Raw genomic sequence first — 57,671 nt, 5'->3', positions numbered from 1 at the left:
GACAGCGACGAGTACTGCAGGCCGTCGGCGCGGTCTTCGTACACGTTGGCCAGCGAGGCCTTGGTCGGATACTGGTTGGTGAGGTTGTCCACGCCGGCGGTGAAGGTCCACGCGTCCCACGCATAGCTGGCGGAGAGATCCAGCAGCCAGCGCGCGGCGAACTTCTGGTCCTGGCTGCCGTCGTCGGCATCGCCGCGGCGGATCACCGATCCATAGCGCGTGAGGTTGGCATGCAGCCCGAAGCCCTGCAGCTGCCAGTCGCCGCTGAACACGTACTTGGTGCGTGGCGTGGACGCGGTGAGCAGGCCTTCGCTGGCGCGGCCGAACGCGGGCGTGGAGACTTCCAGCACCTTGGTCTTGTTGTAGTTGCCGCTGGCGGTGAGGTTCAGCTTGCCCCAGTCGTCCAGGTCCATGCGGTAGTTGGTGATCAGGTCCGCGCCGCGCGTGCGCGTGGTGGCGCCGTTGACGAAGAACTGCGCGCCGGTGACCTGGCTGTTGGGGATGCTCACCGCGATCTGGTCCGAATACAGGATCGCGTCCGCCACACGGATCTGATACAGGTCCAGGGTCGCGCTGAAATCGCTCCACGGCTGCCACACCGCGCCAAGGCCGTAGTTGGTGGACTTCTCCGGCTTCAGCGCCTTGGCGCCCAGCGCGATCGCCACCGGGTCCGACGTGCGGTAGGTGCCGATCTGCGCCAGCGTGCCGTTCTGGATCAGCGTCACCACCGACTCGTAGTTCTGCTGCGCCAGCGACGGCGCGCGGAAGCCGTTGGAGGCGGTGCCGCGCAAGGCGAACGTATCGGTGAACTGGTAGCGTGCCGACAGCTTGCCCGAGCGCGTGGAACCGGCGTCGCTGTAATGCTCGTAGCGGCCGGCCAGGCCCATGGAAAGCTTGCTGGTCACGTCCGTTTCCAGATCCACGTACGCCGCCTGGCTATGCCGGCCGAACGTGCCGGCGACCTGCGGCGTCAGGCCCGGAAACACCTGTGAGCCGCCCGCGTACGGCGTGGTGGTGCCGGGAATCAGCGTGTTGGGGTCGAAGAAATAGGAATCCGGATCGCCCGCGTCGATGACATAGGTTTCCTTGCGGTATTCCGCGCCGAACGCCAGCGTGACCGGATTGGGCAGGAAGCCGACATGGATGTCCTTGCTCAGATCCAGATTCGCCACGCTCTGCTTGTTGCGGAAAGTGCCTGCGTTGAAATACGTCGGCGAATAGCCGTTGGTGTAGTACAGGTTGGTATTGACGCTGTTGGCGATGTCGAAGGCCAGGTTGTTCTCGCCGTGGTCGGCGGAGAAGTCCCAGTGCCAGCCGCCCGCCGTGGTGCCGCGCAGGCCCAGTACCGCGGCGATGTCGTTGCTGTGGTTGACGATCTGCGGCAGGAAGCCGTTCGGGTAGATCGCCGGCACGTTGCGTGCCGAGTTGTAGGCGCGGTAATAGCCGTTGGAGGTGACGTCGCGCTTGCTGCCGTTGATGTAGCCGTACAGCTCGACGCCCGAGGTGATGTCGTAGCCGAAGTTCAGCAGCAGCTGATAGGTCTTTACCGCGGGGTCGCCGTAGCGCTCGTACGGAATGCCGCTGGGATTGGCGGCGCCCGCCAGCGTGGTGGTCTTGTCGCGATTCTCCGCGCGGTTGGTGTTCATGGCGTTCTGGTAATTCCACGCCACGCGCATCCAGCCCGGCGCCTTGCTGTCGGTACCGCCCAGCGGAATGCCCATGCTGCCCTGCACGCCGTTCTGCGCGCCGTCGCCCTTGTCCATCACGCCGCCGCTGGCGGTGACGCTGTTGCCGCCCGCCGCGCCGCCGCGCTTGAGCACCACGTTGATCACGCCGGCGATGGCGTCGGAGCCGTACTGCGCCGCCGCGCCGTCGCGCAGCACTTCGATGTGATCGATGGCGGCGATGGGAATCGAGTTGAGGTCCACCGGCGCCGAGCCGCGGCCGATCGCCGAGTTGTAATTGACCAGGCTGGTGGTGTGGTACCGCTTGCCGTCCACCAGCACGAGCACCTGGTCCGGCGACATGCCGCGCAGGCTGGCCGGCCGGATCGCGTCGTTGCCGTCGTTGATGGCGGGGCGGGGAAAGTCCAGCGAAGGGAGCAGGGTGCTCAGGGCGCTGGCCAGATCGGTACTGCCGGTGGCGTTGAGATCCGCGGGGGTCAGTACGTCGATCGGTGCGAGGGATTCGGAAGCGGTGCGGTCGGTGCTGCGCGTTCCGGTGACTACGACTTGCTGGAGCTGTTTGGCTTTTTCGGGCGATGCCGCGTCGGCGGCGGGCGTTTCGTCGGCCCAGGCCACCGAGGCGGCGAGGGCATTCATACAGCAAAGAGGTAGCAGCGCGGCCGCCGGCAGGCGCCGCTTAAGTCGTTTGGTCATCAGTGGTTTCCCCGGTCAGGCAGTCAGTAGACAGGCTCCTTGCCTGGATCTTGCGTCGCAGCAATCCTCCCCAGGGCTGCGACGATTCGAGGCTAAGCGCGATTGCTGCGGCGCGTCAATATCTGGTTATTAGCGCGTCATTGCGCTGTAATCGTCGGCCCGGTGCTTTTTTGCAACGCGACAAAATCTTGCGGCCACCGGATCGACAGAGGCCACGGGCGAGGGTTCGCCCATGGCCTCGTTGCCGGCAACAGATCGGCCTCAGCCCGCGGCCGTGATCTCGGCGACGAACTCGCGATAAGAACGCAGCGGGCGTCCCAGCATCCGGGTCAGCCGCTCGGCGTCGCCCGCCTCCGGCAGCATGCCGTCGCTGACGAAGCGTTCGGCCATCAGGCGCATTTCGTAGGCCATCCACTTCGGCAGGAAGCCGGCGGCGTTCTGCTCGAAGCCGGCCGGATCGTCGCCGCCGTACACCACGGGGCGTCCCAGCGCATCCGACCAGATCGCCGCCGCATCTACGCCAGTCAGCGCGTCGGGGCCGACCAGGTTGATCGTTTCGGTCGGCAGCGTGGCAGGCGCCTGGTCGCGGCGGATCAGTTCGATCGCGGCGAGCTCGGCGATGTCGCGCGTATCGATCATGGCCAGGCCCTTGCCGCCGATCGGCATCGGATAGACGCCGTGCTGAAGCACCACGTCCTTGATCGTGTGGTCGTTGTCGATGAAGTAGGTCGGACGCAGGATGGTGGCGCTGAAACCCATCTCCCGCAGCATCCGTTCGGCGCCGTACTTCACCGCGAAATGCGGCACGTTGACGAAGCGGTCGGCATGGATCACCGACAGGTACACGACGCGCTCGACGCCCGCCTCGCGGGCCAGGTTGAGGGTAAGGATCGCCTGGGTGAATTCATCGCCGGTGACGGCGTTGAGCAGGAACAGGGTGCGCACGCCGGAGAAGGCGGTGCGCATGGCGTCGAGGTCGAGCAGGTCGCCCTGAACCACCTCCACGCCGGCGGGGAAGCTGGTTTTGGAAGGATCGCGGGTCAACACGCGCACGGCTGCGCCGCGCTGGACGAGCTGGTCGACGACCTGGCGGCCGACGCGGCCGGTGGCACCAGTAACGAGGATAGTCATGGCAGTACTCCGAGTGGGTTGGGAACGTGCCGGCCATGTTATTGATCCAAATTCTGGCGAATAGCCGCTAAAATTAGACGCGACGTCCCACTCACGAGACACCCATGGACCTTCTCGCACTGGCCGATTTCAACCTGGTCGCCCGCCACGGCGGCTTCGGCAAAGCCGCCCGCGAAGCCGGCCGGCCGAAGGCGACCCTGTCGCGGCGCGTGGCCGAGCTGGAGGCCAGCCTGGAGCTGCGCCTGTTCGAGCGCGGGGCGCGATCGCTCAAGCTCACGGAAGAGGGCCGCGCCCTGTTCGAGCGGACCGCACTGCTGCTGACCGAGCTCGACGAGACGGCGACCGCCATCGCCTCCGGCGGCCATGCTGCGCGCGGCCGCCTGCGCATCAGCGCGCCGCTGCTTTTTTCGCAGACCGCGATGGGCCGGCTCGCCGCGGGCTTCGCGCTGCGCTACCCGCAGGTGCGGCTGGAAGTCACCGCGGAAGACCGCGCCGTGGACATGATCGAAGAGGCTTATGACCTGGTGATCCGGGTCAACCCGGAACCCGACGCCACCCTGGTCGGGCGCATCTTCCTGCGCGACCGCATGGTCGTCGTGGCCAGCCCGGCGTTGGCGCGGCCCGTGGGCGCCGCACCGGTCCCGGCGGTGACCCGCGGCCCCGTCAAGCAGGCCGAGACCTGGACCATGAAGACAGCTTCCGGGACGTCGGCCATGCTCGCCCATCCCGTGCTCGGCCTGTCATCGCTGGTGATGGTCCGCGACGCGGTGCGCATGGGCGCGGGCGCGGCGCGCCTGCCGTTGTCGCTGGTGAGTCCGGACCTGGCCGACGGAACCTTGACGCACTGGGGCGACGTGGAAGGACCGGAAACCGCGCTCTGGGCGCTCTATCCGTCCCGCCGCCTGCTGAGTGCCCGCGTGTCGGCGTTTCTGGACTATCTCAGGGAAGCTTTTCCACGAGGAACGCCGGACGAACTGGCCGCCTATGTCCGCGGCTGAGCCTGCCGCCCGGCAAGCGATTCGCGCACCCGGCGCATGGCCGAACCAAAATTAAATCGCCTCGAAAAACCCCGCTTGCCAAACGCCTTCCGCTGATTATCTTTACGCCCCGCCGATCGCTGCGGGATCGGCCTGACCACGCCGCAAAGGTGTGGCGAGTGTTCACTCCCATGTTGCTTAAAGAGGATATGGCTATGCGCACTGTGCTCGATTTTTCTTCTCTTCATCGCTCCAGCATCGGCTTCGACCGGATGTTCGAACTGCTGGAAACGGCGGCCAGCACCACGCCGGCGGATAACTGGCCGCCATTCGATTCGATCAAGGTCGCGGACGATCAGTACCGCATCACCATGGCGGTCGCCGGCTTCGGCCGCGACGACCTGCAGATCACGCTGCAGAACAACGTGCTCACCGTCAGCGGCGAGCGCAAGGCCGACCACGCCGGCGAAATCCTGCATCGCGGCATCGCCAACCGGCCGTTCACGCGCCGCTTCGAGCTGGCCGAGCACATGCAGATCGATGGGGCCAGCCTCAAGGACGGCCTGCTGGTGATCGACTTGAAGCGCGAGCTGCCCGAGGCGCTCAAGCCGCGCCGGATTCCCATCGGAAATCCGGATCAGCCCGCCATCGAACCGCGCCGGCTGCAGAACCAGGCGGCGTGATTCGCCCGCAAGAGGCGATGGCGGTTTGAATCCTGAAGTGGTTACTGGCGGCGGCAGACTTGCCGCCGCTTTTTTTCATACGTGGGAATGGGCCTGGTAAAAGCGGCATTTTGGCCCCTCAATCCCTTGACTTATCCGTACTGGCGAAAGACGCGCGGGCGACGCGCAAGTCGAGCCCGCTTTTTAAGATTTTCACCAGATGGACTTAATGTTTTTGCGCGAATGTGCCTTTCATCACCATTGCCGGCGCCGCGAAAAAAAGCCAGGAAAATCAGCTGTGATTGCAGTCACGCGACAGCCAAGTCGCCGTCAACTATCGGCGCACCTTGTGTTACTCAGCATGCACTGAGTGCGCATCAGGAACGCGCACTCGCAACAGGGGCGTCAGTCGTGCTTGCGGCGGCGCGAGTTATCCGCCGGACATCAACACATGCTTTTTGCGTCCGGTCTGCGCGGCCGGCGACGGCGGCGCTTGATCTGCGACAGGGGTACGACAGTGAACAAGCAAGACGAAGCGAGCATCGCGCTCTGGCTGCATTACCGGCGCGAGCCGGAGCTTTTCGCGCAGCTGCCCGAAGCGTGGCGGCACTCCATCGCCGAGCACTACGCGCATGCGCGGCAACGGCAGCAGCTCCGGCAGCGCCGCTCGGTACTGCCGCTCTCCGTGCTGGCGGGGCTGGCCGCGCTGAGCGCCGCGAAGGCGCGCGCGGCCACCAACTACACCACCGTGCTCACCGGCACCAACGCGGACACCGCGTACTCGAGCAGTACCGACGCCAACGGCAACCTGGTCTATCGCCTGGCCGGCGGCGACAGCATCAGCACGACCACGACCGGCACGGACAGCGTCAGCGCCGTCAGCCTGCAAAGCGGCACGCCCAAGGTGGTGCTGCAGGTGGACGCCGACGGCAAGGGCGCACTGACAGTGTCCGTCGACCGCCCGGAGACACCCTGGCCCGGCGTGCACGGCACCGCCCATGCCATCGACATGGGCGCGGGCGAATACCTGACGGTGAACGGCAACACCTCGCTCACCGCGCAGGCGGATGACCGGGCCCGCGTCGTCAACGGGGTGTGGGTGGGTGGATCGGAGGCGCGGGGTCTGCACCTTGACCGGTCGACGGCCGTCTTCAACGGCAAGCTGGACGTTACGACCAAAGGCGCGGACTGGAGCCAGGGCCTGTGGATCTACCGCGGCTTCCTGACCGTCAACGGCGACACCAACATCGTCACGCACGGACGCGGCACCAATACCGCCGGCATCTATAACTCCGGCGGCGGCACCGGCAACGTGGTGTTCAACGGCAACCTGGGCATCGTCAGCTACGGCGACTGGCCCAACGACACCGTGCAGGGCATTTACAACGACAACGTCAACACGCGGATCACCGTCAATGGCGATCTGAATATCGCCGCCACCTCGAACGGCTCGACGGTGATGGGCATCCGCAACCAGGGCACGATCTATGTGACGGGCAACACCACCGTCACTTCCGACGGACCGCGCTCCGCCCTGGGTATCGTCGCCACCCATGCCTCCGCGCGCTTTCATGCCGGCGGCGACGTGAAAGTGACGGTGGTCAGCCACACCGACTACACGCCGTACGGATCGCCCACCGCGCTGGGCAACTCGTACGGGCACACCTACGGTTTCATGACGCTGGACGGCGCCGTCGACGCGCGCGTCAGCGGCGTCAGCACGAGCTTCGCGGTCACCAACAGTAGCGTGATGACCTTTACCAATGCCGCGAAGACGGCGGTGCTGCGCGCGAGCGTGGACTGCAAAACGTGTGACGTCTACGGCATTTACAACGACGGCGGCACGCTCACCATGGCCGGCGGCCTGGACGTGGCCGTGAGCAACACCGGCAGCGGTGCTCGCTATGCCATATGGAACATAGGGGGTGATTGGTGGCAAACCCAAAGCACGCTAAGCGTCAACCAGGCTGGCGGGCAGTCCGTCAAGTTGGATGGCGACGTGCTGACGCGCAACCTGATCAATGCCGGCGGCAAGCAGTACACCGCCACCACCCAGGTGAACTTCAACGATAGTGCGTCGTTCCTCAAGGGCATGGTGCTCGGCGGCAGCGGCGTGATCCCTGCCAGCGGCAACAGAGGCGTGTACACCTATAACGCAGGCGTGCCCATCCTGAGCTTCGCCAACGGCGCCCGCTGGATGCCCACCGGCACCGGCACGCTCGCCAGCGATTTCGGCGCCGGCAGCCTCTCGCTCGGCAACGGTGGCGCGATCGACCTGGCGGCGAGCTGGGGGGCGTTCGCGCCGGGAAGCGTGCCCGCGCACAGCCTGCGCAGCCTTAGCGTCGACAGCTCCACCGGCGGCGCCACGGTGAATCTCGCGGACGGCGCCACCTTCACGCTGCTGAGCGACATCCGCAACGCGCAGGCGGACAAGGTGAGCTTCGGCGCCGGCATCACGACATTCAACGCCACGGGCACCCAGAAGCTGCGCATCGCCTACGACCCGGTGCTGGACGACGCCTCCTGGGTGAGCGCCGCGGCATTGCAGAACGGCACCACCATCGCGGCGGCGCAGCCCATCGTCGTCGTCGACGCCAGCGCCGCGGCCGGCGGCAAGGCGGCGTTCCAATCGGTCGCCGGCGTGGCGGGGCAGTGGAGCGCCACTTACGAGAACGCGCTGGCGCGTTTTACCTACGTGCCGCGCGTACAGCTCAGCGCGGACGGCAAGCAGCTGCTGCTCACCGGTATCGATATCGCGGGCACGGGCGGCTCCACTCCCGGCGGCTCGACTCCGGGTGGATCGACACCGGGCGGCTCAAACGCAGGCGGCTCGACCGGCGGCGGCTCCGGTAATTCTGGAACTGGAAGCGGAACCGGCAGCGGCACGCCGCCCGCCTCCGGCAATCCCGCCGGCACACCCGTGCCGCCCGCCGGGACGGGCGCGCCTCCGGCGATCACAGCTTCGACCGGAGTCCTGGTCGCTGCCGACGCCGCACTGGCCATGGCCAACCTGTGGCAGCCCGACGAGCGGGCCATCGCACGCCGCAGCGAGGCCTTGCGCACCGACGGGGCGGCAACGGACGCGACCTTCTGGGCCGATGCCGACGGCGGCGAGCTGAGAGGCGACGACAACCAAGGAAGCACCTATCGGCAGAACGCCACCAGCGCCTCGGCAGGCGTCGAATGGGGCGTGCCGTTCGACGGCGGGCACGGCGCGGTGGGCCTGCTCTACACGCATGCGCAATCGCGCGCCACCTTCCAGAGCGGCAACGCCGACCTGCGCGGCAACGCCGTGGGCGCCTATGGCACCTGGAACACGCGTGACGGCTGGTTTGCCGATGCGACGGCGCGCGTCGGCCGGCTGCGCGACAGCTACGTATCGAGAGACAGCTTCGGCACCGCCTCCGGCCGCTACGACACGCACGCCGCGAGCGTCAGCGTCCGCGCGGGCCGCCGTTTTCAGTTGGGCGGCGGCGCCTATATCGAGCCGCAGGTCCAAGCCGCATACGGCACGCTCGGCCCCAGCAGCTACACCGCCAGCGATCGCGTGCGCTTCGAGGTGGGACACAACCGCACCTTCCAGTCGCGCGCCGGCGTGCTGGCCGGACAGGCCTTCACCTGGACGGGCGGCGTCGGCGGCGAGGCCTATGTGCGCCTGGGCGTGGTCCACACCGTCGGCAGCCGGCCCGACTTCACCGCATCGCTGGACGGCGGCTCGCTGCCGGTGGCGCTGCCGACGCGGCACGACACGGCCGGCGAAGCCACCGCGGGCGTGCGGCTGGCGTTCGGCCAGGCATGGAGTGCCTTTGCCGAAGCGGGGCGCTCCTCGCGCACCGACGTGGTCGCCGGCGGCTGGCGTGCCGCTGCCGGATTGCGCTGGCGTTTCTGACGCCAGCGCCGTCCCCGCCGCGCCTTTGCTAAATCTCGCAACAGGCATAACGAATTTACCCAGCCGGCCGGGCCGGGGCGGCTGAACTGCCGGCTCGGCATGTTAGAAACCCGCATTCGGCCGCACGCCAGGCGATGCGGATGCCGGTGCTGACGCTGAGGGAACTTCGTGCGGAACTGCCAACTTGCCGTGCTCGGCCTGTCCTTGTCATTCGCCACGGCGTTCACCGCCGCGCACGCGGCGCCCGTCGCCACGCTCGACCGGCACGGCGCCTGGGTCAGCGTCGAAGCGTATGGCCCCAACGCGGTCCACATCACGATCGCCGCCGACAAGGCGCAGGCGCTGCAGCCCCCGGGCTACGGGATTCTTGCCGGCCATGCCGACGCATCGACGTTCCGGCACATGCAGGATCGAAGCGGCGATACGTTTGCCTCTTCCGCGCTCAGCCTGCACGTGGATGCGGCGCCGCCGACGCACACCCCCGGCACCATGGAGCGCTACTTCGCGCCCGAACTGGCGCCGGTGCGCCTGCAGGTAAGGAATGCCAGCGGCGCCACCGTCGTCGACATGACCGGTTGGGAAATGTCCCCGCACGAAGTGGCAGGCGAGGCGACCTACCAGGTGGGCGCGACCTTCGCGGCGCCGGCCGGCGAACACTATTACGGCATGGGCCAGAACCAGGACAGCCTCGGCCCGCTCGACCTGCGCGGCCGCGTCATCGACTGCCGGCACTGGTACGACGCGCCCGCGGGCGAAACCGTCTGCGTGCCGTTCATGGTGTCGTCGAAGGGCTACGGCATCATCTGGGACAATCCTTCGGATACGCGCTTCGTGGCGGGCATCCGCGGCCGCACCAGTTTCCAGTCGAAGGTGGGCGAGCGCGTCAGCTTCTTCGTGGTGACGGGCGACACGCCCGAGGCCATCTACTCCGCCTACGCCCGGGTCACGGGCAAGACGCCGATTCCGCCGAAGGCGGCCTTCGGCCTGATCCAGTCCAAGGCGCGCTACGACAGCCAGGCCGAGATCCTGCGCGTGGCGCGGACGTATCGCGAAAAGAACTATCCGCTCGACGTGATGGTGCTCGACTGGTTCTACTGGACGCGCATGGGCCAGCTGGACATCAATCCGGCGGAGTTCCCCGACCCGGACGCCATGAACCGGCAGCTGCACGACGCGGGGCTGAAATCGATCATCTCGATCTGGCCGCGCTTCGAGCGCTCCAGCCGCTACTTCGGCGAGCTCGATGCCAAGGGCTACCTGCTGAAGGACCGGAACGGCAGGACGGTCGACGGCCTGGCGTTCCGCTCGGATCGCGCCGGCGCGCTGCTCGATGCCACCCATCCGGCGGCGCGGCAGTGGTTCTGGGAGCATGCGCGCGACAACATCCTCGCGCATGGCTTCGACTATCCATGGCTCGACGAGACCGAGCCGGACCTGGTGCCGGACGGTTACTTCTATTCGATCGGCTCGGGCGATCGCTATCACAACCTGTTCCCGCTGGTGCACGTCGAAGGCGTGGCGCAGGGCATGCGCGCGTGGAAGCCGGACGAGCGCGTGCTGATTCTTTCGCGCGCCGCCTATCTCGGCTCGCAGCGTACCGGCGCGCTGTTCTGGTCGTCGGATATCGATCCCAGCTGGGAAGCCTTGCAGCGCCAGATTCCCACCGGCCTCAACATGACCGCGTCCGGCATCGCCTACTGGGGCAACGATATCGGCGGCTGGCAGTCGCTGCCGCAGACCACCCGCGCCAGCAAGGCGCCGCTGCTCGATCCTTCCGACGCGCGCGACACGGTGGGCCGGAACGACGACTACCCCGAGCTGCTTACGCGCTGGTTCGAGTACGGCACCTTCCTGCCGACGCTGCGCCTGCACGGCGACCGCAAGCACACGGAAATCTGGGCCTTCGGCCGCCAGGCCGAAGCGATCATGGCGAAGTACGACCAGCTCCGTTATCGGCTGATCCCCTACATCTACAGCCAGGCCAGGAATACCTACGACACCGGCGCGCCGTTCATGCGTCCGTTGTGGATGGATTTCCCGCACGATGCGCAAGTCGCCGACCTGGGCACGGAATACATGTTCGGCCCCGCCTTCCTGGTGGCGCCGGTCACCGAGCAGGGCCAGACGGAGAAGGATGTATACCTGCCCGCCGGCAGCGACTGGTACAACTTCTGGACCGGCGAAAAGCTAGCCGGCGGGCGCTGGGTCAAGGTGGCCGCTCCCATCGATCAGATCCCGGTTTTCGTCCGCGCCGGCTCCATCGTGCCGCTGGGTTCGGACATCGCGTCGACCGCGACGAAGCAATCGATTGCCGAGATCCGCATCTATCCGGGCAAGGACGCCGGCTTCGCGCTTTACGACGACGACGGCGGTACGTACGGCTACGAGCGGGGCGCAAGCACCATGACGCAGCTGCATTGGAACCAGGCGTCAGGCACTTTGAGCGCGACCGGCGGCGATGCCGCCTTCAACCGGAAAGTGGCGGGACTGGCCAAGGTCGTCGGGCGGTAAAAGCGCGGCGGCGCGGCATCCGTTTTCCGCCGGGCGCCGTAAGCAAGGGCAGGGCGCGACGGGCCGCGGCGAGCCGGCGCCTTTCCCGCCTGCGCCGCGCTACGCCATGGACCGCGCCATGCCACTCGACGCCGCTCCGACCGGACTGACCCAGGCAGAAGTGGAACTGCTGCTTCAAATCGAGCATGGTCAAATCGAGCGCGGCCAAATCGAGCACGGCCAAATCGAACACAGCCAGATCGAGCAGGACTCGCCGCTGATCCTGGCGAGCGCGCCAGCAGCGAGCCTGCTCATGCGCGGCTACCTGATGCCCGTGCCGCCGGGCCATACGAGTTACTTTTCATACCGCATGGTGCTGGCGGGGCGCCCGCTGGCCATCCAGCTGAGCTACCGCGCGCACAAGCTCCTGCAGTCCATTCGCGACGCAGAAACCAGCCGCTGGCCATGCCGGGTTCCGCCGCGCCGCTGAGCGGGCGCCGCTAGAGCTTGAACAAGGGCTGCAGCGTGCGGGCCAGCCAGCCGGAAAAACGCAGCGGAGCATCGGTCGCCGCCACGCAGATGCACGGCACGCCGGGCGAGGTGACGGGCTGGTGCTCGGTGTCGCCATCGAGGTCGGCGGCATCGCCCGGCGCGAAATGCCCAAGCAGGTCGTCGTAGGCGCCGCGCAGCACCACCGTCAGCTCGTTCGCGCCATGGCTGTGCAGCGGCACGCTGCGGCCGGGCGCGATGCGCAACAGCATCAGGTCGCCGCCCTCCATGCGCGGGCCGCGGATGTGGTGCACGCCGGGACCGATGGTGCGCCAGCGCAGCCCGCTGAAGGTTTCGCCGAAATAAGGCCGCAGGGGCAAGGGCAGGCGGTCGTGATCGGACGCAGCGGCAGCCGCGGGCGGGACCGGCGGCTGCGCCGGCGGCAACTGCGCCAGCCGCGCGCGCATGGCCTCGCGCGCACCCGCGGAAAGCGGCGCCGGCTCCTGCTGCTGCATCAGCGCTCCGCCGATGCGGTCGGCCTGGCGCAGGCGCTCGCGGCAGGCCTGGCAAAGGCTCAGGTGGGTGGCGGCCACCGCCATGAAAGCCGCCGGCAGGGCGCCGGCCGAATAGCCCAGCAGCGTGGCGGCATCGAGGTGATGGTTCGGCCTCACGGCACGCCTCCCAGGCCGGCCTGCAGCTTGGCGAACGCGCGCCGCAGCGAGGACTTTACCGAACCCAGCGGCATACCGAGCTCGTGCGCGATCTCGCTGTGGCTCTTGGCTTCGAAATACGACATGCGGATAAGCCTGGCCTGCACCGGCGGCAGGCTGTCGATGGCACGCTTCAGGCCGGCGTGATCGGCGAATGCCTCGGCGCTGGAGCCGGCATCGGCGGGCGCCTGCTCGTCCAGCCAGTCGAGGCCTTCCTGCATCGGCAGCCAGTGCGGTTCGCCGCGCAGGCTGTCGATGTACAGATTGCGCGCCACGCGGAACAGCCAGGTCGCCAGGCCGGCCCGCGCCGGATCGAACGATTCGGCGCGCCGCCACAGGCGCAGCAGCGCCTCCTGCACCAGTTCCTCGGCGCGTGCCGCGCTCACGCCCATGCCCAGCAGGTAGCGCTGCAGGCGCGGGGCGAAGTGGTCGTAGATACGCATGAAGCAATCCATATCCCGGCGCAGGGCCACGGCCGCCATCTGTTCGGCCCAGTACTGCGCATCGGCATTGGCTTGGCTGGCTGGCGTGGACAAGGATCGTTGCGCCCTCAGAGGCGTCACCTTCGTGGTTGCCGGATCGCTGCTCATCTTAACCATGGGGCTGGCTGCCTGGAGGCGGCCGCGCGGGCCGCCGTCGCTGGCGGCCCGCGCGCAGGCCGCTTTCTCCTTCTACGCCGCCGCGCCGCTTCTGGATGCAGTCCCTGGCCGGTGCGCTCACTGCGCCGACCAGCGCTGCGGTACGCGGCGCAGCCTGGAAACGTCGTAACCCATGGCAGCCACGCGCCGCACCAGCGCGGCGTAGCGCGCATCGTCCAGCGCGGGCGTGCGGGCCATGATCCAGACGTAGTCGCGCTTGCTGCGCGCGACGATCACCTCGCGGTAGCCGGGGTCGAGCCAGGCGATCACGTATTGCGCCTTGACCGGCCAGACGAACTGCATGCCCCATTCGGCCCGGCCGGTTCCGGCCCGCACCGTGCCGATCGGATGCATCGTCTTCGCGGCGCCGCCGAAGCCGCCGGCGCGGTAGCGGAAGGTGGTCTGGATGCGGCCGTCCGGCAGGCGGGCGTACGACTCCACCGCGTTGTATGCATCGCGCTCCAGCCAGGTGGGGATCGAGGCGATCACGTACCAGTCGCCCATGAAGCGGTCCAGGTCGACGTCGGCGGCACGCGGCAGCGGTGGCTGCGCCACGCAGCCGGGCAGGGCGGCCGCGGCCACGCAGGCGGCGAACAGAGCGGCGATGGGGATGCGCATCGGATGCTCCGGCGGCGTCAGGCGTCGCGCACGAAGCGGTAATGGGCCACCAGCCAGGCCTGGCCTCCCGCGTAGCCGAACAATTCCGCGCAGGCCATCCAGAACATCCGCCAGCGCTGGAACCGTAGCGGCGCGGCCGCCTTGCCGTAAGCGCCCTGCAGGATGCGCAGCACCGGTTCGTGATGCCGGTCCTGGTTGGCCAGCCAGTGCTCGGCGGTGCGCTGGTAATGCGTGCCGTCGAGCAGCCAGCGCCGCTCCAGATGCAGCCCGCGCTGATAGTGCAGCAGCGTGTCCACCGCGGGCATCAGTCCGCCGGTGAAGAAGTGGCGCCCCATCCAGTTGTCCTCGCCCTCGGTATCGAACGGATAGGCCGTGTCCCGGTGCGCGAAGATGTGCACGAACAATTTTCCGCCCGGACGCAGCCAGGAGGCGATGCGGCGCATCAGCAGGCCGTGATTGCGCACGTGCTCGAACATTTCCACCGACACGCAGCGGTCGTAGCTGGCCGCTTCCAGCGCAAGGCGGCTCACGTCGCAGGTCAGCACGCGCACATTGCGCAGGCCGCGCGCCGCGCAGCAGGCTTCGATATGGGCGCGCTGCGAGCTGGAATTGGATACGGCGGTGATGCGTGCGTGCGGATAGCGCGCGGCCATCCACAAGGTGAGCGAGCCCCAGCCGCAGCCCAGTTCCAGGATGTCCTGGCCGTCGCGCAGCTCGGCGCACTGGCCGTAGCGCTCCAGCATGCAGGTCTCGGCCTGCGCCAGCGTCTCGCTGCCTTCGGGGTAGTAGCAGCTGGAATATTTCAGCTGGGGCCCCAGGCAGTACTGAAAGAAAGCCGCGGGCAGCTCGTAATGCTGGGCATTGGCGGCGTCGGCGTGGATGGCGATCGGCCCTTCGCGCCAGGTGTCCAGCAGCAGCGTCTGCCGTGCGTGCGCCACTTCCACGCTGCCGGCATGCAGTTCGCGCAGGCGCTGCGCGCACAGGCGGCGGATGCCGGCGCGGATCAGCGCGTCCGGCAGCAGGCCGCGCTCGGCCAGTCCCAGCAGGCCGGGGGCGGGGCGGTCGGCGGCCAGTTCGCGGGTATCGAGCACGGAGGCGCTCATGATTCGCTCTTGCGGTCAGGTGAACGGGGAAACCAGGGAATGAGCATGGGCGTGCGGCGCTGGTAGTCGCGATAGTCCTCGCCGCGCGAGCGCAGCGCCTGCGCCTCGGTGAACGGCACGCCGCTGAACCAGCGCAGGAAGACATACATCACGACCGGCCCCAGCCACGCCGCCCAGGCCCAGGGCGAGCCGGCGGCGAGTGCCGGATAGGCGAACCAGTGCAGCCATTCGAAGAAGTAATTCGGATGCCGCGAATATCGCCACAACCCCTCGCGGCAGGTCTTGCCGCGGTGGCGCGGATCGGCGCGGAAGCGGGCCAGCTGGCGGTCGGCCACGCTCTCGCCGAGCACGCCGGCCACCCATAGGGCGACACCGCCGGCGAACCATGGCGAGAATCCGTCCGCGGGCGCCGCGGCGACCGCCACGAACGGCAGCGCGAACAGCAGCACCAGCAGCGCCTGCGCCTGGAAGAACAGAAAGAACTTGCCCTGATGCCCGTGCCAGTGCGCGCGCAGATGGCGATAGCGGCCGTCCTCCGGCTCCTTGCGCACCCGGCGCCACAGATGCCACGCCAGCCGGCAGCCCCAGCTGCCGCCGAGCAGGGCCGCGGCCAGGCGCGCGGTCGGCGAGCCGCTGCCGGTCGCTCCGGCCAGCAGCGCCGCGAACGCAAGGCCGCCGGCCCACAGCACGTCGACGATGCCGGCGTTGCGATGGCGCCGCTGCCAGCGCCAGCCCGCGGCCATCAGCAGCGCCATCGCCGCCGCCAGCACGCCCAGCTGCAGCCACGGCGACCACGCCGGCGCGCTCATGGCGCCCCCGCCGCGGCGCGCAGCGACCACTGCCTGGCGCGGCCGGCCAGCAAGGGCAGGGCGATGGCCCAGCCCGCGGCGAGCCAGAGCCAGGCGCGCCAGGACGGCTCCACTACCGTCAACGCCCGCCCCGACGCGGCGTAATAGGCGGCGGGCGCGCCCAGGCCGCCCAGCACGGCCGCGAGCCAGGCGTGCCGCTTGGCGATGGCCAGCGAGCCGTTGAGGGTCATCGCGAAAGCAGCCCACAAGGCTTCGATCCACAGCGGCGCTCCGGGCGGAAGCGCCGGCGAGGCCGCGGCATAACGCACCCAGCCGCAGTACGCCATGACACCGTCCACGGCCAGCCCGCAGGCCATGGCCAGCGCGGCAAGCCGCCATTCGACCAGCGGCTGCGCGGAACCCAGCGCCTGCCACGCCACGAACGCGCACGCGCCGGCCACGCCGGGCCAGGCCCGCCCATGCGCCGCGCCACCCACCGCGAGCAGCCACACCAGCTGGTAGCCGAGCAGATTGCCCCAGAAGCTCATGCCGGCCCGTCCTCCGCGCGCGCGCCCCAGCGCGGCGCCGGCGGCCGCGCGCCGGGCTTGGCCAGCAGCAGGTGGGAGACGCCGATCGAACGCTCCAGGAAACCGCCTTCGCAATAGGCCAGGTAAAACTCCCACAGGCGCAGGAAGCGCTCGTCGAGGCCCAGCGCGCGCGCGTCGGCCAGGTGCGCCATGAAGCGCTCGCGCCATGCGTGCAGGGTCATGGCATACGACAGGCCGAAGTCCTCCTGGTGCACCAGCGCCAGGTCGGCCGCGCGGCTCTTGGCCTGCAGCATGGCGGCCAGCGAGGGAATGAAGCTGCCGGGGAAAATATGCCGCTTGATGAAATCCACCGAGGCCAGCGCCTGTTCGTAGCGGTGGTCTTCGATGGTGATGGCCTGGATCAGCGCCAAGCCGTGCGGTTCGAGCAGCGCGCCGAGCCTGGCGAAATAGGTATCCAGATACTCCGCGCCGATCGCCTCGATCATCTCGATCGAAACCAGCTTGTCGTAGCGCCCGGCCAGGTCGCGGTAGTCGTCCAGCCGCAGCGTCACGCGATCCTGCAGGCCGGCCTCGGCGATGCGGGCGGCCGCCAGCGCATGCTGCTCGCGCGAGATCGTGGTGGTGGTGACGTGGCAGCCGTAGTGGCGCGCCGCGTGCAGCGCGAAACCGCCCCAGCCGGTGCCGATCTCGATCACGCGGTCGCCCGGGCGCAGGTCCAGCTTGCGGCAGATCACCTCCAGCTTGCGGGTGGACGCCTGCTCGAGCGTGTCGTCCGGCTGCGTCCACAGCGCCGACGAGTACATCAGGTCCGCCGACAGGAACAGGCCGAAGAAATCGTTGCCCAGGTCGTAATGCGCGGCGATGTTGCGCCGGCTGCCGGCCCGGCTGTTGGCGCGCAGGGCATGCCATGCGCGCAGCAGCAGGCCGCTCAGGCGGGCGGTACCGCTCTCCATGCCGTCGAGCAGGTCGCGGTTGCGCACCAGCAGCCGCACCAGCGCGACCAGATCGTCGCAATGCCATTGCCCGTCGCCGTACGCTTCGCCGGCGCCGACGCTGCCTTGGAAGGCCAGGGCGCGGTAGAAACCCAGGTCGCGCACTTCCACCTGCACGCTGAGCGCGGGACGCTCCGCCACCGGCTCGCCGCACTCGGTGCTGCCCAGCGCGTCGTGCACCACCAGCCGGCCATGCTTCAGCCCGCGCAGCGCATCGAGCAGGCGGCGGCGCAGGAAGCGGTCCGTGGCGGTGGCGCCGTCGGCCGTGGCTACCGGCGCGGTCCTGGCAAGTTCGTTCATGGCGAGTCTCCGTGGACAGGCGTAGCGATGCGCTCGCGCAGGCGCGGGTGGTCGTGCACGGGCATGCGCTTCAGCCACAGGCGCAGCGCCTGCCAATGGATCGCCCCGATCACCTGGGCCGTCATCAGCGGGTAGCGCCACAGCACGCGCGCCAGCGCGCCACCGTCCAGCGCGCGGCGGCGCAGATCCAGCGTGGCGTCGAACTCGCATGCGGGTCCGCGCCGCACCTTCATGTGCACGCGCAGGTCGTCGGCCGGCGCGGTGAAGCGCCAGTCGTACTCGCGCTCCATCGCCATGAAGGGCGACACGTGAAAACGCTTGTCGAAGGACCAGCCCAGGCTGCGGCCGCGCCGTTCGGCGAGGCGCGCGTCCAGCACGTAGGCATGGCGTTCGCCCCAGGGCGTGTTGGTGATCTCCGCGACGATGCCATCCAGCGTGGCGCCGTCCTCGGCATAGCAGTAGTAGAAGGCGACCGGATTGAACACGTAGCCGGCATAGCGCGGATGAGCCAGCATGCGCACCGGCCCGCGGACCTCGCGCCCGCTGGCGCGGCTGAGCCGCCCGCGCACGGCCTGGGCGAGCGAGGGAACGTCCGGATCGAGGTAATCCTCGCGCCGCCACTCGGCCAGGTTGCGGCGCCCAACGGACCACAGCCAGCGGCCGCGGAAAGCGGCGTCGATCTCGTCCAGGTCCAGGTAAAGCTGGGCCATGCGGTAGCGGAACATATGGCGCCGCGGCAGCAGGCGCCGGTGCGTCACCGCACCCTCGTAGACCGCACTGGCGAGCGCGCCGGCCATGTCAGGCGGGCACCGCGGCGGCGGGCGCCGGAACGGTCCGGCCGCCAAGCGCGCGCGCCACGTCCACCGCGCTGCGCATGCCGTCTTCATGGAAGCCCCAGCCCCAGTACGCGCCGGCGAACCAGGTGCCCCGCTGGCCCTGGATTTCCGGCTTGCGCCGCTGCGCCGCGACCGATGCCACGGTGTACACCGGATGGTGGTAGCTCATCCGGCGCAGGATCTTGGACGGATCGATGGCGCTGGTGCGATTGAGCGTCACCACGAACGGCTCGCGCGAGCGGATGCCCTGCAGCAGGTTCATGCAATAGCTCACCGTGCATGCCTCGCCGGCCGCGGCCGGCACGTGGGCATTCCATGCGGCCCAGGCCTTCCTGTGGCGGGGCAGCAGCCGCGCATCGGTATGCAGCACGGTGTCATTGGCCTGGTAGGCGATGGCGCCCAGCACCTCGCGCTCGCGTTCGCTGGAATCTTCCGGCAGCCGCAAGGCCTGGTCGCTGTGGCAGGCCATCACCAGCTGGTCGTAGAGCTCCACGCCATGGCGATGGCGCAGCTGCACGCCTTGCTCGAGGCGCTGCACGGCAAGGACCGGGCAGGCGAGGCGCTCGCGCACCGTCCAGCGCCGGCGCAAGGCGTGGACATAGCTGGCGGACCCTCCTTCCACGACGCTCCATGCCGGCCGTCCGCTGGCCTGGAGCATCTGGTGGTTGGCCATGAACTGCACCAGGTAGCGCGCCGGAAAACGCAGGATGTCCTGCGCGGGGGAAGACCACAGCGCGGACGCCATCGGCACCAGGTGATCGTCGCGGAAGGCCGCGCCGTAGCCTTGCCGTGCCAGATAGTCGCCCAGCGCCAAGGCGGCGTCGCCGCCGTCCAGCAGGGCCGGCGCCTCGCGATAGAACCGCAGCAGGTCGCGCAGCATGCCCAGGAAGCGCGGCGACAACAGGTTGCTGCGCTGGCAGAACAATCCGTCGAGGCTGCCCGCGTTGTACTCCAGGCCCGTGCCGGCGTGCTGCACGGAAAAACTCATGGTGGTGGGACGCACGGCCACTCCCAGTTCGTCGAACAAGCCGTGCAGCAGCGGGTAATGCGCGCGATTGAAGACGATGAAGCCGCTGTCCACCCGGTAGCGCTCGCCGTCCTGCTCGACCTCGTGCGTATGCGTGTGGCCGCCGAAGCGGTCGCCGGCCTCGAACAGCGTGACGTCGTGCGCGCGCGACAGCAGCCACGCGCTGGCCAGCCCGCTGATGCCCGAACCGATCACCGCGATGCGCACGCTCAGTACCTCGCCTTGCGGGCTACCCAGGCGGGCACCGGCTTGAGGTCCCGCACCAGGCCCAGCCGCGCCAGCAGGCACAGGCCGTACCAGGTCAGGTCGATCTCCCACCAGCGGAAACCCTGGCGGGCGGAGCCCGGAAAGTAGTGATGGTTGTTGTGCCACCCTTCGCCGAACGTGAGCAGGGCCAGCCACACGTTGTTGCGGCTGTCGTCGCGCGTGTCGAAACGGCGGCGGCCGAAGCGATGGGCCAGCGAATTGATGGTGACCGTGGCATGGAACAGCACCACGGTGGACACGAAGAAGCCCCACACCAGCATCTGCCCGCCGCTGGTGCCGAGTCCTGGCGCCACGGCGTGCAACAGGGCGCCCAGGCCATACAGGCCGGCCGCCAGCAGCACCGGCACGACGGTGTCGTAGCGGTCGAGCCAGCGCAGCTCCGGGTAGGCGGCCAGGTCCGGCACGCGCTCCAGCTCCGTGCGGAACGCGCCGCGCGTGAGGAACCAGCCCACGTGGCTCCAGACGAAACCGAACACGCCCGGAGAGTGCGGATCCAGCGCGGTGTCCGCATGGGCGTGATGGCGCCGGTGGTGGGCCGCCCACCACAGCGGCCCGCGCTGTGCGCAGGAGGCGCCAATCAGGGCGAACGCGAACTGCACGGCGCGCGAGGCGCGGAACGTGCGGTGCGAGAAATAGCGGTGATAGAAACCGGTCAGCGCGAACATGCGCACGGCGTACAGCAGCGCGGCGGTGCACAGCGCCACCGGGGATACACCGACCCAGAACACGGCCGCGCAGGCCAGATGCATCGCGATGAAGGGGGCCGCCCGCAGCCAGTCGATACGCGCGGCTTCCTCGTCCGTCACCTGCGCCGAGGTATCGACCCAGCGCCGCAAGGCGGTCGCCCATCGGCCGGCGCGGGCAGGGGCGGCTGCGGAAGATGGCGCGATCGGATGCATGGTCGATCCCTGGTTGGTGACTTCTATACGCCGCGGCGAGGCGTTCGGATGCATGGCTCAGGCGCCGCAGCGCGTCACCAGGGGCACCGTCCGCGCCGCCGCCACCTCGCCCGGCTGCGGCGCGGCGCGTTCGAGCGAACGGGGAAAATCGATGCGCACCCACGCATGGCGCCCCCGCTCGTCGCGGATCGTGCCGATGCCCTCGAAGCGCAGCAGGTGGCCATCCATGGTGTAGGTAAGATCGATCGCCGGGGCGAGCGCGCCGAGCAGGCCGCCAAGGCCCAGCCGGAACCGGCGCACGGCGACGCCGTCCAGCCACGCATCGCGCGCATCGCCCAGGCGCAGGCGCAGGTAGTCCTGCCGGCTGGGCATCACGAAGGCGATGTCGCGCCGCGCGGCGCCGGCAAGGCTCGCCCAGTGTTCCCGCACATAGGCATCGAAGCCGGCGTCGACCACCATGTCCGGCACGGCCTGCAGCAGGCGGGTCTGCATGGGGGCGTCGCCGCGCTCGCGGGCATAGACCAGCCAGCGCTCGCCTTCGCGCCGCACGCCTTCCCGGTAGCCGTCGCGTCCGTCCTCGAAATCGAAATCCGGCGCGGCCGGATCGCCGCGCTCGTAGACCAGCTTGCGCGCGAAGGGCTCGCCCGAAGGGCAGCGATACAACACCAGCCGGGTAGCCACGCCGTCGGCGCGGAACAGCCAGTGCTCTTCGCGGTAGCGAACGGCCGAGCCGTTTTCCGCGCTGGCGACGCCAAGGTAGTGCCGGTCCTGCGCATGCGCGCGGAGCGGGCAGGCGCCAAGCACGGCGAGAAGCAGGGCGGCCTCGGCGAAGCGGCATCGCCGATGGGGATTGCGCCAGCTGATCGATGCCATGGACGCCCCGGCGTTCACTGATGGCTATCGATACGCGAACCGGTGGCGATTGGATCCGCGCCGCGGGATCTTCAGCCTGCGACGCCCAAGCCGCGCCCCATGATCCTGAACGCCACGGAAGAAGCGCCGGGCAGGCGCTCCGGAAGTTCGAGCTGCAGGCCCTGTGTGTCGCGCTTGAACTGCAATGGCGCTTGCATGCCAAGCAGCTCTACCCGCTCTACGCTGCCCGGCATGGCCGACCCCAGCGACTTCAGTACCAGCTGCGGCGAAGACGGGCGCCCGAGCGTGATGGCGAACAGCACGTCGCCCTTCACCGTGTAGCGGATGTCGTCGCCGGTGAAGGCGCCCGCCTTGTCCTCCGCGAACATACCCGCGGCCACCTTGGTGGGCCCTTCGCCGAACGTTCGCCATGGGCGCGTGCCGAAGATGGCTTCGCCATTGACCTTCATCCAGGCCGCCAGCTGCTCGAGCACGTTGCGCTCGTCCGCATCGATGGTGCCGTCGCCGCGCAGGGGGATGCTGAGCAGCAGATTGCCGTTCTTCGAGACGATGTCGCACAGGCGCGCGATGACGGTGGCGGCGCTTTTGTAACCGTGCTGCTCGAACAGCCGCCGCGAATAATGCCAGTCGCCGATGCAGGTGTCGGTCTGCCAGGGCAGGGGGCGGATCGCATCGCTGACGCCGCGCTCGATGTCTTCCACCATGGCGGGCACCTGTCCGGGCGTCAGCCCCTTGGCGTTGAGCACGGCCTCGAGCCTGCCGTCGTGCCATTGCCGGTTCGCGTTGTAGTAGTAAGCGGCGATGTCCAGGCCCGCCTGCCCGAGCGGCAGTCCGGTGTCGTCGAAATACAGCAGGTCGGGGCGGTACTTGTCGAGCAGCTCCTTGCAGCGCAGGAACCATTGCCGCACGAACCGCGGGTTCTGCGGCGGCGGGTTTTCGTTCCAGGGGCGGTCGTGCTGCTCATGCCATTGCCTGACGGCCGCGGCGCCGCGAATGCCATCGGGGATGACGATGTTGGGGCCGGTATACAGCTCCTGCGGATCCAGGCCCTCCCACCAGGTGCCGCGTCCATCCGCCTTGGCCAGGCGTGCGGCATCGTAGCGCTGTCCCGCGCGCGGGCCTTCGCCGTCGTAGCCATACGCCGTCTGGAACCAGTGCCAGGCATGCGCGGAGTGATTGCTGACGCCGAACCTCAGCCCATGCTCGCGCGCCGCGCGGGCCCAGCCGCCGACGATGTCCTTGCGCGGCCCGACCTTGACCGAGTTCCAGGCGTGATGGCTGGAATCGTAATTGTCGAAATTGTCGTGGTGATTGGCCAATGCGACGAAATACTTCGCGCCGGCCGCCTTGTACAGGCGCATCAGCGCATCCGGATCCCAGTGCTCGGCTTTCCATCGATGGTCCAGTTCCATGAAGCCGAATTGGGATGGATGGCCATAAGTGCGGCAGTGGTATTCGTACTGCGGCTCACCCTGCAGATACATGTTACGCGCATACCAGTCGCCTTGTTCGGGCACGCATTGCGCGGTCCAGTGCGCCCAGATGCCGAACTTGGCGTCGCGGAACCAGGCGGGCGCGGCATAGCCGCGCAGGGAGTCCCAGGTGGGTTGGAATGGCGCTGGACCATCGGCTGCGGCACGGGCGAGGCGGGGAGTCCAGCAGGGCGCGGACAATCCGAGCGTCATTCCCAGCAGAAAAGAGCGGCGAGACAGCGGCATGGCGATTCCCTATGGCATGTACGCATCTGCCTGCCGACCGATATCGCCGTGCAGGCTGGTCCGGGCCCTGCAATGAGCGCTTGCGGGGCGGTGGCCGAGTCTAGGGTGGTGCCGATGGCCGTCCAATAAGCAATCGTGACGTTTCGATATGCGCTCGGATATCGCAGCGGAACATCTCCCGCCGCGTCAGCAAGATGCGCGGCGGGATGCGGCAAGCGCAAACGAAGAATCGTTCAATGGATTATCTGATTTCGTAAAAAACAGGCATCGCCTTGTGCCGGACACTGGGTGCTTCGATGAATTCAGTGGATAAGGATGTTGTCTCCGTGACGCGAAAGCCATTTCTCTGCGCCTGCATCGCATTGCTGCTGGTCTGGCGAATCGATACCGCGATCGCCGGTGACGCGCCTTTCGTGCTGGAGCGCCACGGCCGGACGATCGCCATCGAGCCTTATGCGCCGAATATCCTGCGGGTGACGCTGAGCGTCGACCGCGCCGCCGCGACGGCATCGCCCGGCTATGGGTTCGAAGCCAGGCCTTCGGCCCCGGGATGGACTCATGCACGCGATGAGGCCGGCGGCGATGTCTTCCGCTCCTCGAGGATGGTGGTTCGCATTGCGCCGGAACACCCGGCCACGCAGGGACTCTCCCTGGGCCTGCCCCTGGACGCCCTGAACCATGCATTGCGCGAGCAATACTTCGGAGGATGGAAAGACCCGAACAAATTCGACGACGCACTGAGCATCACCACCGCCGACGGCAAGCCGCTGTTGCGCATGCGCACCTGGAGCATGGTGCCGGGGCAGCCGCCGGCGGACGCGGGAGCAAAGAGCTTCCGCAGCGCCGCCATCTTCGACTCGCCCGGCAACGAGCACTACTACGGACTGGGACAGCAGCAGCAAGGATGGATGGACCTGCGCGATCACGAGGTTCGCTGCTGGCACGACTATGGCGCGCTGGGCGGAGAGAATGTCTGCGTACCCTTCATGGTGTCCAATCTCGGCTACGGCCTGGTCTGGGACAACCCGTCCAAGACCACCGTGCAGCTGGGCTTCAATGGCCAGAACGTGTGGTCATCGGAAGTGGGCGACCGGATCTCTTATTTCGTCATCGCGGGAAACAGCACCGATGAGATCTACCAGGGCTACCGCCTGTTGACTGGCGTCACGCAGATGCTGCCCCGCACGGCCTACGGCTATATCCAGAGCAAGGCGATCTATGCGACGCAGGAGGAGATCCTCGCGGTCGCCGAGGAATACCGCCGGAAGAACCTGCCGCTGGGCGTGATGGTGGTCGATTTCCTCAATATGACCCGGCAGGGCAATCTGGATCTCGATCCCGCGCGCTGGCCGAACCCGGCCGCGATGAATCGCCGGCTGCACGCCATGGGCGTGGACTCGCTGCTGAGCGTGTGGCCGCACTTCTCCGAAGGCTCGCTGTTCTACGACATGCTCGACAGCAAGGGCTGGCTGGTGCGGGGGAGAGACGGCAAGCCCGATAAGGGCTGGTACAAGACGATCATCGGCCCGAACATCGACACCACGAATCCCGAAGCGGCGAAGTGGTTCTGGCAACAGATTCGCGACCGCTACATCAAGCCGCAGGGATTCGATTACCTATGGCTGGACGAGACCGAACCGGATGTCGATCCCGCCAATGACGTGTTCTGGATCGGCCCGGGCTCGCGCTACTACAACGTCTACCCGTTGTTCCATACCGCCGCAGCCTATGAAGGATTCCGGCGCGACTTCGGCGATGCGCGCAGGGTCATGATCCTGGCGCGGGCCGCTTACCTGGGCGCCCAGCGCAACGGCACCGTGTTCTGGTCGAGCGACATCGCCGCGAGCTGGGACATGCTCAAGCGATCCGTTCCGGCGGGACTCAATTTCACCGCGACCGGGCTGCCGTACTGGGACACCGACATCGCGGGCTTCATGTCGCCGGCCATCCCCGCCGATTACAAGGCAACGCGGCAACCGCTGATCGATGGTTCCGATGCGCGCGACACGATCGGCAACTACGAGGATTATCCTGAGCTGTTCGTGCGCTGGTTCGAATGGGGGGCCTTTCAACCGGTCATGCGCGCGCATGGCGAAAGGAAACACAACGAAGTGTGGTCATACGGCAAACAGGCCGAGCCGATCCTGGCGAAATACCTGAAGCTGCGCTACCGGCTGCTGCCGTATACGTATTCGGCGGCCTATCGCAGCTACCAGACCGGCGCGCCCTACATGCGCGCGCTGTTCATGGATTTCCCCAACGACCCCAAGGTCGCGGACATTCCCGACGAATATATGTATGGCCCCGCCTTCCTGGTGGCGCCCGTGACCGAGCAGGGCGCGACCCACCGGACGGTGTATCTGCCGGCAGGCTGCGACTGGTACAACTACTGGACGAACGAGCGCCTGCATGGCGGCCAGGCGATCGAGGTGGATGCGCCCATCGATATCCTGCCGCTGTTCGTCAAGGCGGGCAGCATCGTGCCGCTGGGTCCGGACGGGGCAGGGGCGCAGCAAACGCAGAAGGTCGTTGCGGTGCACGTGTATCCGGGAGCGGATGCGAAGTTCACGCTCTTCCAGGATGACGGCACATCCTATGGCTACGAGCGCGGCAAATACGCCGTCACCACGCTGACCTGGGATGAGGCCGGGCATCGATTCGGGCACGATGGCGGAAAGACCTGGCATGGCGCGGATGCCCCGGTCGTGTCCGTGATCGGGGATAAGAGCGCCGGCCGATAAGCTGACATCAGCACCATCGCGATCGAATCGGAAACTTGCAGGGGCGCCGCGCCATCCTGAGGACAGTCATGCGAATCAGGCCGATTTTCCTGGCCATCACCCTGGTGGCCACGCAGGCCGTGGCCGGGTCCTGGCCCGACGGCAAGCGGGCGGCGGTGGTGCTGACCTATGACGATACGCTCGTCTCGCAGCTCGACACCGCGATTCCGGCGCTCGATGCCGCCGGCTTCAAAGGAACATTTTTCCTTATCGGCAGCAGGGTCACCCCTGAGCAGATAGCGCGCTGGCGGTCGGCCGCGGCCGAAGGCCACGAACTCGGCAACCACACCATTCGCCATGCCTGCCCACAGGCCAATTATCCGCCCGCGAAGAAAATCGACACCAGCGAAACCTATGACGTCGACACCATGCTGGCGGAAATCCGCACGATGAACACGATGCTGACGGCGATCGACGGCAAGCCGCAGCACAGCTATGCCACACCGTGTGGCCAGCACCTGGCCGGAGGCGTCGATTATCTTCCGGCGCTGCGCACCAGCGGACTGGCGCCTTATACCCGTGCCGCGGACCCGGCAGAGCGCCCCTTCGATCCGATGGATGTGCCGGCCCATTTCTTCCCCTCGAACGCAACCGGCGCCGATCTGATCGCCGCGGTGCGGGAAGCTGAGCGCAAGGGCGGGATGATCGTGCTCGGCTTCCACGGCGTGGGCGGCGACTACCTCGCCGTGTCCGCGCAAGCCCACGCCCAGCTGCTCGCCTATCTCAAGGCGCATGCCGGCACCCTCTGGGTGGCGCCGTTCTCGACGGTGATGGGTTATGCCGCCAGCCATCAGGCTCATTGACGGCCAGCCTCGAGCGCTTCTACTGCGAGCAGGGACAACTCAATTCTAATGCGCATAATGTATAGACGGGACGGTTGAGAAAGTGGTCTCGATGCGCTGAGAGACCCCTGCTTGGGCGGGGTGCAGGCCTATCGCCAGCGTGATCGCCGCAGCCATTTGTGCAAGCCGAAGCCACACCTTGCGTGCTTCCGGGTTGCGGGCGCGGTCTGCTTCTATGAGCGGCAGCCAGTGCGCGACGCTCTCCCCAGTTGCTTCGCACATGCGCGCCACGCTTTCTGCGTCCGGGTGCGCGCGGTGGTTTCTCCAGCCGCTTACTGCGCTTTTCGTGACGCGCAGTTTTGCCGCCAAGTCCTTATCTTGTGCGATGGAGCATGCTTTGGCGAACTTGTCAAGCAGCTGATTTGTTGCATTCATGAGTGCGAGACCCCTTGACTGGAGAGTGCGAGGGTACTGTACTCTGCCGCCAGTGCGAGACCCTCGCACTCGACAGGGGACCATGGATGACCGCTCTAGCCCTCGCCTGCGTGGCGCTGCCAGCCTTCTGGGCACGTCTTGCCTTCGAACCCCTCCTGAGCCGCCAACGCGATCTACGCGCGAAAGGGTGGCTCTGATGTTCTGCACCGACCGCATCTCGTTCCTCTACGCCCTGGCCCATAGCTTCGTCTTCCCGTTCGGCTGCGGCTGCTTCCTGGCTTGCGTTGCTTTCGCTCTCACCCTTCGCGGTGGCCCCCGTGGCCGCTGATCTGCACGCCCCCGTGCGCGGCATTTCCGAGCCGCCCGCGACCTTCGATGGCCGTCTCGCTGACCACGTGGGCCGCGTGGCTAAGGGCGAAGACCTGGTTCTTCGCCATGCGGCCACCGTCTACGCCGAAGGTGTGGTGGCCGGCCTTTCTCTCGCCGTGGCCGCCTTGCAGCGCCGCGAGCGCCTTATCGATTACCTCAAGCGGTGGGAAGCGCGGCTGCGCACCTGCCTGGAGCGCGACCATGGCTTGTGATGTGGAGTTGGGCCGGTGCATTTCGGCGATGGGCGACCACGCCGATGCCTACGCGAAGGCTGGCCACCCGAATGTTGAGGCAGCCTTTCTCGCGTGCCGCCTCATGCTCATTGAGGCGGCATTCGAAGATGGCGTGGAGCTGGATGCCGACCAGCTCGGATTATCGTTCGGGGTGATGGATGTTTGATTCCGCCCTGGACGGCAAGCGCGACCTATACGCGTGCATGGGTGAGGGCAGGGGAGCCGCGTGCGGCTCGTCTGTCCTCGACCATGTGCCCGGCAAGATGCCCTACGCCGTGCGTGCCTACGCGAACCCCGCGATGCGCGCGCTGCGCGCGATTGGCGCACGGCAAGCCCGCGAGTACGCCGACCAGCAGAGCGCCATGGACGCGCCCTTTCAGCAGATGGCGCGCGAGCGCTTCTTTAAGGGCCACGACGCGGGGCGCGACGGCGGTGTGCCCATTGCGAGCGAAGCGAGCGAGGGGCGCGCCGCAGGCGCGCCCCCGGAACTTGACCCATATAAAACAAAGGCCGCACGCCCGCGTGAGTTCCTTGAAATAGACGTCTATTCCACACGGGTGCGGCGACTTCAGAAAGCCGTGCGCAACTCTGCGCACATTCTCGATAGCGCCGCGCATTGCGATGAGCAGAACGTGCGTTGGCGCCGGCTGTTCGTGACGCTGACTTACGCCAAGGTTGAAGACTGGAAGCCCGGTCATGTGCGCGATTTTCAGCGCCACGTGCGCGACTGGTTCCGGCGCAAGTGCAATGGCACGCGCATGCGCATGGTGTGGGTGCTCGAACTGCAAAAGCGCGGCGCCGTGCACTACCACTGCATGATCTGGATTCGCGCGCGCGACTACTTCCCGAACCCGCATAAGGCAGGTTGGTGGCCGCACGGCTTCGCGCACGTGCTGAGCAGCAAGGTGACCATTAACCGGCCGGTCTCCTACATGGCCAAGTATGCGAGCAAGGCGAGCTTGCAGCAGGCCATGAGCGTGCCCAAGGGCGCGCGCATGTACGGCGTGTGTGGCCCCACGGCTGAAGGCAAGCGCGTGATTCGCTGGTGGCGTGCACCTGTGTTCGTGCGCGATGCGCTCGGCGGTGCCGCCGACATTCGCAAGATCAACGGCGGCTACATGGACAAGAACACCGGCGAGTTTCTCGCTTCGGAGTGGAAAGTGACGGTCACGCCATCGGGGCGTGTATTTGCATGGCGGTACATACCGCCGCTAACGGAGACAGTGCCATGAGCAACAAAGACGATTTCCAGATTGAAATTCTCAAGCGCGAGCCGGAGCCGAAGAAGTTTGAGCGCGACGGCGTGGTGCGCAACTACTACTCCCAGTGGGCCGAGCTGACGGTGGATGGGCTGCGCACCTCGTTCGAGTTCTCGAACGATGAGCCGCTGCCGCCCGGCCCTGCGGTGATCGACCCGCGGAGTTTCTCGGTGACGAATGGCCGCCTGGGCCTCTCGCGCGTGAAGCTCCTTCCGGTCTCTCCGGTGGTGAAGCCTTCGGCTTCTTCGCCGGCCGCGCAGGCCAAGGTTTAAACACCGGGGGGTGCAGGGGGAACCGACGTTTCCCCTGCGACTTTGCTCTAACGATTTTGCCGTGGTGGTGAGTTATGCCGAATCTCGTTGCGACATGCGCACCTGAAAACGTGGACGCCACCACGGGCACGTGTTCCCACGTGGAGTGGGTTAACTACGTAGGGGGACTGCCGCCCCTTTCTGCGGCCGAAGGCACTGCAATCTCCGGCGTGATCATCGGAGTTTGGGGCATCGGTTTTCTCGTGCGGCGCATGCGAAAAACTGTGGAGGAAACAACATGAAGAACTTTCCGAAGGCTGTGAAGGAATCCCTGCGCCGCATCCCGAAGGCGTACAACGCCGCCGGTCTGGCGGTGTTCGGGATGCTCAGCTCCAGCGCGTTCGCCCAGGGCACCGGCAGCGATATGACCGGCGCGTTCAGCACCGAGGTTGCCGGCGGCAAGGGCCAGCTCTACACCATCGGCGGCATCGTGCTGACGCTGTGTGCGGTGGCCCTGCTGATCAGCATGGGCAAGCGTTCGGCGCGTTGATGTGCGAACCCGCCTGGGCAACCGGGCGGGTTTTTTCTCACGGGAGTGCGATATGGACGGCTATTTGGTAATGCTCGCGTTTCTCCCCGCTGCGTGGCTCATGCTGTCATGAGCGCGTTGCGTCTAGCCCTGGTTCTCTTTGCTCTCGCGTGGCTATGGCCTCGCGAGAGTTTCGCTGCGGATACCTACGCTGTTGCTATGGCTGCTTGCAAGAGCGGTGCCGCGTCTCGCAAGGCAAACAATGACGCGAATGGATTTCCGACGTACCAGTATGAGTGCCGCCAGGGCACCGATAATGGTGGTACGTTCATTGCGCTCTACGACAACTATGGCGGTGCCCCGTCGCTGAGCTACCGGCAGGCGTTCCGCTATGACGGCCCTGTGTGTGGTGGCTTACAGCCCAGGCAGGGCGAATTGCAGTTGGACACGACGTCGACGCAGCGCGCATGCGATGGCTCGTGCGAATACGCGATGACGAGTGGCGATCAGGACTCCAACGGCCTCGGCCAGAGCATCATGAGGGGCACGTGGACCCCTACCGGTCATCAGTGCAGCACGAGCAGCCCTGGCTTCGATGGCTCTCCGCAGCCGCCGCCGGCGAACCTGTGCGCCAAGGGCAGCTGCATGAACCCGAATAACGGGGACGTCTGCTCGTACGATGCCACGGGCAAGCAAATGTGCGTGGGTGGGCCGATTGCGCAAGGACCGGGCGGTGCGTGCACTGGCTCCGATGCCGGCGCGATTTGTGCCGGCCAGAAACCGCCGTTGCCGACGCCGCCGCAGCTTTCGCAGATTAATGACCCGGCCACCGAGATTACGGGCAGCGATCACTACACGCATACGTCGACGCCCACCGATGGCGGCTTGCCCATCGTGACGCCCATCAACGTCAACACCTACGGTGTGGGCGGCCCGCAGCAGTCGCCGACTACCAGCGGTCAAACGGGCGCGGATAAGGGGCCGCCCAAAGGCCCTGCGTCCGGTTCCAGTGCAGGCACGTCTAACACCGCTGCCGGCGGCGGCGATTGTTCTTCGCCACCCATGATGACGGGCGACGCTGCGCTCGCGATGATTGCGCGCCAGGAATGGCTTGCGCGCTGCGGCCCCGATAAGACCGACAAGAACAATAACGGCCAACCCGACTGGACCGAGGTGACGGATTCCGATGGCGATCGTTATGGCGTGACCGATACGAACCCCAGCAGCGTGTTTCAGGAAAAGACGGTGGACATGACGCAGGTCGACCAGACCAGCTGGGCCGGCAACACGTGCCCGGACATTGGCACTGCCGAAGTGTTTGGCCAGCAGTGGACCGCTGCTGACCCCGAGCTTTTTTGCGCGTGGCTGGCCAAGGTGCGCGCGTGCATTTTGGTGTTTGGTGCCATTGCGGCCGCCACCATTCTTGCCCTGGGGAGCCGGTGATGCCCGCCATACTCGCGCTTCTCGGACGCATGCTGCTTTGGCTCGTTTCGACGTACGCTGGCCAGTGGGTGCTCAAAATTCTCGTGACGCTTGGCCTTACCGTGGTGACGAACAAGCTTGCCGTTCCTGCGGTCATGGCGCTCATTCAAAGCTACGCTAATGGCTTGCCCGGCCCTGTTTATCAGGCCTTTGGTGCCATTGGCATGGACGTTTTCTGTTCGATGGTGATCTCCGCATCGATTGCCTCGACCGCCGGCAATATGGTGCTGCGTAGGGTGAACTCATGATCGAGCTTGTGACTGGCCAGCCCGGCCACGGGAAGACGCTTCTTGCTATCCAGATGGCGTTGGAATTCAAGGCGAAGGGCAGGGAGGTGTTTGCGCACGGCGTGCGTGGCTTGAAGTACAGCGAAGCCGGCTTCCATGAGTTGGCTGATCCGCGTAAGTGGCAAGACTGCCCGGATGGCTCGGTGTTGCTCATTGACGAGTGCTACACCGTTTTTCCGAAGGGCGGCGGCACTGCCAAGGTTCCTGACTACATCGAGAAGCTGGCCACGCACCGACATCGTGCATTCGATTTCATTCTGGTGTGCCAGCAGGCTAGTAAGCAGCTGCACCCTTTCATTCAAGGCCTCGTGGATCGACACCAGCACGTGCGCCGCAAGTTCGGTTTTAAGAAAGCGATCATCCTCTCGTGGGATCGCTACGAATCGAACCCGCGCGTTAGCGACAACAAAAAGTTCTGGTCTTACCCCTCGGCGCTGATGAAGCGCAATCTCTACGAGTCCACGGTGCAAGACACTACGGAGAGACGCGTGCCGTGGTGGGCCTATGCGCTCGTTGCGGCGTTGGCACTCGTGGCCTATCTCGTGCACAACGCCAACGCTTTTTGGTCAAGCAAGAGTGCCCGCCCGGCGGCGGTGGCTGCTGATGGTGCGAAGCCCGTGGCCGGTGTTTTTGGCTCTGTGGGATCTGCCGAGGCAAAAAGGCCCGACGACCTGGTCAAGTGGCTGACGCCTCGCCTCCCTGGCCAGCCATGGACCGCGCCGGCGTATGACGGGCGCCCCGTGGCCAGCGAGCCCGAGGTCTATTGCATGGCCGTCGACGACGGCCGCTGCGGCTGCATTACGGAGCAGGGCACGCATTACGCGATGGAGCCGGCCATGTGCCGCACCGTGGCTCGCAATGGCGTCTACAACCCCACCCGGCGCCCCTCGCCTGACCAGCAGCGCCTGCGGCCACGGGAGGAGCCTACGGCGGCCCCTGTGGCCCCTGCGCAGCCTCAGGCCGACGTATCCACCCAGGGCGGCCTTGTGGCCCGCGATAGGGCCACGGCGAAGCCTTACACTCCGCCCACCTACGGCGATTGGAACGCTGATCCGTGGGGTGGCAGTAGTAAGCACTAGGGCGGCGCGTATGACCTTCTGGCAGTTGATGCGGTACAGGCTAGGCGAGCTATGGGCGAGGCGCAGCAATCGCGCCTACGCGGCCTGGATGGATCGCGATTTTCAGCGCTGGCAACGTGACCGCTCTCCGCGGCCGTGATCGATCGATTATCGTGACGCATCACGATAAATGAATCCAACCCAAATACCGTGACGCATCACGGTAAATATTCGTTGCAATTATCGTGACGCGTCACGATAATTAACCCTGTCCCGCAACGGAGCAGGTCCATGGCGAAGCACGCGAACGATCCAGGCACCATTGACGCGTTTCCCGCGAAGCGTGGCCGCGGCCGCCCGCCGACGGGTAAGGCCATGTCCGATGCAGAGCGAGCTAGGCTCTACCGCGCCCGTCAGCGCGACGCTGGCATTTCCGTGACGCAGAAGACGATCACGCAAAAGGTAGGGGCGACCCAATCGAAGGAACATGCGCGCCTAGTTGCGAAGGTCGCCCGGCTCGAGCTGGACCTGCGCAATCTTCGTTCTGCCGATGAGGACTGGTGCGCCTGGCGTAAGCGGGTCGAGGACGCGACGTATGACGCGTGGTGCAGCGCTAAGCGCATTGTGCCTGCGAGCGGACCAGTTAAGCGCGAGGCGGCTGACGCTGTCGTTGCCATCCTTCGCGACCTTGTCCAGCTCGTGCAGGATGGCTGATGGGGTGTAGGGGCAAAGCCCCTACGGATACGCCCTTGATCTAGGAGCCAGGCGAAGACCAGGCGCAGGCGGCCCGGCGTATCTTCAAGGGCTTCTCGGTTCCCATGGCCACCCCGCCAACCCCGCTTTTTGGTTCTCCGGATCTACGCGGCCTTTTTGCTGCAGCAGCGCGCCATTTGCCATGACAGCAATCCTGCAGGTGTTCTTTGCTCGACAGCCAATCCCGTAGGGTTGGCGCCTGTGACCTACCTGGACTTGACTGAGCAAACCGTAGGTTTGGGAAGGCGAGGCCAGTGCCTTTTTGCTCGCCGAGTGCCGATGCCGGCACTGCCTGTGATCTACCTCCGGCTTCACCGGGCAACCCGTAGGGTTGTTTGGTGGAGACGGGTGCCCTTACGCTCTAGCGGGGACTTAGGGGGCTAACATGCGATCCAGGGATGGCTTCTACTACGCCTTTGGCGGTGCGCTGATATTGCTCTCGGTGCCGCTTTACTGGCTGATGTTCAACTACGCCCGCCACCGGACTGCCGGCGTTGTCGAAACCGAGCCATATCCACAACCTGCGCCTTTGGCCGTGCCTCGTGTAGCGCAGCCGGCGCCCGCGGTTCCTCTGAATCTCCGCGCGACCGTGGTAGGGCGTGTTGAGTGCCGCGGCGGTCTTCTGTATTGGCACGACATGAAGCATGGGGTTCGGCTTGTTGCTGCTCCCAACGGCCTGGATGCGGCGCGCTGCCAAATTCAAATGCTGCCTGCTGCGGCTCAAAGCTCGCCAGCCACCGAGTGAATTGGCGAGCGTTGGTTGCGGTGATGCTCGGGCCGCGTAGTGAGCCGCCAGGTGGGATCAAGCGATTGCCTCGGATACGCCAGCCCGTCCATGGGCCAGCGAGGTCGATTCGGCATTGCGCGTAATCTGCGAGGATGGCTGCCACCTGGAGTAACGACAGCGTGCCGGCCGGTGTGACGAATTCCTGACGCTCTTCGTTATATATCCAATTCAAGCGCTTACGAGACATTCCCGCGTTCCATGCAGCAGGGAACGCAGGAATGCACGGAGCATGCCGACCGCGCGCAGCAGCCTGCGCAATTGCGCATAATGTATATTATGTAAAATTACATTTGTACGTAGGAACAGCCTTTTGCCGAGCTGAAGCCCGTTTTAGCCACCCGCACCCCTAACCCCTTCCGCACCCACCGCTGGCCGGTTTTCAGCCACCCATAGCCCTCGATCTCGCCAGCCCTGGCCAGCACCCACACAACCGCCCACGAACCGCGCAACCCTCAAAACTGCGACACCCGGTGCGGAACCGTACTCGCGAAGACACCATGATCCATGCCGCTCAGACGACAGCACGTCTGTCGCCGACTGAGCATTCCCCGGGGCTCATCAACGCACGCCCCTTTTTTGGACCACCAATTTAGATCGATCTACATCAACCCCGGATCACCGCCCACGGTCCGGCAACAGATGGATTGGATTCCCCATCGCATTCGTGGGCATCCGATAGGAGCGCTTCCGATCATGAATCTCGAAGCCGTACGCGTACGAGTCCGGACACTGCTGGCCGTGATCGGCCTGACCGTGGCCGCCGCAACGCCTTCCTTTGCAACCGAACAGGCATCGCCCGCCAATCCTCGAACCGATGGCCCGACAGCCGTCGCCCGCGCACGCGTGGCGGCGGACGTGCTGATGAATTCGTACGATCCCGGCAAGGCCTGGTTTCCCTCCAGCTGGTGGAATTCCGCGGTCGCCCTGCAAACCATCGCCGATTACATGCAACGCACCGGCGACCGCCGTTATCTCGGCCAGCTGGACAACACCTTCGAAAAAGACAAAGGCGTATTTCCAGCGGGAGTGCTGTCAGGCGATCCCTTGCTGGGCAATTTCACCAGCCGGGCCATCGACGATTCGGAATGGTGGGGTTTGACCTGGCTGCAGGCCTACGACCTCACCAGGAATCCCAAATACCTGGACATGGCGGTCACCATCGCCAACTACGTGAATAACTATTGGGATGCCGGTAGCTGTGGCGGCGGCGTCTGGTGGAATGCCGAGCGCACTTATAAGAATGCCGTCACCAATGGATTGTGGATCCGGCTTACCGCCGAGCTGCATAACCGCATCCCCGGCGACCAGTTGTGGCTGGGCCGGTCGCGCACCGCATGGGACTGGTTTCAGCGCAGCGGCATGATCAACGCCGGCGGCTTGGTCAACGACGGCCTTACCGATGCCTGCACCAATAATGGCCAGAACGTGTGGACGTATAACCAGGGCCTGGCGATCGGCGCCGGTCTGGAATTGTGGCGAGCCACCAGGGACCCAGCCATCCTGGCCAGTGTGCGGCGCCTCGCCGACGCAGCCATAGCCCCGAATGCGCTAGTCACCAATGGCGTATTGACGGAATCCTGCGACGCCATCACCCAGACCTGCGACGACAACGGCAAGCAGTTCAAGGGCATCTTCATGCGCTACTGGACCGACCTGGCCGACACCACGCGCGACCGCCGCTACGCCGCATTTCTAAGCCAGCAAGCGGAAAACATCTGGAACGACGACCGCGACGCGGCTGGCCGCCTCGGCACACGCTGGTCCGGCGCCACCGATAACGACCACCCCAATGTGTTCGACTGGCGCACCCAGGCCAGTGCGCTCAGCGCACTGATCGGCAATGTGCCGATACCGCCGCCGCTGGAATCGCTGGCCGCGACGATGTCGCCGGCGCAGCCGGTGATCATGCCGTCAGCATCCGGCGCCACGCCAGTCGACATCGACCTCGGCATCTCGGCCACGGGATTCGTTCCGCTCCGCGCACTGGCCTCGATCGATGCACCTGCCGGTTGGAGTGTTTCACCGCGAGCCACTCAGATACCTCTGCAGCCGCACGGCAATGCCATCCCAGTCAACGGCGCGCTTGCGCTTAAAGTTGCCGTGCCGAGTTCGGCCACCGATGGCCATCACCTGGTCACCGCGAATCTGCTGGCAGCCGGATTGCATTTCACCACCCAGGCCGATGTACTGGTCGCGCACAAGATCGATTTCGACACCGGCACCGTCGACGAAAATCCCTGGTTGTTCGATCCGGATGGATCGCAGAGCAACGGCGTGCAGAATCGCTTTGCCGACGGCAATGCCCACTTCACCTATCGCCTCCCCTTCCCCGCCGATACCACCTCGGCGAACGTCACCCTGACCATCGACGCCGAATTCCTGGTGCAGGTCAGCAACGACAACCAGCAATGGACGACCGTGCTGCAGGAAACCCGGCGCATTACCGATGGATCGAACAAGGCGGATCGCAGCATCGACCTTACGCCCTATCTCGGCCCCACCGCGAATGGCGCGCGGCCGATTTACGTGAGGGTATCGGATGCCTTCCCTGACGATGGCTGGGGCGGGCGCGTCTATCACGTCGCCTCGACTATCGTCGAATAAGCCTGGCGATGCCTCCGCCCTGCTTGCCTCGGGGCGGAGGCATCCACAATCGGCGATCAGTCCAGCGCCGGAAACGCCGCGATGCGCAGCTTCGCTCCGGCATAAGGCACCAGCGTAATCGCCTGGACGTCTTCGTCGCCCGATGGCTCCGCCTTGGCCGGCACGGGCTCGGCATTGCCATCGGAGGCTTTCCATGCCGGCACATAACGCCCCTGCATCGCCAGTTGAACCGCGGGCGCCGCGCCGGCGAAGGGCCTCTCCGCCACAGGATGCTCGGTCACAGCGACCTGCACGTCCGGCCTGATGCCGAGATTCCAGCGGGAGCCGGGATAGACCTGCCAATCGCTGGTCATCTCGCGCTTGCGCCAGACCACCCAGTTTTCCTTGATCGGCAAGGCGTAGAGCAAGGCGCCACGACTGAAACTCAGCGCGCCGTTGTAGCCCCGCTCGACCTTGACGCCGGCATCGAACGTCAATTCGACCGTATCGCCCGGCGCCCAGGTGCGCTCGATCGTCGTAAAGCCCGGGGAAACCTTGACCAGCCTTCCATTCACCGAGAGATGCGTGCCTTGCGACCATGCAGGTATGCGCAACCTCAGCGGAAACGCGATGGCGCGCTCCGGCCTCAAGGTGATGCTGACGGTTTGCCGGAATGGATATTCGCTGACCTGCTCAACGACCACGCGCACGTCGCGCACCTCGGTGGTCACCGTGCAAGGCGCATAACTCATCGCCACCAACCCCCGATCCGCCGTCGCCATCCACAGGCTGTTGGAGAACTTCGGCCAGCCCTGATGGAAATTCGCGGTGCAACAGCGGAAATTCGGCTCCAGCCCGAACAGATTCGATTCCGGCCCATCGGTTGTCCAAGGCTCGCGATGCAGGCTGCATTCGACCTGGTTGGGCTGCTGGTTGTATTGGTGCGCCCACATGTCGTCGGTCAATGCGGCAGGCAGCGCATTGAAGGCGATGCGCTCCAGGCGGTCGCCCAGGCCGGCATCCCCGGTAACGGCCAGCGCCACCTCCAGCGAGAACATCGCCTCCACCACGGTGCAAAGTTCCGTGCCTTGCGAAGGGCTGCGGCCGGCCAGATGCTCGTCCGCGGAGAACATGCCATTGGGCAGGCCGTGATAGGTATCCAGCATCCGCAGCTGATGATGGATGGCCTCGCGATCGGGCGCACCGCCAGACACGACGGACCACACCGGCGACGCCTTCAACGACTGCGCGACATTGACGCCGTGCACCTGCAGGCCGAGGTCCTGCATGAACGCGTCCGAAGCACCGGCCTGCTTGCGCAAGGCTTCGGCATCGGTCTTTTCCTTGAACGGGAAATGCGCATACATGCTCTGCCAGTCGTAACCCTGCTGCTTGAGCAGATGCGCCAGCTCCAGCAGCTTCGCGTCCTGCGTGCGCTGATACAGCCACAGCACGGAAAGCAGCTCGTCCTGCCAGCGCATCCGGCCCCAGTCGCGCAGCGGGCGGGCAGGCAATGCCTGCAACTGATAATGGAAATACCGCGTCATCAGCGGCATCACGCGCGCATCGCCGGTCAGCTCGTGATACTGCGTCAGCACCTTGAGCATGACCATGCGCGGCCACCAGTCGTCATTGCCGCGCGGACCGAACATGCCGTTTTCCCAGGGATGGTCCAGCGTCCAGTCGATAAAACGCATCGCCTTCGCCTTGAGCTTCGGCGAATCGAGCTGCCACGCCAGCGGCACCAGGCCATCGAGAAAATACGGGCCGTCCTCCCACGACTCGCCCTTCCCTCCCGACCACCCGCTATCCGGACCCACGATCGGCCAGAACTCATCGAGATGACCGCTCAGGCCATCGGCCTGGATCTGGAGCTGCCGCAACAGCCATCCGCTCGCCTTGATCGAGCCGGCCGGAAGCAAGACAAAGGGTTGCGGCGCCAACGGCGCCTGGGGAAACCACGGGGCCTGCTGTGCGCGGCCGGCTGTTTCCGCAGGCCGCGCAGCTACCGCATGAAGCGGACGGAACGTCAGTGTGCCTGCCACTCCAGCCAGGGCCATCCCTTGCAGAAAGGACCGGCGGCTCATCGAAGACAGCGAAGGCATGCGCGCACTCCCGAACCGTGACGATCCGCAGAGTGTTGTCTAATTGTCAGACAAATTCAAACCAACCAGGAAATCGCCCCTGCCGACACCAGCCCATCAACCCTTCGGATCCTCGAAAGCCAGCTGCGTCTGCAGCATCACCTGGTAGACGCGCCGCCCCATGGGCGTCAAGCCGTGCACCCGAAGGTCGATGGTCCGATAGCCGGAGGCATCGGCGATGATCTCGCAGTGGATCAATCCATGCTTATGCAAGGTACTGAAACCACCCAGCACCTGCGCGCGCGAATCGCTTCCGCCCGCGTCGTACTCGGTGGCGAGCAAGGGCGCGCATAAGGCGGTTGCGTGCAGCAGATCGAAGATCAGCGCTATGTCAGCGAAGGACATGAGCACCTCCTGCGCCGGCCGGCGCCCGCATGGACCGCGCGGGCGCCCTGCCATCGCCCATGCGCGCGGCGGCCTCGGACAACGCCGGCGAAATAAGCAGCGTCTCCCGCAAAAACCGATGCATGCCGCGCCCGCATTCGCTGGCGCCCTCATCGAACGAGATGATGCTGTCCTCGCCGGCGGCAAAACTGACCACCGGCGGCTCGATCATCCGCTCGCGCCACAGCATGCAAAGACAGGAAAGGATTTCCGAACGGGTGTATTTGCCATCGCGCCCGTAATGAACAACGTCGAGCCGCCCTCGCGCGATCGCGGCGCCCAATAAATCATAGACGAGAAAAATATCTGCATAAGGCATGCGGAAAACCCCTAATCAGAGGCCGCCAGACTAGGAATGCGACAGGGCCTTACCAACAGGAAATTTCTCGTACTCCCCCCGCACCAATGCGGTACGCGAAAAAGCCCAGCGAACTGGACGATTCTGGACGGAATGCGGAGCCTCACGCGCTGGAATGATGCTGCCCGCGAATCAAATCCGCGGGCCATTCAGACATCACCAGAGAGGTATGCCATGACCTTGCTTCGTTCGATGATATGGATCGTATCCTGCACCCTCGCCTCGGCAGCCGCTTGTGCGGCGGAATCGCGCGCCATCAGCGTGCACGTGCTGGATCAGGTGCGAGGACAGCCCGCCGCCACCGTGGGCGTCACGCTGGAGGAACAGTCAAAGGGAGCGGACAGCTGGAAGATGGTCGCGCACAGCACTACCGACGAGCACGGACGGGTCGCCAGCCTGCTGCCCGCGGACAAGCCCCTGCACAAAGGCGTCTACCGCGTCACCTTCGCCACCGGTGAATGGTTCACCGCGCATCACCAGGCCACGTTCTTCCCTTCCGTCACGGTGACCTTCAGTGTCGACGATCCCGCCCAGCCGTATCACATCCCATTACTGCTCAGCCCCTTCGGCTATTCCACTTACCGCGGAAACTGAGTGCGCACGGGCACCGGAGCCGACGAACGGCTCCGGTGCCCGGCATCGCCGGACATTAAGAAGGTCCCCTCCACCGGCCATCCGCCGCGCCAGGAGCCCAGGGGGTGACAGACCGCTGGCGCCGGATGGAATGTCCATCCGGTGGAGAGGAGAGACGGGAACACCAAAGTCAAGCGCGAAGCACGATCATCGCTTCGATGCAGAACACATTAGCGAGCAAGAGCACCACCGGTTAACCGGATTATTCCAGCGACAAGACCCCACCCTCACGGCGCCTGCCCACGCGATACCGACGCTCCGCCACAGGTCGCCTGCAAATAGGCATAGTCCCTCGCCCCATGCCGCGCCGCATCCACCGCCGGCAATCGATAATGGAAGCTGCACACGCGCCCCTCGTCCATATGCACATCCAGGCGCCCTTCGTCGGCGATGCCGCGCACCAGCGCGCGCCCGCCTTGCGACACTACGCCGACGACCCGCCCTGCATCGTCGAACACATCCGAGCCAAACGGAATCGCCGCGCTGTCCGCGGGACTGAGATCGATCACCGCCACCCGCCCCTTGCGCGTCGCGAACGCCGCCATCACCACGGCGCCATTGCGCGGCACCACTTCGTGGCTTCCCGTAAGTAGCTCCACTTCGCTGGACAGTCCCTGCGGATTGAGCTCGATCTGGTTGCGCCGATACGGCGTCAGATACGGCACGATCGCGTACCCGCGCCGGTCGAGCTTGACGCCCGGATACGAGCTGACCGCGGCACCTGCCGCATCCTGCGCCTTGATCAGCGCCACCGTATCGCCCAGCCCCTGGCCGAACGTCACGCCGCCCGGATGCACCAGCATCGCGCCGGAGGCACCGAACGCGTATTGCCGATAGCCCGGCCCCAGAGCCAGTGAGCCGTTCAGCAGCGCATACGGATGGCGATAGGTGCCGCTGCCATTGAATGCGGTACTGCCCTGCGCATCGCGCGAAACCGACGCGCCGTAACTGATGCGGTCACCACGCGAGCCGCTGTACGCCACCTGTTCGTTATGTCCTTCGCGGCCGAAGCCGATGCTGGTGTCCACGGTGTCGCGGCTCAGCGGAATGGAAAACGTGGCGTAGACCCGGTTATCCGTCCGCCCTGCTCCATCGCGCTGCCTGGCCGCGGAGACCGAGTAATTGAACCAGCGCGTGCTGCCGTTGTAGCTAAGCTGGTACTGCACATCCGAACCGGCACCGCCCCAGTAATTCTGGGTCGAGCCGGTCAGGTTCAAGCTCCCGCTGCCGCCTACCGACTGGCTGAGCGTGATCTGCGCGGAGTTGCGCCGGTGCATGGCGCCGATACCCATCGCCGACGTACTCAGCACCGCATCGCGCAGGCTGTAGTAATCGCGGGTCGAATAGCGATAGGCCGCCACCGATAGATTGGTGCCGGTGGCGTTGAGATTCTTGCTGTAGCTCAGCCGCAGGCTATCTCCTGAAGCAACGCGCCCACCGCCGAATGCACCATCGCCGATGGCAGCATCCTTCGGCACCAGCGCCGGCGCGCGCAGCACGGTGCGCGCATGGGTCAGATCCAGGCCGAACGCGCCATACGGTGTATTCAACGCGGAACCGAACTGCACCGCCTGGTAATGCCTCGATACGACGGCGCCGGCATAGCCGGTGATGCGATTGGACAATCCGCGCTGCCAGGTGGCCTGCGCCACCCATGGATGCACGTCCACTCCGGCCTCGCGGTAAACACCCGCCGCGGCACTGAAGCGCGTCGACCCTGGGCGCAGCATGCGCGTCACCGCCGCATAAGGCACGGTGAATTTCTGCTCGCGGCCATCGGCCTCCAGCACGCTGACTTCCAGGTCGCCACCATAGCCGGTCGGATACAGATCGTCGATGCGGAATGGGCCGGCCGCCACCGTCGTTTCATAGATGACGTAACCGTTCTGGCGGATGCTCACTTTCGCATTGCTGGCGGCGATGCCGCGCACCACCGGCGCGTAGCCCTGCTGCGAATCCGGCAGCATGCGTTCATCCGTGGAAAGCTGGACGCCACGCAGGGCCACCGTATCGAACAACTCACCGCTGGTGCTGAAATCGCCGGCGACCAGCTGCGACTTCAGCGCGGTGATATCCCGCTGCACATAGTTGCGCAGGTTCTGCCACTGCAAGCCATCGCGCCTGTTCCATTGCAATGACGACTGATGGCGGAAACGCCACGCTCCCGCATTGAAACCGCCGGTAAGCCCCAGATAAGCCTGGCCGTCCTGACTGCCACCGCCCTGTCGCTGAAACCAGTTGAACTGATAATTGAGCAGGCTGGCGGTGATGCCGTTGTCCCAGCGCGAAGGATCGACATAGCCGCGCGCACTGCGCCGCATGGCCGCCTGCGGAATGCTTACATCCAGGCGCTGCTCGCCCAGATCGAAACGCACGCTCGCCGATGGCACCAGCGAGGCCAGATCGACGCAAGGCTGCGCGGCAGCTTCCGGCGGAAGCTTGTCGACCAGGCCGGATACGAAAGCGTAAGGCAGGCATGCCGTGGCATCGCGTTTGTTCGGGCCGGCCTTGAACACAATGCTCTCGCTGCCGTGCAGCAGCTCGTTGACGTAGATATTCACGCGGTACGTGCCCGGCGCCACCTGCTCGCCCTGGCTGAACTTGGCCAGGTCCGCGGAGCCGACGCCGCCCGGCAGGAACACCGGATCGAAATCCACCGCATGCGCGCCTTCGGCGGCCGGCGCTTCCACGGCGCCAGCGAAAGCCGGACTGATCACCAGCACGCCGCCAGCCAGCGCGCGCATCATCCATAAATGAAGAATTCTGGGCCGCAATCGTCCAGCCCCGCCTCCTACGAGGCAGGTCGTCGCCTTGCTCATAAGTCGTTCCTGAAGGGTGGTGGGCAGGGATATCAGGGGGCGGGCGTCGCCGTGTACTCGCGGCTTGCGCCGTAGTCGTCGATGGCGACATAACTCACGCGCGGATGCCCAGGCTGCGCATGCAGATCCTTCAGCGCGAAGCGCTTGCGGCCTTGAGGCTCGATCATGCCGTCGCCGCCCCGGATATCCTTCGCGCCGTCCTGCAGCACCACGCTGCTGAGCGACACGTGATACGGGCTGCGGTTTACCGCCTCCAGCAGATAGCCATCGCCATCGCGCACCATCGACCAGGACAGCCCGGCCGCCGCCTCTTCCGGCTTGCCCTGGATGCCGTCGGGACGGAAGAACAGCTTGATGCGCGAACGGATGGCGAATTGCAGCATGTTCTGCTGCGAGTCCTTATTGGCCTTCGGCGGAATCTCCAGCACGTTGAGCCAGAACACCGACTCCTTGTCCGCCGGCAGCGGATCGCCCGTGTACACCAGCCGCACGATCTGGCTGCGTCCGGCATCGAGCCGCGCCATCGGCGGCATCAGCACGAACGGCACGCGGATGGCATCCGGTGCCTGCCGCGGATCGCCCAGGTCGAGCCAGGACTGCACCACCACCGGCTCGGCGCCCTCGTTGCGCAGGCGCACGTCGACTTCCTTGCTCTGTGCCGGATATGCGCTTGCCGCCAACATACGCGCCCATGAATCGGCAGACCGGCACCTGCCGATTCTCGCCCTGACCGCCAGCGCCTTGCCGGATGAAGCCGAACGCTGCTCGCAGGCGGGCATGGACGCGCTGCTGGTCAAGCCGGCGGGGCTCAGCGAGCTGCAGGAGGCGCTGCATCGCTGGATGCCCGCCGCGGCCGGCTTGCGCCGGAGCAAGGAGGCGGCGGGACCGGCGTTCTCGCCCATCGAGGCGCTGACGGAATTGTTTGGCCCATCCGCGCGGCTGGACGAACTGCTGGACGGCTTTCTGGCGACGGCGCGCGACGATCTGGCGGTATTCGACGAGGCCTTGCGCGCGGAGGATATCCAGGCCATCGCCGGCTGCATCCATCGCATCGATGGCGCCATCAAGATCTTCGGCGCGGCCGGCCTGGCCGATGCGGGCGAACATATCCGCACCGCTTTGCTCGCGCAGCAGCGGGTCGACGGGCAGGAAACACCGCTGCAGCACTATCGACAGGATCTCGCGAACCTGATCGATACGCTGGCCCGCCATCGGGCCGAGCTTCACACCATCGAAGATCACGCCACCCACTGATGGCGGGCGGCTTCCACGCCAAAAAAAAGGCCCCAGCGGGGCCTTGGCGGAAAACGTACGTGAACGATTACGCCCGGAGCATCTGCCATCGACCCTGCATGGCCAGCAAAATCCCGCGCGCAGCCCGCCGAAACAGGGAGGTCTCGCAAAGAGAAGGCCCTCATTGCTGAGGGCCTTCGGGGTGACTGCCACAGCTTGTGACGGTCGGGTGCCAGTGAGAGGAACGTTTTCACGGGCTGGCTCGAGAATGATCCAGTGGCCCAGGGGGAAGAGAGCGTGGAGTCATGTGTGTCGAGCCATGTACAGATTGCCGGATGGCCCGCCTCATGTGGACTGGAAAATTCTGAAAGCGGCAGCCCGCATCAGATTTCCATCAGCTGGTCGAACACCGTGCCGCCTTCGACCGGCATCGCGATCACGTTCTGCAGCACGCGGCCGGGGAAGATGTTGTCGCCCTGCCCCAGGATGTTGGCCGGGTTGTACATGTGCGGCGCGTGCGACCAGCAGCGGTAGCCGAGCTCCTTGATCGCGCGCACTTCCGCCAGCGCCTGCTCCGGCTCCAGCCGCGCGTAGATCACCGGCCGATGCTTGCGCACCATCTCGACCGCGCCCTGCAGCAGCGGAATGGTCGAACCCGGCACGTTGATCTTGAGCAGGTCCAGGCCATCCAGGCCCAGGTCGTCGACGGCGACCGGACGCACCACGTCGTCGGTCTCGCAGCGCAGCGATGCGCCGCCCGGCAGCGCGCTCAGTGGCGCCGCCGCGCCGGTGCGGCCCAGCCACTGGTTGAGCGTATAGACATTGGTCAGGCCGTTCAGCGCCGCGGTGGCGCACAGCTGCTGGAAGCCGATGCGCGCCGGCTCCGCCACGTAGACCTTGCCGGCCTCGCCCACCACGCGGGCCAGCCACAAGGTGTGCGCGCCGTATTCGCCGCCGAACTGCAGGACGGTGTGCTGTTCCTGCAGCACGGAGCTGAGCAGATCGATTTCCGCTTCGGCCCATTCGCCGTAGAGCTGAAGCGAGCGCGCAGCCGGATGCTGCGAAGCGGTGGCGCTGACGACGCCGTAGCGCACGGTCCACAGCAGCGGCGGGACGGGTTCTTGAGCGGCGGCATTGAAAACGTTCATGGGTAGTTCCTCTTGGATGGTGATGACAACAGATGGATGGAAGGTGGATGGAGCGAGAAAGCGAGCGGCGAATCCGCTCAGGCGCTCGCCGCCTGCGCCGGGCGAAGCGAAACCGCCAGCGCCGCGGCTTCCGCGCGCTTGGCCTTGGCGGCCGGGCCGAGCAGCGCATCGGCCCATAGATGGAGAAGGCGGATCCTCGCCTCGATCACTTCAGGCGCGCCGTCGCCGGCGCAGGCGTCGTCGAGCGCGCGCAGCTCCAGCAGGCGCCATGCACCGTTCATGGCGCCGAGCCGGTCCAGCCGCAGGTCGACCCAATGGGCCTGCCAGGCGCCGCGCGACGCGGCCGGCACGCTGCGCACCATGCGTTCGGCCAGCGCCTCCACGGCATCCAGCCAAGGGGCGCGCGCGGCCGGCGGCAAGGCCGCGGCATGGGCGGACAGGCGGAGCGATGCGCCCCACAGCTCCGCTTCGAGTTCCGGCGCGGGCTGGCTTTCCCAGGCCTTGAGCAAGCTGCCGAGACGAGAGAGCCAGCTTGTGCCGGACTGTTCTTCCTGCGGTGCGGCGGTGATGTCGCAGGCGACCGGCGCCACGGCTTCGACGATGGGCTGGCGGCTTTCCGGCTCGGCATCCATCACCCCGGATGCAGGCGGCTCGTCCGCGACGGGCATGGGCGATGAAATTTCCGCAGGCAGGTCCTGCGCATCGTCATGCGGCACGGCCTGATCCTCCGCCGGCACTGCTGCGAGATCGGAAGGAGATACATCGAAGACGATTTCCGCCGGCTGCCCGGGCGCTGGCGCAGGCAACGGCGCGAACGCCTCCACCGGCGCCTCCACCGGCGCCTCGACCCGTCCGGCGTCCACCTCGAACACCCATTCGAGCTGTCCGCCGACCATCGAAGCCTGCAAGGCATCGCCATGGATGCTCAAGCCCAGCCGGCACCATCTCGCCAGCGTTTCGGCCGCATCGCCCGCAAACGGCAGGTAATGCCAGTCCGGACGGAACGACAGCAACGGCCGCGGCCGCGCCACCGCCCTGCGCCAGCCGGCGAACTGCGCCGCACTCGGCGCGATGCGGCCGGCGATGGCGAGCAGCAGGCGCCAGTCGCCGGAGATGCTCAAGCCGATCGAATCCCAGCGCTGCAGGAAGGCATCCGAGTCGAACTGGCCTGGGTCGTAGTCCCAGTGCGGGCGGATCAGCTTGGGGCCGCCCCAGCGGATCGGCGTCCATGCTTCGCGCCGCCGGCGCCGCTGGCGTTCGCGCCGGCGGCGCCAGAGGATGAAGGCTCCGAGCACGCCGCAGCTGGCCACCACCAGCCACGCCACCGGATTGGCGCCGGCCTCGGCGCCGGGAGGAAGCGAGGGCGCCAGCTCCGGCGTAGCCACTTCCTCGGTCGCGAGCGGATCGACCCATGCCGTGGCAGGCGCCGCCTCCACCGCCGGCGTTTCAGCGGCCTCGGGCGGCGTGAGCTCCGAATCTTCAAGTGCAGGCGTATCGGGCGCGGGCTCTGCCAGCTTTGCGCGCCGCGCCTGCCGCGGCGGTACCGCGGACGCGGCCCGCGCTTTTCTGGCCTTGCGCTCCGCATCGACCGGCTCGATCGGAAAAGTCTGCGCCGGCATCGGCGCCGGCGCCAACGGCGCATCGCCACCCTCGCGTTGCGCCGAGGCGGCATCACGACCCGACGGCCGCTCCTGCCACGGTTCCACGCCGCAGGCGCTCATCGTCGAGGCGATGAAAACGGCGAGCACGGCCGGATGCAGGCGGCCTGCGCGACGGCGCACCGTCTTGGGCGCCGGCTCTGCCTGCGCATGATCGACGCCGTGCATCGTGGTGGCTGACATCTTGCCGAAGCCCCCTTCCGACACACTCGCCCGGCTTGGACGGATCGTTCCCATGACCGCCAGCGTATGAAAGCGGACCAGTGCGCTGAACCTGAATTTTCCGGAGCTGGGACCTGGCGCCACGCCGCGGTTGCGTTCCGGACTCATCTGCCGAGGCGAAGGAGGAGGAATGTCGGCGAAAAGTCTTATTCCAGTACGCAGGCTTCGGTGACGGCGAAAGCGGGCAAATTTCTGGATAAATCCCATTCAAGCGATCGTGCCGGATCGCTAACTTGATCCGGCACCACTCCACACGAACGGCAGGAACTCGCATGAGCATCAGACTGGGGGTCGGCGTCCTGCTTGCCTGCATGGTCACGGTGGCGCTGGCCTGGCTCGCGGTGGCGCGCCCCTTCGCCGCGCACCCGCCGCATCGTCCGCCCGCGCTGATTGCGCACCGCTGCGGCACCGCGGACGCGCCGGAGAACACGCTCGCCGCCTGCCGCCTGGCCATCTCCTACGGCATCAAGAAACTCTGGGTCAGCGTGCAGGTCACCCAGGACGGCATTCCGGTGCTGTATCGGCCGCGCGATCTTTCCGCGCTCACCGACGGCAACGGCGAAGTCGCGCAAACGCCCTATGCGGCGCTGGTGAAACTCAATGCCGGATGGCAGTTCAAGGAAACGGGAGCCTCCGGCGCCGTGACCTATCCGTACCGGGATACTCCAGTGCATATACCGGCACTGGAGGACCTGATCGACCAGCTGCCGGAAGACGTCGAGCTTTTCATCGACATCAAGACGCCGGACGCCGCACGCGCGGCGCAAGCCATCGCCGGGGTGCTGCAGCGCCGGCACTTCTGGAACAGAACCTGGCTCTATTCGACCCTGGCGGACAACCTGCACGCCTTCGGGCCCCATGCGCAGGCCCGCCGCTTCGAGGCGCGCGAAGCCACCCGCCAGCGGCTGCTCAGCCTGCTGCTGGAGCAGCGCTGCCCGGGAAGCCCGCCCGCCGGCGCGCAGGTCGGCTTCGAGCTGCGCCGCGACCTGGAAGTCACCGAGGCGCTGACTCTGGGCAAGGGCACCAGCAAGGTCTCGGCACTGCTGTGGAACGACCACGCCATCGCCTGCTTCAACGCAGCCAACGGCACCCGGATCGTCCTGTTCGGCATCAACAGCGAGCCCGATTACCGGCTTGCCGCCGGACTCGGCGCCGACGCGGTCATGGTGGATTCGCCCAAGGCGGCCTCCGCGTATCGGCTGCGCGACCGCGGCCCGCTGCGGCGCCTGCTCGCCCGCTGGGGCTGGCCCGGATCCTGACCTTTTCCCGCCGTCGATGGCGGCTGTAACTTTCTTGTTATCCCGCCATCGGAAACGATGTTCTGTGCTAATTTCCATCCGGACAATGGGACCAGTCCTATTCGTCCAGCAGTCTCTCGAGCCGCATCGCCCCCTTCACCGGGCGGCATGTCCAGCCAACTGACGGGAGCAGCACAGCGATGGCACTTACACGTCGCGAGTTCATCAAGATCACCGGCCTCGGCCTGGCAGCATCGGGGTTGGGCGTCCTGGGCTTCGGCGCCTCCGGCGAGGCGCAAGCCGCCGCCGTCAGGCCGTTCAAGCTCACCCACGCCACCGAGACGCGCAACACCTGCACGTACTGCTCGGTGGCCTGCGGCATCCTGATCTACAGCATGGGCGACCGCGCCAAGAACGCGCGCTCGAACATCATCCATATCGAAGGCGACCCGGACCATCCGGTGAACCGCGGCACGCTCTGCCCCAAAGGCTCGGCCCTGCTCGACGTGGTGCATGCGCCCACCCGCCTGAAGGCGCCGCGCTACCGCGCCGCCGGCGGCACCGAGTTCAAGGAAGTCTCCTGGGACTTCGCGCTGGACCGCATCGCCCGGCTGATGAAGGACGACCGCGACAAGAACTTCATCGCCAAGAACCCGGCCGGCACCACGGTGAACCGCTGGACGACGACCGGCATGCTCGCCGCGTCGGCCTCGTCCAGCGAAACCGCCTACCTCACCTGGAAGGTGGCCCGCTCCCTCGGCATGGTGGTGTTCGACAACCAGGCGCGCGTCTGACACGGACCGACGGTGGCCAGTCTGGCCCCATCATTCGGTCGCGGTGCGATGACCAACACCTGGCAGGACATCAAGAACGCCAATGTCGTGGTGGTGATGGGCGGCAATGCCGCCGAAGCGCATCCGTGCGGCTTCAAGTGGGTGATCGAGGCGAAGATCGAGAACGGCGCCAAGCTCGTGGTGGTCGATCCGCGCTTCACGCGCACGGCCTCGGTGGCCGACTACTACGCGCCGATCCGCCCCGGCACCGATATTGCCTTTCTTAATGGCGTGATCCACTACCTGCTGGAAAAGGACGCGATCCAGCACGAGTACGTGCGCGCCTACACCAATGCCAGCCTGATCGTGAAGGACGGCTTCGGCTTCCAGGACGGCCTGTTCAGCGGCTACAACGAGGAAAAGCACAGCTACGACAAGTCCAGCTGGGACTACGAACTGGACAAGGACGGCTACGCCCAGTCCGACGACAGCTGGCAGCACCCGCGCTGCGTGATCAACCTGCTCAGGCAGCACGTGTCGCGCTATACGCCGGAAATGGTCTCGCGCATCTGCGGCACGCCGCAGGACAAGTTCCTGCACGTGTGCGAGCTGTTCGCCAGCACCGCCGCGCCGGACAAGGCCATGACCAGCCTGTTCGCGCTGGGCTGGACCCAGCATTCGGTGGGCGCGCAGAACATCCGCAACATGGCCATGGTGCAGCTGCTGCTGGGCAATATCGGCGTGGCCGGCGGCGGCATGAATGCGCTGCGCGGGCATTCCAACATCCAGGGTTTGACCGACGTCGGCCTGCTCTCCAACCAGATGCCCGGCTACCTCACCTTGCCCAACGATCGCGAAACCAGCTTCGACGAATACATGAAGACGAAGCTGTACAAGCCGCTGCGCGCCGGCCAGACCAGCTACTGGCAGAACTACCGCAAGTTCGTGGTGAGCCTGCAGAAGGCGCTGTTCGCCGACGCGGCCACCAAGGACAACGACTGGGCCTACGACTGGCTGCCCAAGCTCGACGTGCCGCTGTACGACATCATTCGCGCGTTCGAGATGATGAACAACGGCCAGATGAACGGCTATATCTGCCAGGGCTTCAATCCGCTGCAGGCCTTCCCCGACCGCGGCAAGATCCGCCGCGGCCTGGGCAAGCTGAAGTTCCTGGTCACCATGGATCCGCTGGACACCGAAACCTCGCGCTTCTGGCAGGACTTCGGCCCGCAGAATCCGGCCAAGTCCGCCGAGATCCAGACCGAAGTGTTCCAGCTGCCCACCACGTGCTTTGCCGAGGAGAACGGTTCGCTGGTCAATTCCGCGCGCTGGCTGCAGTGGCATTGGAAGGCGGCGGATGCGCCGGGCGAGGCGAAATCCGACATCTGGATCATGACCGGCATCTTCCAGCGCCTGCGCGAGCTGTACCGCAAGGAAGGCGGCGCCTTCCCCGATCCGGTGCTCGGCATGAGCTGGAAGTACACCGATCCGCGCGAACCGGATCCGGAAGAACTGGCCAAGGAAATGAACGGCCGCGCGCTCACCGACCTGGTCGACCCGGCCACCAATGCGGTGGTTACCAAGGCCGGCACCCTGCTCGACGGCTTCGCCCAGCTGCGCGACGACGGCAGCACGGCTTCGGGCTGCTGGATCTTCAGCGGCTGCTTTACCGAGAAAGGCAACCAGATGGCCCGCCGCGACGCCAGCGATCCGCGCGAGCAAGGCATCGCGCCGAACTGGGCCTGGGCCTGGCCGGCCAATCGCCGCATCCTCTACAACCGCGCCAGCGCGGACCCGGACGGCAAGCCGTGGAATCCGGCCAAGCCGGTGATCTCGTGGAACGGCAGCAAGTGGGTGGGCATCGACGTGCCCGACTACGGCCCCACGGTGAAACCGTCCGACGGCGTCGGCCCGTTCATCATGAATGCCGAAGGCATGGGCCGCCTGTTCGCCCGCGACCTGATGGCCGAAGGGCCGTTCCCCGAGCACTACGAGCCGCTGGAATCGCCGGTGGAGAACGTGCTGCATCCGAAGGTCAGCAGCAATCCGGTCGCGCGCGTGTTTGCCGATGACCGCGCCTCGTTCGGCAGCCCCAAGCGGTTCCCCTATGTGGCGACCACCTATCGCCTGACCGAGCATTTCCACTACTGGACCAAGCACGCACTGATCAACGCCATCCTGCAGCCGGAGGAATTCATCGAGATCGGCGAGGTGCTGGCCAAGGAGAAAGGCATCGAGCAAGGCGGCTGGGTGAAAGTGAGTTCCAAGCGCGGCGAGGTGATCTGCAAGGCCTACGTGACCAAGCGCATCAAGCCGATGACGGTGGACGGCAAGCCCACCCACGTGATCGGCGTGCCGATCCACTGGGGCTTCACCGGGCAGGCCCGCAAGGGTTACGGCGCCAACACGCTGACGCCGTCGGTGGGCGATGCCAATACGCAGACGCCGGAGTTCAAGGCGTTCCTGGTCAATGTCGAGCGCACCACGGCACCCGCAGCCTGAGGACTCCAGTCATGTCAGAACTGCAATCGCAAGACTACGTCCGCATCTCCGCCACCACCATGACGCCGCCGATGGCGCGCAGCCATGAGGACCAGGTCGCCAAGCTGATCGACGTCAGCCGCTGCATCGGCTGCAAGGCCTGCCAGTCCGCCTGCATGGAATGGAACGACCTGCGCCCGGAGATCGGCCACTTCGAAGGCTCGTACGAAAACCCGGCGGACCTGGGCCCCAGCGTATGGACGCTGATGAAGTTCGCCGAGCACGAAAACCAAGAGGGCAACCTCGAGTGGCTGATCCGCAAGGACGGCTGCATGCATTGCGAAGACCCGGGCTGCCTGAAGGCCTGCCCTGCCCCGGGTGCGATCGTGCAGTACGCCAACGGCATCGTGGACTTCATCAGCGACAAGTGCATCGGCTGCGGCTATTGCGTGAAGGGCTGCCCGTTCAACATCCCGCGCATCAGCAAGCAGGATCACAAGTCGTACAAGTGCACGCTGTGCTCGGACCGCGTGTCGGTCGGGCTGGAACCGGCCTGCGTCAAGGCCTGCCCCACCGGGGCCATCATGTTCGGCGCCAAGACCGACATGCAGCAGCAGGCGCAGCTGCGCATCGTCGAGCTGAAGACGCGCGGCTTCGAGAATGCCGGCCTGTACGACCCGCAGGAAGTCGGCGGCACTCATGTGATGTACGTGCTGCATCATGCGGACAAGCCTTCGCTGTATTCGGGCCTGCCCGACAAGCCGCGCATCAGCGCCACTGTCGACTTGTGGAAGGGCTTTATCAAGCCGCTGGGCCTGGCCGGCATCGCGCTCGCCGCGCTGGCCGGCTTCTTCCACTGGATCAGCGCCGGCCCCAACGAAGTCACCGAGGAAGACGAGGCCGAGGGCGAGCGCGTGCTGCGCAATGACGAGGAGAAACTGTCATGAGCCGCCCGAAGAACGCCATCGTGCGCTACACCCTGGCCAACCGCGTCAATCACTGGATCACTGCGATCTGCTTCGTGCTGCTGGTGCTGTCGGGCCTGTCGATGTTCCATCCGATGCTGTTCTTCTTGTCCGGCCTGTTCGGCGGCGGGCAATGGACGCGGGCGGTGCATCCATGGATCGGCGTGGTGCTGCTGGTGAGCTATCTGGGCCTGATCGTGCAGTTCTGGCGCGAGAACCTGCTGAACCGGGACGATGCCGCGTGGATGAAGTCGATCGACGCGGTGATCGTCAACGACGAGGAGCACACGCCGCCGGTCGGCCGCAACAATGCCGGCCAGAAGCTGGTGTTCTGGTCGATGACCTTGCTGATTCCGGTACTGTTTTTCAGCGGGCTGACCCTCTGGGAAGTGTATTTCGGCAGCGCCACCTCGATTCCGGTGCAGCGCGCGGCGGCGCTGATCCATAGCCTGGCGGCATTGGCCGCAATCATCATCTGGATCGTGCATGTCTATGCGGCGATCTGGGTGCGCCATTCGGTGCGCGCGATGACCCAGGGCTATGTCACGCCAGGCTGGGCGTGGCGGCACCACCGCAAATGGCTGCTGGAACTGGCGCAGCACGGCAAGCAAGACAGCGCGATCGTCAGCGCCAGGAAACCACGCACGTGAGACAGGCCGAAGCGCCGCCCAGCGGCAAATGGACCGGACCTTCGCATGCCGGCGTCAAGGCGCCGGACCCGATCCTGCTCCCCGACCCCGCCCGGCGCTTCGCCGCCACCGCGCAACGGCTGGAACAATTATCGGCGGGACATCCGATGGAAGCGTGGCTGCGCTTCGTCGCGGTATTGGCGCGTGCGCAGCACGAGGTGGCGACCACGCTGGCGCCTGCCGCCACGCTCGATCCACCTAGCGTCGCGCAATCGATCGAAGCACGCTTGCCGCCGCTGGCGGCCGATGGCCATCGCCGCGACGTGTCCTGGCGCGAAGGGTTGGCGCTGCTGCTCGACCGCATCGATCGCAACAGCTTGCCCCCTCCGGCGCTGGCTGTCGTCGATGCCTTGCTGGGCTGCGAAGCCGCGACGCAGGAGCGCCTGGCCGACCAGTTCCTGCGCGGCGGCCTGTCCACCGCCGATGCCGGCGCGGCGATCTATGTCGCCGCCGCGTTGCAGGTCTACTTCACCTGCTCCGCCGCGCGCCTGAAAGCCGATGAGCTGCGACTGCTGGAAGAACGCGGACTGTGCCCCTGCTGCGGTTCGCCTCCGGTCGCCGGCATGGTCGCCGCCAGCGGCAGTACGCCGGGGACGCGTTATCTGTACTGCTCGCTGTGCTCCACGGCATGGAACCACGTGCGCGCCGTCTGCATCACCTGCAGCGGCACGCGGCATCTCGCCCTGCAAGCTATCGAGGGCGATCCCGGCGTGGTGAAGGCCGAGACCTGCGGCGAATGCCAGACCTACGCCAAGCTGCTCTATCAGATCCACGACATGAAGGCCGACCCGTACGCGGACGATCTCGCTTCGATCGGCCTCGACATCCTGGTCGCCGAAGCGGGTTTCGCGCGGCACGCGCCGAATCCCCTGCTGCTGGTCGCCTAGCGCAAGGCCAGCCACGCGGCGATGGCGCCGCCGAGCAGGCCGCAGCCAACCACCGCGGCGGCTACCGCCAGCAACACCCGCCATGGAAACGAGCGCGCCAGCATCGCCAATGACGGCAGGCTCACCGGCGGCAAGGTCAACAGCAAGGCCGCCGCCGGCCCGCTGCCCATGCCCAGCGCCAGCATCGCCTGCACGATGGGCACTTCGCCGGCGGTAGGAATCACGAACAGCATGCCGGCCAGCGCCATCGCGGCGATCCAGTACCACTGGTCGCCGATGGCCGGGCCGATCACGGGAAACATCCAGGCGCGGAACGCGCCCAGCAGCAGCACGATCACCAGGTATTCCGGCAGCAGGCGCAGCGCCATGCGTCCGAAGATCGCGGCCCAGCGCTTGCCGACTTCCGCGAGCGAATGCGGCTCGGGCTCGACGGTTGGCAAATCGGCGGGCGATGACTCATTCGCGGGCGCCGCCATCCGGCCGGCCAGATAGCCCAGGCCGAACACCAGCGGCACGCCGAAGCACAGGCGGAACACGGTCCAATGCCAACCGAGCACGAAGCCGGTGAACACCAGGGTCGCCGGATTGAGCACGGTATTGCCGAGCCAGAACGCCAGCGCCGGCCCCGCCGCGGCCTGGTGCCCGCGCATGCCCACCACCACCGGCGCCGCGCAGCAGGTGCACATCATCCCGGGCAACGCGAGCAGGCCGCCGGCCACCACGCCACCCATACTGCTGCTGCCCAGCACGCGCCGCACCCAGCTGGCCGGCAGCAGGGCCTGGATGCCCGAACCCAGCAGCAGGCCCAGCAGCATCGCCTGCCAGATCGCCTTGCCATAGGCCAGCGCATAGCCGATGGCCGCCTGCCACGACGGCGACGGCGCGCTCGCCGCATCGCCCATCAGGATCGAATGGCCGATCGCATGCCCGGCCGCGGCGACGAAGGCGCGGTCGTAGTACGGATGCCACTTCACGTAGAACAGGCCGGCCACGGCCAGCAACAGGAACACGCACAGGCGCGCGGCACGCGCGGCCGGCAAGGCGATGGACATCGCTATCCCAACCCATGGCTTGGATGTAGCGGCCCTACAGGGCACGAAGCTGCCGACCGGTGCCGCAGGATGCAGGCGCTGCGGCGGGGGCAAGACATGCGCAAAAGGAGATCTCCTGCGCGCTGCGCAGAATGCTATGGATCTCGCGACTGCGTAAAGCCCCTCTCTCCCTGGGAGAGGGGTTGGGGTGAGGGTACGGGCGGAGCGCAACAGTGATGTACATCGCTCCGCCCGAACCCTCATCCGGCTGCCGCCACCTTCTCTCCCACGGGGACTACCTTCGGGTCGCCGGAGGGAGAAGGGTTCCACCTTCACTCCCGCCTTGACCCTGCCCCGATCCGCGACGCAGCATAGGTCCCGCTGCGCGGCCTGAACTGTCACGCCAGCTTCGCCAGCGCGCGCTGTAATCGGATACCCGGCAATGCCCATGGACAAGCAATGTGACCGGCCCTGAGGCCACTTCCCTGCGCCACCTCCCCGCGGTTGCCACGGTATTGGCCACCCGCGAGGCCCTTGTCCTGGTCGAGCGCCATGGCCGCGCGGCCACCACGGACGCCATCCGCAGCGCGATCGATGAAGCACGCGACATCATGCGCGCCACGTCTTCGAGCGCACCCGGCGCCGACGAACTGGCGCAACGCGCCGCGGCGCGGCTGGATGCGCAACGGCCCAGCCTGCGTCCGCTGTTCAATCTCACCGGCACCGTGCTGCACACCAACCTCGGCCGCGCCCTGCTGGCAGAAGCCGCCATCGAAGCCGCCACCGCGGCGATGCGCCATGCGGTGGCGCTGGAATACGACCTGGACGAAGGCGAACGCGGCGAGCGCGACGACCACGTGCGCGGCCTGCTGCGCGAACTGACCGGCGCCGAAGACGCCACCGTGGTCAACAACAACGCGGCTGCCGTGCTGCTTTGCCTCAACACCTTTGCGCTGGGCCGCGACGCGGTGGTCTCGCGCGGCGAACTGATCGAGATCGGCGGCGCCTTCCGGCTGCCCGAGATCATGGCGCGCGCCGGCGCGCGCATGATCGAAGTGGGCACCACCAACCGCACCCATCCCGCCGACTACCGCGAAGCGCTCGGCGAACGCACCGGCCTGGTGCTCAAGGTGCATACCTCCAACTACCGCATCCAGGGCTTCACCGCGGAAGTGGGCGCGCGCGAACTGGCGGGCATCGCCGATGCTGCGGGCGTGCCGCTATTGAACGACCTGGGCTCCGGCATGCTGGTCGACCTGGCGCGCTACGGCCTGGCCAAGGAGCCGACCGTGCGCGAAGCGGTGGCCGAGGGCGCGCGGCTGATCACCTTCTCCGGCGACAAGTTATTGGGCGGCCCGCAGGCCGGCTTTATCGTCGGCGACCGCGCACTGATCGAACGCATCAACCGCAACCCGCTCAAGCGCGCGCTGCGCGTGGACAAGCTGCGCCTGGCGGCGATCGAAGCCACGCTCAAGCTCTATCGCGATCCGGACCGCCTGGCCGAACGCCTGCCGACCTTGCGCTTTCTTGCACGCACGCAAGCGGCGATCGCAGCCCAGGCGCATCGATTGCAACCGGCGGTTGCCGAACGGCTCGGCAACCACTTCGAGGTGGCGGTGGGCGATTGCCTCAGCCAGGTCGGCTCCGGCGCACTGCCCCTGGATACGCTGGCCAGCGCGGCCCTGCTGATCCGCCCGCACGGCAGCCAGGCCGTGCTGGAACGCCTGTCCGCCGCCATGCGCGCGCTCCCGCAGCCGGTGCTCGGCCGCATCGCCGACGGCGCGCTGCGGCTGGACCTGCGCTGCTTGGCCGAAACCGACGAAGCGGACCTGCTGGCCAGCCTGGCCTGGCTCGATCTCGACGGACTCCACGCGGGCACTCCATGATCGTCGGCACCGCGGGCCATATCGATCACGGCAAAACCTCGCTGATCAAGGCCCTGACCGGCGTCGACGGCGACCGCCTGAAGGAAGAAAAGGCCCGCGGCATCACCATCGACCTCGGCTTCGCCTACCTGCCGCTGGGCGACGCCGGCACGCTCGGCTTCGTCGACGTGCCCGGCCACGAGCGCTTCGTGCACACCATGG

50 protein-coding genes (2 of these 50 running past the window's edge) are annotated in these 57,671 nt (G+C 66.5%); 27 read left to right on the top strand and 23 right to left on the bottom strand.

The annotated features are described in order from the left end of the window. Together FHW84_RS17775 and FHW84_RS17770 are read right to left on the bottom strand one after the other, a co-directional pair. Positions 1–2,378, bottom strand: partial view of a TonB-dependent receptor gene (locus tag FHW84_RS17775; protein ID WP_243868176.1) — the 5' portion only. The gene continues 55 nt to the left of window position 1, outside the view; the window shows 2,378 of its 2,433 coding nt (coding positions 1–2,378); its start codon is at positions 2,376–2,378; its stop codon lies beyond the left edge, outside the window. 261 nt (positions 2,379–2,639) lie between these two features. Next, positions 2,640–3,509: an NmrA/HSCARG family protein gene (locus FHW84_RS17770; protein WP_167257323.1), complete on the bottom strand. Its 870-nt coding sequence runs from the start codon at positions 3,507–3,509 to the stop codon at positions 2,640–2,642. Positions 3,510–3,613: 104 nt separating this feature from the next. Here FHW84_RS17770 and FHW84_RS17765 point away from each other — a divergent pair, with 104 nt between their 5' ends. From FHW84_RS17765 to FHW84_RS17745, 5 genes are all read left to right on the top strand, one after another. After that, entirely contained in the window at positions 3,614–4,507 is an 894-nt protein-coding gene (locus tag FHW84_RS17765) for a LysR family transcriptional regulator (protein ID WP_167257322.1), read from the top strand. Between the two features lie 194 nt (positions 4,508–4,701). Beyond that, positions 4,702–5,169, top strand: a complete 468-nt coding sequence (locus FHW84_RS17760; protein WP_167257321.1) for an Hsp20 family protein — start codon at positions 4,702–4,704, stop codon at positions 5,167–5,169. Between the two features lie 496 nt (positions 5,170–5,665). Further along, on the top strand, positions 5,666–9,037 hold the full coding sequence (locus FHW84_RS23495; RefSeq protein WP_167257320.1) for an autotransporter outer membrane beta-barrel domain-containing protein: 3,372 nt from the start codon (positions 5,666–5,668) through the stop codon (positions 9,035–9,037). A 168-nt stretch (positions 9,038–9,205) separates the two neighbouring features. Beyond that, a complete protein-coding gene (locus tag FHW84_RS17750; RefSeq protein WP_167257319.1) occupies positions 9,206–11,548 on the top strand; it encodes a glycoside hydrolase family 31 protein in 2,343 nt (780 codons plus the stop codon). A gap of 118 nt (positions 11,549–11,666) precedes the next feature. After that, entirely contained in the window at positions 11,667–12,017 is a 351-nt protein-coding gene (locus tag FHW84_RS17745) for a hypothetical protein (RefSeq protein ID WP_167257318.1), read from the top strand. Between the two features lie 10 nt (positions 12,018–12,027). Here FHW84_RS17745 and FHW84_RS17740 read toward each other — a convergent pair whose 3' ends face one another. The 12 genes from FHW84_RS17740 to FHW84_RS17685 form a co-directional block, all read right to left on the bottom strand. Beyond that, the gene (locus FHW84_RS17740) at positions 12,028–12,687 is read right to left on the bottom strand and encodes a ChrR family anti-sigma-E factor (RefSeq protein WP_167257317.1); all 660 of its coding nucleotides are present in this window, start codon (positions 12,685–12,687) and stop codon (positions 12,028–12,030) included. Then, a complete protein-coding gene (locus tag FHW84_RS17735; RefSeq protein WP_167257362.1) occupies positions 12,684–13,316 on the bottom strand; it encodes a sigma-70 family RNA polymerase sigma factor in 633 nt (210 codons plus the stop codon). The genes FHW84_RS17740 and FHW84_RS17735 overlap by 4 nt, the downstream gene beginning before the upstream one ends. Before the next feature lie 126 nt (positions 13,317–13,442). Further along, the gene (locus tag FHW84_RS17730) at positions 13,443–13,982 is read right to left on the bottom strand and encodes a lipocalin family protein (RefSeq protein ID WP_167257316.1); all 540 of its coding nucleotides are present in this window, start codon (positions 13,980–13,982) and stop codon (positions 13,443–13,445) included. A 17-nt stretch (positions 13,983–13,999) separates the two neighbouring features. Then, positions 14,000–15,085 carry a class I SAM-dependent methyltransferase gene (locus FHW84_RS17725; RefSeq protein WP_167257315.1) on the bottom strand — a complete coding sequence of 362 codons (1,086 nt, stop codon included), beginning with the start codon at positions 15,083–15,085 and terminating at the stop codon, positions 14,000–14,002. Next, positions 15,082–15,894: a DUF1295 domain-containing protein gene (locus FHW84_RS17720; RefSeq protein ID WP_167257314.1), complete on the bottom strand. Its 813-nt coding sequence runs from the start codon at positions 15,892–15,894 to the stop codon at positions 15,082–15,084. The genes FHW84_RS17725 and FHW84_RS17720 overlap by 4 nt, the downstream gene beginning before the upstream one ends. Then, on the bottom strand, positions 15,891–16,421 hold the full coding sequence (locus tag FHW84_RS17715) for a DUF2878 domain-containing protein (protein WP_167257313.1): 531 nt from the start codon (positions 16,419–16,421) through the stop codon (positions 15,891–15,893). The genes FHW84_RS17720 and FHW84_RS17715 overlap by 4 nt, the downstream gene beginning before the upstream one ends. Then, positions 16,418–17,713, bottom strand: a complete 1,296-nt coding sequence (locus FHW84_RS17710) for a cyclopropane-fatty-acyl-phospholipid synthase family protein (protein WP_167257312.1) — start codon at positions 17,711–17,713, stop codon at positions 16,418–16,420. Before FHW84_RS17710 ends, FHW84_RS17715 begins: the two co-directional genes overlap by 4 nt. Beyond that, positions 17,710–18,510, bottom strand: a complete 801-nt coding sequence (locus FHW84_RS17705; RefSeq protein ID WP_167257311.1) for a DUF1365 domain-containing protein — start codon at positions 18,508–18,510, stop codon at positions 17,710–17,712. The genes FHW84_RS17710 and FHW84_RS17705 overlap by 4 nt, the downstream gene beginning before the upstream one ends. 1 nt (position 18,511) lies before the next feature. Continuing rightward, entirely contained in the window at positions 18,512–19,783 is a 1,272-nt protein-coding gene (locus FHW84_RS23315; protein ID WP_167257310.1) for an FAD-dependent oxidoreductase, read from the bottom strand. 2 nt (positions 19,784–19,785) lie between these two features. Further along, positions 19,786–20,742 (bottom strand): acyl-CoA desaturase, encoded by a 957-nt coding sequence (locus FHW84_RS23310; protein ID WP_167257361.1) that lies wholly within the window; start codon positions 20,740–20,742, stop codon positions 19,786–19,788. Positions 20,743–20,799: 57 nt separating this feature from the next. Further along, positions 20,800–21,615, bottom strand: a complete 816-nt coding sequence (locus FHW84_RS17690) for a hypothetical protein (protein ID WP_167257309.1) — start codon at positions 21,613–21,615, stop codon at positions 20,800–20,802. A 71-nt stretch (positions 21,616–21,686) separates the two neighbouring features. Further along, positions 21,687–23,333: an alpha-L-fucosidase gene (locus FHW84_RS17685; protein ID WP_167257308.1), complete on the bottom strand. Its 1,647-nt coding sequence runs from the start codon at positions 23,331–23,333 to the stop codon at positions 21,687–21,689. Positions 23,334–23,629: 296 nt separating this feature from the next. On the opposite strand from FHW84_RS17685, the gene FHW84_RS17680 reads away from it, so the two are divergent. Both FHW84_RS17680 and FHW84_RS17675 read left to right on the top strand, forming a co-directional pair. Beyond that, positions 23,630–26,074: a TIM-barrel domain-containing protein gene (locus FHW84_RS17680; RefSeq protein ID WP_167257307.1), complete on the top strand. Its 2,445-nt coding sequence runs from the start codon at positions 23,630–23,632 to the stop codon at positions 26,072–26,074. Positions 26,075–26,142: 68 nt separating this feature from the next. Beyond that, on the top strand, positions 26,143–26,916 hold the full coding sequence (locus FHW84_RS17675) for a polysaccharide deacetylase family protein (RefSeq protein WP_167257306.1): 774 nt from the start codon (positions 26,143–26,145) through the stop codon (positions 26,914–26,916). 45 nt (positions 26,917–26,961) lie between these two features. Here FHW84_RS17675 and FHW84_RS17670 read toward each other — a convergent pair whose 3' ends face one another. Then, a complete protein-coding gene (locus tag FHW84_RS17670; RefSeq protein WP_167257305.1) occupies positions 26,962–27,330 on the bottom strand; it encodes a DUF3693 domain-containing protein in 369 nt (122 codons plus the stop codon). A 317-nt stretch (positions 27,331–27,647) separates the two neighbouring features. Between FHW84_RS17670 and FHW84_RS17665 the strand changes: the two genes are divergently transcribed. The 11 genes from FHW84_RS17665 to FHW84_RS17615 all read left to right on the top strand — a co-directional run bounded on the left by FHW84_RS17665 (position 27,648) and on the right by FHW84_RS17615 (position 36,942). Further along, complete coding sequence (locus tag FHW84_RS17665) at positions 27,648–27,911, top strand: hypothetical protein (protein WP_167257304.1); 264 nt, start codon at positions 27,648–27,650, stop codon at positions 27,909–27,911. After that, positions 27,901–28,098 (top strand): hypothetical protein, encoded by a 198-nt coding sequence (locus FHW84_RS17660; RefSeq protein ID WP_167257303.1) that lies wholly within the window; start codon positions 27,901–27,903, stop codon positions 28,096–28,098. The genes FHW84_RS17665 and FHW84_RS17660 overlap by 11 nt, the downstream gene beginning before the upstream one ends. Further along, positions 28,091–29,164 carry a replication endonuclease gene (locus FHW84_RS17655; protein WP_167257302.1) on the top strand — a complete coding sequence of 358 codons (1,074 nt, stop codon included), beginning with the start codon at positions 28,091–28,093 and terminating at the stop codon, positions 29,162–29,164. Before FHW84_RS17660 ends, FHW84_RS17655 begins: the two co-directional genes overlap by 8 nt. Continuing rightward, on the top strand, positions 29,161–29,463 hold the full coding sequence (locus FHW84_RS17650) for a hypothetical protein (protein ID WP_167257301.1): 303 nt from the start codon (positions 29,161–29,163) through the stop codon (positions 29,461–29,463). Before FHW84_RS17655 ends, FHW84_RS17650 begins: the two co-directional genes overlap by 4 nt. A 277-nt stretch (positions 29,464–29,740) precedes the next feature. Then, the gene (locus FHW84_RS17645) at positions 29,741–29,992 is read left to right on the top strand and encodes a hypothetical protein (protein ID WP_167257300.1); all 252 of its coding nucleotides are present in this window, start codon (positions 29,741–29,743) and stop codon (positions 29,990–29,992) included. A 108-nt stretch (positions 29,993–30,100) separates the two neighbouring features. Further along, entirely contained in the window at positions 30,101–31,414 is a 1,314-nt protein-coding gene (locus FHW84_RS17640) for a hypothetical protein (protein WP_167257299.1), read from the top strand. After that, a complete protein-coding gene (locus FHW84_RS17635) occupies positions 31,414–31,701 on the top strand; it encodes a DUF2523 family protein (protein WP_167257298.1) in 288 nt (95 codons plus the stop codon). Before FHW84_RS17640 ends, FHW84_RS17635 begins: the two co-directional genes overlap by 1 nt. Next, on the top strand, positions 31,698–32,819 hold the full coding sequence (locus FHW84_RS17630) for a zonular occludens toxin domain-containing protein (protein ID WP_167257297.1): 1,122 nt from the start codon (positions 31,698–31,700) through the stop codon (positions 32,817–32,819). Before FHW84_RS17635 ends, FHW84_RS17630 begins: the two co-directional genes overlap by 4 nt. A gap of 270 nt (positions 32,820–33,089) precedes the next feature. Further along, positions 33,090–33,512, top strand: a complete 423-nt coding sequence (locus tag FHW84_RS17625; protein ID WP_167257296.1) for a hypothetical protein — start codon at positions 33,090–33,092, stop codon at positions 33,510–33,512. Between the two features lie 424 nt (positions 33,513–33,936). Continuing rightward, the gene (locus FHW84_RS17620) at positions 33,937–34,296 is read left to right on the top strand and encodes a hypothetical protein (protein WP_167257295.1); all 360 of its coding nucleotides are present in this window, start codon (positions 33,937–33,939) and stop codon (positions 34,294–34,296) included. Positions 34,297–35,031: 735 nt separating this feature from the next. Then, on the top strand, positions 35,032–36,942 hold the full coding sequence (locus FHW84_RS17615; RefSeq protein ID WP_167257294.1) for a glycoside hydrolase family 76 protein: 1,911 nt from the start codon (positions 35,032–35,034) through the stop codon (positions 36,940–36,942). 56 nt (positions 36,943–36,998) lie between these two features. Here the strand turns inward: FHW84_RS17615 and FHW84_RS17610 are convergent, their stop codons facing one another. The 3 genes from FHW84_RS17610 to FHW84_RS17600 form a co-directional block, all read right to left on the bottom strand. Next, complete coding sequence (locus FHW84_RS17610) at positions 36,999–38,804, bottom strand: beta-L-arabinofuranosidase domain-containing protein (RefSeq protein WP_243868175.1); 1,806 nt, start codon at positions 38,802–38,804, stop codon at positions 36,999–37,001. 318 nt (positions 38,805–39,122) lie between these two features. Further along, complete coding sequence (locus tag FHW84_RS17605) at positions 39,123–39,410, bottom strand: hypothetical protein (RefSeq protein WP_167257292.1); 288 nt, start codon at positions 39,408–39,410, stop codon at positions 39,123–39,125. Continuing rightward, positions 39,397–39,768 (bottom strand): hypothetical protein, encoded by a 372-nt coding sequence (locus FHW84_RS17600; RefSeq protein ID WP_167257291.1) that lies wholly within the window; start codon positions 39,766–39,768, stop codon positions 39,397–39,399. Before FHW84_RS17600 ends, FHW84_RS17605 begins: the two co-directional genes overlap by 14 nt. A gap of 213 nt (positions 39,769–39,981) precedes the next feature. On the opposite strand from FHW84_RS17600, the gene uraH reads away from it, so the two are divergent. After that, positions 39,982–40,401, top strand: a complete 420-nt coding sequence (uraH, locus tag FHW84_RS17595; RefSeq protein ID WP_167257290.1) for a hydroxyisourate hydrolase — start codon at positions 39,982–39,984, stop codon at positions 40,399–40,401. A gap of 266 nt (positions 40,402–40,667) precedes the next feature. Here the strand turns inward: uraH and FHW84_RS17590 are convergent, their stop codons facing one another. After that, entirely contained in the window at positions 40,668–43,187 is a 2,520-nt protein-coding gene (locus FHW84_RS17590; protein WP_167257289.1) for a fimbria/pilus outer membrane usher protein, read from the bottom strand. Between the two features lie 104 nt (positions 43,188–43,291). Continuing rightward, positions 43,292–43,942 (bottom strand): fimbria/pilus periplasmic chaperone, encoded by a 651-nt coding sequence (locus tag FHW84_RS17585; RefSeq protein WP_279589780.1) that lies wholly within the window; start codon positions 43,940–43,942, stop codon positions 43,292–43,294. A 94-nt stretch (positions 43,943–44,036) separates the two neighbouring features. On the opposite strand from FHW84_RS17585, the gene FHW84_RS17580 reads away from it, so the two are divergent. Then, positions 44,037–44,513: an Hpt domain-containing protein gene (locus FHW84_RS17580; protein WP_167257287.1), complete on the top strand. Its 477-nt coding sequence runs from the start codon at positions 44,037–44,039 to the stop codon at positions 44,511–44,513. A 362-nt stretch (positions 44,514–44,875) separates the two neighbouring features. On the opposite strand, the gene FHW84_RS17575 is transcribed toward FHW84_RS17580, so the two are convergent. Both FHW84_RS17575 and FHW84_RS17570 read right to left on the bottom strand, forming a co-directional pair. Continuing rightward, positions 44,876–45,640 carry an FkbM family methyltransferase gene (locus FHW84_RS17575; RefSeq protein ID WP_167257286.1) on the bottom strand — a complete coding sequence of 255 codons (765 nt, stop codon included), beginning with the start codon at positions 45,638–45,640 and terminating at the stop codon, positions 44,876–44,878. 77 nt (positions 45,641–45,717) lie between these two features. Next, positions 45,718–47,727, bottom strand: coding sequence for a hypothetical protein (locus FHW84_RS17570; RefSeq protein ID WP_208399850.1), 2,010 nt, complete (start codon positions 47,725–47,727; stop codon positions 45,718–45,720). 65 nt (positions 47,728–47,792) lie between these two features. Here FHW84_RS17570 and FHW84_RS17565 point away from each other — a divergent pair, with 65 nt between their 5' ends. The 5 genes from FHW84_RS17565 (at position 47,793) to fdhE (ending at position 54,553) form a co-directional block, all read left to right on the top strand. Then, positions 47,793–48,779: a glycerophosphodiester phosphodiesterase family protein gene (locus FHW84_RS17565; protein WP_167257284.1), complete on the top strand. Its 987-nt coding sequence runs from the start codon at positions 47,793–47,795 to the stop codon at positions 48,777–48,779. A 179-nt stretch (positions 48,780–48,958) separates the two neighbouring features. Continuing rightward, positions 48,959–52,033: a formate dehydrogenase-N subunit alpha gene (fdnG, locus tag FHW84_RS17560; RefSeq protein WP_167257283.1), complete on the top strand. Its 3,075-nt coding sequence runs from the start codon at positions 48,959–48,961 to the stop codon at positions 52,031–52,033. 11 nt (positions 52,034–52,044) lie between these two features. Beyond that, entirely contained in the window at positions 52,045–52,959 is a 915-nt protein-coding gene (fdxH, locus tag FHW84_RS17555; RefSeq protein ID WP_167257282.1) for a formate dehydrogenase subunit beta, read from the top strand. After that, on the top strand, positions 52,956–53,627 hold the full coding sequence (locus FHW84_RS17550) for a formate dehydrogenase subunit gamma (RefSeq protein ID WP_167257281.1): 672 nt from the start codon (positions 52,956–52,958) through the stop codon (positions 53,625–53,627). Before fdxH ends, FHW84_RS17550 begins: the two co-directional genes overlap by 4 nt. Further along, on the top strand, positions 53,624–54,553 hold the full coding sequence (fdhE, locus tag FHW84_RS17545; RefSeq protein ID WP_343203620.1) for a formate dehydrogenase accessory protein FdhE: 930 nt from the start codon (positions 53,624–53,626) through the stop codon (positions 54,551–54,553). The genes FHW84_RS17550 and fdhE overlap by 4 nt, the downstream gene beginning before the upstream one ends. On the opposite strand, the gene FHW84_RS17540 is transcribed toward fdhE, so the two are convergent. Further along, the gene (locus FHW84_RS17540; protein ID WP_167257279.1) at positions 54,550–55,605 is read right to left on the bottom strand and encodes a permease; all 1,056 of its coding nucleotides are present in this window, start codon (positions 55,603–55,605) and stop codon (positions 54,550–54,552) included. The genes fdhE and FHW84_RS17540 overlap by 4 nt on opposite strands. 440 nt (positions 55,606–56,045) lie before the next feature. Here FHW84_RS17540 and selA point away from each other — a divergent pair, with 440 nt between their 5' ends. Both selA and selB read left to right on the top strand, forming a co-directional pair. Next, on the top strand, positions 56,046–57,470 hold the full coding sequence (selA, locus tag FHW84_RS17535) for an L-seryl-tRNA(Sec) selenium transferase (protein WP_167257278.1): 1,425 nt from the start codon (positions 56,046–56,048) through the stop codon (positions 57,468–57,470). Continuing rightward, positions 57,467–57,671: the beginning of a selenocysteine-specific translation elongation factor gene (selB, locus tag FHW84_RS17530; protein ID WP_167257277.1), read on the top strand. 1,784 nt of this gene lie beyond the right edge of the window; 205 of the gene's 1,989 nt are visible here — the first part of the coding sequence; its start codon is at positions 57,467–57,469; the stop codon falls past the right edge of the window. The genes selA and selB overlap by 4 nt, the downstream gene beginning before the upstream one ends.

It is taken from the genome of Dyella sp. SG562, assembly GCF_011759495.1.
Classification (GTDB): Bacteria; Pseudomonadota; Gammaproteobacteria; order Xanthomonadales; family Rhodanobacteraceae; genus Dyella_D; species Dyella_D marensis.
This window is presented reverse-complemented; position numbering and strand designations above follow the sequence as displayed.

Excerpts from the sequence above, each read along its gene's own strand:
- FHW84_RS17670 (WP_167257305.1), bottom strand. The coding sequence starts at position 27,330 with ATGAATGCAACAAATCAGCTGCTTGACAAGTTCGCCAAAGCATGCTCC.
- FHW84_RS17640 (WP_167257299.1), top strand. The coding sequence starts at position 30,101 with ATGAGCGCGTTGCGTCTAGCCCTGGTTCTCTTTGCTCTCGCGTGGCTA.
- FHW84_RS17680 (WP_167257307.1), top strand. The coding sequence starts at position 23,630 with ATGAATTCAGTGGATAAGGATGTTGTCTCCGTGACGCGAAAGCCATTT.
- FHW84_RS17765 (WP_167257322.1), top strand. The coding sequence starts at position 3,614 with ATGGACCTTCTCGCACTGGCCGATTTCAACCTGGTCGCCCGCCACGGC.
- FHW84_RS17770 (WP_167257323.1), bottom strand. The coding sequence starts at position 3,509 with ATGACTATCCTCGTTACTGGTGCCACCGGCCGCGTCGGCCGCCAGGTC.
- FHW84_RS17550 (WP_167257281.1), top strand. The coding sequence starts at position 52,956 with ATGAGCCGCCCGAAGAACGCCATCGTGCGCTACACCCTGGCCAACCGC.
- FHW84_RS17685 (WP_167257308.1), bottom strand. The coding sequence starts at position 23,333 with ATGCCGCTGTCTCGCCGCTCTTTTCTGCTGGGAATGACGCTCGGATTG.
- FHW84_RS17675 (WP_167257306.1), top strand. The coding sequence starts at position 26,143 with ATGCGAATCAGGCCGATTTTCCTGGCCATCACCCTGGTGGCCACGCAG.
- FHW84_RS17565 (WP_167257284.1), top strand. The coding sequence starts at position 47,793 with ATGAGCATCAGACTGGGGGTCGGCGTCCTGCTTGCCTGCATGGTCACG.
- FHW84_RS17710 (WP_167257312.1), bottom strand. The coding sequence starts at position 17,713 with ATGAACGAACTTGCCAGGACCGCGCCGGTAGCCACGGCCGACGGCGCC.
- FHW84_RS17735 (WP_167257362.1), bottom strand. The coding sequence starts at position 13,316 with ATGAGCAGCGATCCGGCAACCACGAAGGTGACGCCTCTGAGGGCGCAA.
- FHW84_RS17730 (WP_167257316.1), bottom strand. The coding sequence starts at position 13,982 with ATGCGCATCCCCATCGCCGCTCTGTTCGCCGCCTGCGTGGCCGCGGCC.
- FHW84_RS17605 (WP_167257292.1), bottom strand. The coding sequence starts at position 39,410 with ATGTCCTTCGCTGACATAGCGCTGATCTTCGATCTGCTGCACGCAACC.
- FHW84_RS17650 (WP_167257301.1), top strand. The coding sequence starts at position 29,161 with ATGAGCAACAAAGACGATTTCCAGATTGAAATTCTCAAGCGCGAGCCG.
- FHW84_RS17715 (WP_167257313.1), bottom strand. The coding sequence starts at position 16,421 with ATGAGCTTCTGGGGCAATCTGCTCGGCTACCAGCTGGTGTGGCTGCTC.
- FHW84_RS23310 (WP_167257361.1), bottom strand. The coding sequence starts at position 20,742 with ATGCATCCGATCGCGCCATCTTCCGCAGCCGCCCCTGCCCGCGCCGGC.
- FHW84_RS17625 (WP_167257296.1), top strand. The coding sequence starts at position 33,090 with ATGGCGAAGCACGCGAACGATCCAGGCACCATTGACGCGTTTCCCGCG.
- FHW84_RS17705 (WP_167257311.1), bottom strand. The coding sequence starts at position 18,510 with ATGGCCGGCGCGCTCGCCAGTGCGGTCTACGAGGGTGCGGTGACGCAC.
- uraH (WP_167257290.1), top strand. The coding sequence starts at position 39,982 with ATGACCTTGCTTCGTTCGATGATATGGATCGTATCCTGCACCCTCGCC.
- FHW84_RS17655 (WP_167257302.1), top strand. The coding sequence starts at position 28,091 with ATGTTTGATTCCGCCCTGGACGGCAAGCGCGACCTATACGCGTGCATG.
- FHW84_RS17615 (WP_167257294.1), top strand. The coding sequence starts at position 35,032 with ATGAATCTCGAAGCCGTACGCGTACGAGTCCGGACACTGCTGGCCGTG.
- FHW84_RS17760 (WP_167257321.1), top strand. The coding sequence starts at position 4,702 with ATGCGCACTGTGCTCGATTTTTCTTCTCTTCATCGCTCCAGCATCGGC.
- FHW84_RS17690 (WP_167257309.1), bottom strand. The coding sequence starts at position 21,615 with ATGGCATCGATCAGCTGGCGCAATCCCCATCGGCGATGCCGCTTCGCC.
- FHW84_RS17570 (WP_208399850.1), bottom strand. The coding sequence starts at position 47,727 with ATGGGATTTATCCAGAAATTTGCCCGCTTTCGCCGTCACCGAAGCCTG.
- FHW84_RS17720 (WP_167257314.1), bottom strand. The coding sequence starts at position 15,894 with ATGAGCGCGCCGGCGTGGTCGCCGTGGCTGCAGCTGGGCGTGCTGGCG.
- FHW84_RS17745 (WP_167257318.1), top strand. The coding sequence starts at position 11,667 with ATGCCACTCGACGCCGCTCCGACCGGACTGACCCAGGCAGAAGTGGAA.
- FHW84_RS17600 (WP_167257291.1), bottom strand. The coding sequence starts at position 39,768 with ATGCCTTATGCAGATATTTTTCTCGTCTATGATTTATTGGGCGCCGCG.
- FHW84_RS17575 (WP_167257286.1), bottom strand. The coding sequence starts at position 45,640 with ATGAACGTTTTCAATGCCGCCGCTCAAGAACCCGTCCCGCCGCTGCTG.
- FHW84_RS17635 (WP_167257298.1), top strand. The coding sequence starts at position 31,414 with ATGCCCGCCATACTCGCGCTTCTCGGACGCATGCTGCTTTGGCTCGTT.
- FHW84_RS17725 (WP_167257315.1), bottom strand. The coding sequence starts at position 15,085 with ATGAGCGCCTCCGTGCTCGATACCCGCGAACTGGCCGCCGACCGCCCC.
- FHW84_RS17645 (WP_167257300.1), top strand. The coding sequence starts at position 29,741 with ATGAAGAACTTTCCGAAGGCTGTGAAGGAATCCCTGCGCCGCATCCCG.
- FHW84_RS17580 (WP_167257287.1), top strand. The coding sequence starts at position 44,037 with ATGGACGCGCTGCTGGTCAAGCCGGCGGGGCTCAGCGAGCTGCAGGAG.
- FHW84_RS17585 (WP_279589780.1), bottom strand. The coding sequence starts at position 43,942 with ATGTTGGCGGCAAGCGCATATCCGGCACAGAGCAAGGAAGTCGACGTG.
- FHW84_RS17630 (WP_167257297.1), top strand. The coding sequence starts at position 31,698 with ATGATCGAGCTTGTGACTGGCCAGCCCGGCCACGGGAAGACGCTTCTT.
- FHW84_RS17590 (WP_167257289.1), bottom strand. The coding sequence starts at position 43,187 with ATGATGCGCGCGCTGGCTGGCGGCGTGCTGGTGATCAGTCCGGCTTTC.
- FHW84_RS17540 (WP_167257279.1), bottom strand. The coding sequence starts at position 55,605 with ATGTCCATCGCCTTGCCGGCCGCGCGTGCCGCGCGCCTGTGCGTGTTC.
- FHW84_RS17620 (WP_167257295.1), top strand. The coding sequence starts at position 33,937 with ATGCGATCCAGGGATGGCTTCTACTACGCCTTTGGCGGTGCGCTGATA.
- fdxH (WP_167257282.1), top strand. The coding sequence starts at position 52,045 with ATGTCAGAACTGCAATCGCAAGACTACGTCCGCATCTCCGCCACCACC.
- FHW84_RS17660 (WP_167257303.1), top strand. The coding sequence starts at position 27,901 with ATGGCTTGTGATGTGGAGTTGGGCCGGTGCATTTCGGCGATGGGCGAC.